Origin of the sequence: Comamonas sp. 7D-2, from assembly GCF_022749555.1 — a bacterium.
In the GTDB taxonomy this organism is placed as follows: domain Bacteria; phylum Pseudomonadota; class Gammaproteobacteria; order Burkholderiales; family Burkholderiaceae_C; genus Comamonas; species Comamonas thiooxydans.
Map to the genome: position 1 here is coordinate 4,055,967 of NZ_CP094238.1, position 55,247 is coordinate 4,111,213.

Annotated in this window: 56 protein-coding genes, 1 tRNA gene and 1 riboswitch (2 of these 58 cut by a window edge); of the genes, 31 read left to right on the forward strand and 26 right to left on the reverse strand. The window is 60.8% G+C overall.

Translation table 11 applies throughout. The annotated features are described in order from the left end of the window. Together MPZ60_RS18550 and MPZ60_RS18555 are read right to left on the reverse strand one after the other, a co-directional pair. Positions 1–1,393, reverse strand: partial view of a xanthine dehydrogenase family protein molybdopterin-binding subunit gene (locus MPZ60_RS18550; RefSeq protein WP_034352882.1) — the beginning only. 1,415 nt of this gene lie to the left of the window's left edge; only the first 1,393 of its 2,808 coding nucleotides appear in the window; the start codon lies at positions 1,391–1,393; its stop codon lies beyond the left edge, outside the window. 197 nt (positions 1,394–1,590) lie between these two features. After that, entirely contained in the window at positions 1,591–1,791 is a 201-nt protein-coding gene (locus MPZ60_RS18555; RefSeq protein WP_034352884.1) for a hypothetical protein, read from the reverse strand. Positions 1,792–1,915: 124 nt separating this feature from the next. Between MPZ60_RS18555 and MPZ60_RS18560 the strand changes: the two genes are divergently transcribed. The 6 genes from MPZ60_RS18560 (at position 1,916) to galU (ending at position 8,850) form a co-directional block, all read left to right on the forward strand. Continuing rightward, positions 1,916–2,464, forward strand: a complete 549-nt coding sequence (locus MPZ60_RS18560) for a cytochrome b (protein ID WP_045839915.1) — start codon at positions 1,916–1,918, stop codon at positions 2,462–2,464. A 150-nt stretch (positions 2,465–2,614) separates the two neighbouring features. After that, entirely contained in the window at positions 2,615–3,178 is a 564-nt protein-coding gene (locus MPZ60_RS18565; protein ID WP_003069127.1) for a YceI family protein, read from the forward strand. Positions 3,179–3,260: 82 nt separating this feature from the next. Next, entirely contained in the window at positions 3,261–3,836 is a 576-nt protein-coding gene (locus MPZ60_RS18570; RefSeq protein WP_034352888.1) for a YceI family protein, read from the forward strand. A gap of 194 nt (positions 3,837–4,030) precedes the next feature. Beyond that, on the forward strand, positions 4,031–4,681 hold the full coding sequence (locus MPZ60_RS18575; RefSeq protein WP_003069123.1) for a VOC family protein: 651 nt from the start codon (positions 4,031–4,033) through the stop codon (positions 4,679–4,681). Positions 4,682–4,975: 294 nt separating this feature from the next. Further along, the gene (locus tag MPZ60_RS18580; RefSeq protein WP_034352892.1) at positions 4,976–7,891 is read left to right on the forward strand and encodes a valine--tRNA ligase; all 2,916 of its coding nucleotides are present in this window, start codon (positions 4,976–4,978) and stop codon (positions 7,889–7,891) included. 71 nt (positions 7,892–7,962) lie between these two features. Next, positions 7,963–8,850, forward strand: coding sequence for a UTP--glucose-1-phosphate uridylyltransferase GalU (gene galU, locus MPZ60_RS18585; RefSeq protein WP_034352895.1), 888 nt, complete (start codon positions 7,963–7,965; stop codon positions 8,848–8,850). 87 nt (positions 8,851–8,937) lie between these two features. Here the strand turns inward: galU and MPZ60_RS18590 are convergent, their stop codons facing one another. From MPZ60_RS18590 to cysM, 3 genes are all read right to left on the reverse strand, one after another. Further along, positions 8,938–9,165, reverse strand: a complete 228-nt coding sequence (locus MPZ60_RS18590) for a sulfurtransferase TusA family protein (protein ID WP_034352897.1) — start codon at positions 9,163–9,165, stop codon at positions 8,938–8,940. Positions 9,166–9,233: 68 nt separating this feature from the next. Further along, a complete protein-coding gene (locus MPZ60_RS18595) occupies positions 9,234–9,857 on the reverse strand; it encodes an NUDIX domain-containing protein (RefSeq protein WP_003069116.1) in 624 nt (207 codons plus the stop codon). 109 nt (positions 9,858–9,966) lie between these two features. Then, a complete protein-coding gene (cysM, locus tag MPZ60_RS18600) occupies positions 9,967–10,872 on the reverse strand; it encodes a cysteine synthase CysM (protein ID WP_003069113.1) in 906 nt (301 codons plus the stop codon). Between the two features lie 40 nt (positions 10,873–10,912). Between cysM and MPZ60_RS18605 the strand changes: the two genes are divergently transcribed. Both MPZ60_RS18605 and MPZ60_RS18610 read left to right on the forward strand, forming a co-directional pair. Beyond that, positions 10,913–10,997, forward strand: a tRNA-Leu gene (locus MPZ60_RS18605). A gap of 541 nt (positions 10,998–11,538) precedes the next feature. Next, on the forward strand, positions 11,539–12,390 hold the full coding sequence (locus MPZ60_RS18610; RefSeq protein ID WP_034352902.1) for an AlpA family phage regulatory protein: 852 nt from the start codon (positions 11,539–11,541) through the stop codon (positions 12,388–12,390). A gap of 434 nt (positions 12,391–12,824) precedes the next feature. Here the strand turns inward: MPZ60_RS18610 and MPZ60_RS18615 are convergent, their stop codons facing one another. Then, positions 12,825–13,592 carry a response regulator transcription factor gene (locus MPZ60_RS18615; RefSeq protein ID WP_034352905.1) on the reverse strand — a complete coding sequence of 256 codons (768 nt, stop codon included), beginning with the start codon at positions 13,590–13,592 and terminating at the stop codon, positions 12,825–12,827. A 580-nt stretch (positions 13,593–14,172) separates the two neighbouring features. Between MPZ60_RS18615 and MPZ60_RS18620 the strand changes: the two genes are divergently transcribed. The 3 genes from MPZ60_RS18620 to MPZ60_RS18630 all read left to right on the forward strand — a co-directional run bounded on the left by MPZ60_RS18620 (position 14,173) and on the right by MPZ60_RS18630 (position 15,976). After that, complete coding sequence (locus MPZ60_RS18620) at positions 14,173–14,796, forward strand: hypothetical protein (RefSeq protein ID WP_231905900.1); 624 nt, start codon at positions 14,173–14,175, stop codon at positions 14,794–14,796. A gap of 379 nt (positions 14,797–15,175) precedes the next feature. Continuing rightward, on the forward strand, positions 15,176–15,613 hold the full coding sequence (locus MPZ60_RS18625) for a hypothetical protein (RefSeq protein WP_034403339.1): 438 nt from the start codon (positions 15,176–15,178) through the stop codon (positions 15,611–15,613). A gap of 117 nt (positions 15,614–15,730) precedes the next feature. Then, positions 15,731–15,976 carry a hypothetical protein gene (locus MPZ60_RS18630; RefSeq protein WP_230847525.1) on the forward strand — a complete coding sequence of 82 codons (246 nt, stop codon included), beginning with the start codon at positions 15,731–15,733 and terminating at the stop codon, positions 15,974–15,976. Between the two features lie 186 nt (positions 15,977–16,162). Here MPZ60_RS18630 and MPZ60_RS18635 read toward each other — a convergent pair whose 3' ends face one another. Beyond that, positions 16,163–16,651 (reverse strand): hypothetical protein, encoded by a 489-nt coding sequence (locus MPZ60_RS18635; protein WP_131324642.1) that lies wholly within the window; start codon positions 16,649–16,651, stop codon positions 16,163–16,165. Between the two features lie 212 nt (positions 16,652–16,863). Beyond that, positions 16,864–17,082: a hypothetical protein gene (locus MPZ60_RS18640; RefSeq protein WP_003069105.1), complete on the reverse strand. Its 219-nt coding sequence runs from the start codon at positions 17,080–17,082 to the stop codon at positions 16,864–16,866. Between the two features lie 199 nt (positions 17,083–17,281). Between MPZ60_RS18640 and MPZ60_RS18645 the strand changes: the two genes are divergently transcribed. Together MPZ60_RS18645 and MPZ60_RS18650 are read left to right on the forward strand one after the other, a co-directional pair. Then, positions 17,282–17,671 (forward strand): CidA/LrgA family protein, encoded by a 390-nt coding sequence (locus tag MPZ60_RS18645; RefSeq protein ID WP_034353487.1) that lies wholly within the window; start codon positions 17,282–17,284, stop codon positions 17,669–17,671. Next, the gene (locus MPZ60_RS18650; RefSeq protein ID WP_003069102.1) at positions 17,668–18,408 is read left to right on the forward strand and encodes an LrgB family protein; all 741 of its coding nucleotides are present in this window, start codon (positions 17,668–17,670) and stop codon (positions 18,406–18,408) included. The genes MPZ60_RS18645 and MPZ60_RS18650 overlap by 4 nt, the downstream gene beginning before the upstream one ends. A gap of 39 nt (positions 18,409–18,447) precedes the next feature. Here MPZ60_RS18650 and MPZ60_RS18655 read toward each other — a convergent pair whose 3' ends face one another. Further along, positions 18,448–19,398, reverse strand: a complete 951-nt coding sequence (locus MPZ60_RS18655; protein ID WP_122974719.1) for a DMT family transporter — start codon at positions 19,396–19,398, stop codon at positions 18,448–18,450. Between the two features lie 87 nt (positions 19,399–19,485). Between MPZ60_RS18655 and MPZ60_RS18660 the strand changes: the two genes are divergently transcribed. Then, positions 19,486–20,430: a LysR family transcriptional regulator gene (locus tag MPZ60_RS18660; protein ID WP_034353489.1), complete on the forward strand. Its 945-nt coding sequence runs from the start codon at positions 19,486–19,488 to the stop codon at positions 20,428–20,430. 9 nt (positions 20,431–20,439) lie between these two features. Here the strand turns inward: MPZ60_RS18660 and MPZ60_RS18665 are convergent, their stop codons facing one another. The 3 genes from MPZ60_RS18665 to MPZ60_RS18675 form a co-directional block, all read right to left on the reverse strand. Continuing rightward, positions 20,440–20,940 (reverse strand): hypothetical protein, encoded by a 501-nt coding sequence (locus tag MPZ60_RS18665; protein WP_242610874.1) that lies wholly within the window; start codon positions 20,938–20,940, stop codon positions 20,440–20,442. A 348-nt stretch (positions 20,941–21,288) separates the two neighbouring features. Next, on the reverse strand, positions 21,289–21,960 hold the full coding sequence (gene tenA / locus MPZ60_RS18670) for a thiaminase II (protein WP_034353494.1): 672 nt from the start codon (positions 21,958–21,960) through the stop codon (positions 21,289–21,291). 126 nt (positions 21,961–22,086) lie between these two features. Next, complete coding sequence (locus MPZ60_RS18675; protein ID WP_034353497.1) at positions 22,087–23,052, reverse strand: LysR family transcriptional regulator; 966 nt, start codon at positions 23,050–23,052, stop codon at positions 22,087–22,089. Positions 23,053–23,249: 197 nt separating this feature from the next. On the opposite strand from MPZ60_RS18675, the gene MPZ60_RS18680 reads away from it, so the two are divergent. The 3 genes from MPZ60_RS18680 to MPZ60_RS18690 all read left to right on the forward strand — a co-directional run bounded on the left by MPZ60_RS18680 (position 23,250) and on the right by MPZ60_RS18690 (position 27,029). Then, complete coding sequence (locus MPZ60_RS18680; protein ID WP_034353723.1) at positions 23,250–24,443, forward strand: acyl-CoA dehydrogenase; 1,194 nt, start codon at positions 23,250–23,252, stop codon at positions 24,441–24,443. 242 nt (positions 24,444–24,685) lie between these two features. Beyond that, the gene (locus MPZ60_RS18685; protein WP_034353501.1) at positions 24,686–25,948 is read left to right on the forward strand and encodes a CaiB/BaiF CoA-transferase family protein; all 1,263 of its coding nucleotides are present in this window, start codon (positions 24,686–24,688) and stop codon (positions 25,946–25,948) included. Positions 25,949–26,060: 112 nt separating this feature from the next. Then, positions 26,061–27,029: a tripartite tricarboxylate transporter substrate binding protein BugE gene (locus tag MPZ60_RS18690; protein ID WP_034353504.1), complete on the forward strand. Its 969-nt coding sequence runs from the start codon at positions 26,061–26,063 to the stop codon at positions 27,027–27,029. Between the two features lie 121 nt (positions 27,030–27,150). Here MPZ60_RS18690 and MPZ60_RS18695 read toward each other — a convergent pair whose 3' ends face one another. From MPZ60_RS18695 to MPZ60_RS18705, 3 genes are all read right to left on the reverse strand, one after another. Beyond that, positions 27,151–28,200 carry a porin gene (locus tag MPZ60_RS18695; protein WP_034353507.1) on the reverse strand — a complete coding sequence of 350 codons (1,050 nt, stop codon included), beginning with the start codon at positions 28,198–28,200 and terminating at the stop codon, positions 27,151–27,153. 71 nt (positions 28,201–28,271) lie between these two features. Further along, the gene (locus MPZ60_RS18700; protein ID WP_034353511.1) at positions 28,272–29,480 is read right to left on the reverse strand and encodes a sugar transporter; all 1,209 of its coding nucleotides are present in this window, start codon (positions 29,478–29,480) and stop codon (positions 28,272–28,274) included. 128 nt (positions 29,481–29,608) lie between these two features. After that, positions 29,609–30,268 (reverse strand): NAD(P)-dependent oxidoreductase, encoded by a 660-nt coding sequence (locus MPZ60_RS18705; protein WP_034353514.1) that lies wholly within the window; start codon positions 30,266–30,268, stop codon positions 29,609–29,611. A 108-nt stretch (positions 30,269–30,376) separates the two neighbouring features. On the opposite strand from MPZ60_RS18705, the gene MPZ60_RS18710 reads away from it, so the two are divergent. Continuing rightward, positions 30,377–31,288 (forward strand): LysR family transcriptional regulator, encoded by a 912-nt coding sequence (locus tag MPZ60_RS18710; RefSeq protein WP_034353517.1) that lies wholly within the window; start codon positions 30,377–30,379, stop codon positions 31,286–31,288. A gap of 149 nt (positions 31,289–31,437) precedes the next feature. On the opposite strand, the gene MPZ60_RS18715 is transcribed toward MPZ60_RS18710, so the two are convergent. Next, complete coding sequence (locus tag MPZ60_RS18715) at positions 31,438–32,574, reverse strand: branched-chain amino acid ABC transporter substrate-binding protein (protein ID WP_034353520.1); 1,137 nt, start codon at positions 32,572–32,574, stop codon at positions 31,438–31,440. 239 nt (positions 32,575–32,813) lie between these two features. Further along, the gene (locus tag MPZ60_RS18720; RefSeq protein ID WP_034353523.1) at positions 32,814–33,356 is read right to left on the reverse strand and encodes a 6,7-dimethyl-8-ribityllumazine synthase; all 543 of its coding nucleotides are present in this window, start codon (positions 33,354–33,356) and stop codon (positions 32,814–32,816) included. A gap of 90 nt (positions 33,357–33,446) precedes the next feature. Continuing rightward, a riboswitch (FMN riboswitch) is annotated at positions 33,447–33,615 on the reverse strand. A gap of 247 nt (positions 33,616–33,862) precedes the next feature. Here MPZ60_RS18720 and MPZ60_RS18725 point away from each other — a divergent pair. Then, a complete protein-coding gene (locus MPZ60_RS18725; protein WP_034353526.1) occupies positions 33,863–34,483 on the forward strand; it encodes a hypothetical protein in 621 nt (206 codons plus the stop codon). A gap of 87 nt (positions 34,484–34,570) precedes the next feature. Continuing rightward, positions 34,571–35,254 (forward strand): DUF4124 domain-containing protein, encoded by a 684-nt coding sequence (locus MPZ60_RS18730; RefSeq protein ID WP_034353530.1) that lies wholly within the window; start codon positions 34,571–34,573, stop codon positions 35,252–35,254. Between the two features lie 119 nt (positions 35,255–35,373). Here MPZ60_RS18730 and MPZ60_RS18735 read toward each other — a convergent pair whose 3' ends face one another. Continuing rightward, entirely contained in the window at positions 35,374–36,261 is an 888-nt protein-coding gene (locus MPZ60_RS18735) for an SDR family oxidoreductase (protein WP_080746092.1), read from the reverse strand. Between the two features lie 169 nt (positions 36,262–36,430). Here MPZ60_RS18735 and MPZ60_RS18740 point away from each other — a divergent pair, with 169 nt between their 5' ends. Together MPZ60_RS18740 and MPZ60_RS18745 are read left to right on the forward strand one after the other, a co-directional pair. Beyond that, positions 36,431–37,477, forward strand: a complete 1,047-nt coding sequence (locus tag MPZ60_RS18740) for a CDP-6-deoxy-delta-3,4-glucoseen reductase (RefSeq protein WP_034353536.1) — start codon at positions 36,431–36,433, stop codon at positions 37,475–37,477. Between the two features lie 120 nt (positions 37,478–37,597). Then, complete coding sequence (locus MPZ60_RS18745) at positions 37,598–38,566, forward strand: tripartite tricarboxylate transporter substrate binding protein (RefSeq protein WP_034353539.1); 969 nt, start codon at positions 37,598–37,600, stop codon at positions 38,564–38,566. Positions 38,567–38,679: 113 nt separating this feature from the next. On the opposite strand, the gene folK is transcribed toward MPZ60_RS18745, so the two are convergent. The 4 genes from folK to hda are packed head-to-tail and all read right to left on the reverse strand — an operon-like array spanning position 38,680 to position 42,204. After that, positions 38,680–39,192 (reverse strand): 2-amino-4-hydroxy-6-hydroxymethyldihydropteridine diphosphokinase, encoded by a 513-nt coding sequence (gene folK, locus MPZ60_RS18750; RefSeq protein ID WP_034353542.1) that lies wholly within the window; start codon positions 39,190–39,192, stop codon positions 38,680–38,682. Beyond that, positions 39,185–40,750: a polynucleotide adenylyltransferase PcnB gene (gene pcnB / locus MPZ60_RS18755; RefSeq protein WP_034353547.1), complete on the reverse strand. Its 1,566-nt coding sequence runs from the start codon at positions 40,748–40,750 to the stop codon at positions 39,185–39,187. The genes folK and pcnB overlap by 8 nt, the downstream gene beginning before the upstream one ends. Then, a complete protein-coding gene (locus tag MPZ60_RS18760; protein WP_012839452.1) occupies positions 40,747–41,448 on the reverse strand; it encodes an HAD family phosphatase in 702 nt (233 codons plus the stop codon). Before MPZ60_RS18760 ends, pcnB begins: the two co-directional genes overlap by 4 nt. Before the next feature lie 57 nt (positions 41,449–41,505). Further along, a complete protein-coding gene (gene hda / locus MPZ60_RS18765; RefSeq protein ID WP_003070849.1) occupies positions 41,506–42,204 on the reverse strand; it encodes a DnaA regulatory inactivator Hda in 699 nt (232 codons plus the stop codon). 357 nt (positions 42,205–42,561) lie between these two features. Between hda and purM the strand changes: the two genes are divergently transcribed. Both purM and MPZ60_RS18775 read left to right on the forward strand, forming a co-directional pair. Beyond that, on the forward strand, positions 42,562–43,614 hold the full coding sequence (gene purM / locus MPZ60_RS18770; RefSeq protein WP_034353551.1) for a phosphoribosylformylglycinamidine cyclo-ligase: 1,053 nt from the start codon (positions 42,562–42,564) through the stop codon (positions 43,612–43,614). A gap of 37 nt (positions 43,615–43,651) precedes the next feature. Further along, complete coding sequence (locus MPZ60_RS18775) at positions 43,652–44,710, forward strand: AI-2E family transporter (protein ID WP_034353554.1); 1,059 nt, start codon at positions 43,652–43,654, stop codon at positions 44,708–44,710. A gap of 24 nt (positions 44,711–44,734) precedes the next feature. On the opposite strand, the gene MPZ60_RS18780 is transcribed toward MPZ60_RS18775, so the two are convergent. Beyond that, a complete protein-coding gene (locus MPZ60_RS18780) occupies positions 44,735–45,583 on the reverse strand; it encodes a SirB1 family protein (RefSeq protein WP_003070846.1) in 849 nt (282 codons plus the stop codon). 104 nt (positions 45,584–45,687) lie between these two features. After that, on the reverse strand, positions 45,688–47,253 hold the full coding sequence (gene murJ / locus MPZ60_RS18785) for a murein biosynthesis integral membrane protein MurJ (RefSeq protein ID WP_034353558.1): 1,566 nt from the start codon (positions 47,251–47,253) through the stop codon (positions 45,688–45,690). 249 nt (positions 47,254–47,502) lie between these two features. Between murJ and rpsT the strand changes: the two genes are divergently transcribed. From rpsT to MPZ60_RS18800, 3 genes are all read left to right on the forward strand, one after another. Beyond that, positions 47,503–47,796 (forward strand): 30S ribosomal protein S20, encoded by a 294-nt coding sequence (gene rpsT, locus MPZ60_RS18790; RefSeq protein WP_003052598.1) that lies wholly within the window; start codon positions 47,503–47,505, stop codon positions 47,794–47,796. A 323-nt stretch (positions 47,797–48,119) separates the two neighbouring features. Further along, the gene (gene mqo, locus MPZ60_RS18795) at positions 48,120–49,814 is read left to right on the forward strand and encodes a malate dehydrogenase (quinone) (protein ID WP_034353561.1); all 1,695 of its coding nucleotides are present in this window, start codon (positions 48,120–48,122) and stop codon (positions 49,812–49,814) included. Positions 49,815–49,926: 112 nt separating this feature from the next. Beyond that, positions 49,927–51,303 carry an MATE family efflux transporter gene (locus MPZ60_RS18800; protein ID WP_052057585.1) on the forward strand — a complete coding sequence of 459 codons (1,377 nt, stop codon included), beginning with the start codon at positions 49,927–49,929 and terminating at the stop codon, positions 51,301–51,303. Positions 51,304–51,382: 79 nt separating this feature from the next. On the opposite strand, the gene MPZ60_RS18805 is transcribed toward MPZ60_RS18800, so the two are convergent. After that, positions 51,383–51,709 (reverse strand): DUF3579 domain-containing protein, encoded by a 327-nt coding sequence (locus tag MPZ60_RS18805; RefSeq protein WP_003052588.1) that lies wholly within the window; start codon positions 51,707–51,709, stop codon positions 51,383–51,385. Between the two features lie 236 nt (positions 51,710–51,945). On the opposite strand from MPZ60_RS18805, the gene MPZ60_RS18810 reads away from it, so the two are divergent. From MPZ60_RS18810 to MPZ60_RS18825, 4 genes are all read left to right on the forward strand, one after another. Continuing rightward, entirely contained in the window at positions 51,946–53,142 is a 1,197-nt protein-coding gene (locus MPZ60_RS18810; RefSeq protein ID WP_034353565.1) for an aspartate aminotransferase family protein, read from the forward strand. Positions 53,143–53,160: 18 nt separating this feature from the next. After that, positions 53,161–54,081: an ornithine carbamoyltransferase gene (argF, locus tag MPZ60_RS18815; protein WP_012839458.1), complete on the forward strand. Its 921-nt coding sequence runs from the start codon at positions 53,161–53,163 to the stop codon at positions 54,079–54,081. 214 nt (positions 54,082–54,295) lie between these two features. Then, a complete protein-coding gene (locus MPZ60_RS18820; protein ID WP_034353567.1) occupies positions 54,296–54,559 on the forward strand; it encodes a hypothetical protein in 264 nt (87 codons plus the stop codon). A 122-nt stretch (positions 54,560–54,681) separates the two neighbouring features. After that, entirely contained in the window at positions 54,682–55,047 is a 366-nt protein-coding gene (locus tag MPZ60_RS18825; protein WP_034353569.1) for a YkgJ family cysteine cluster protein, read from the forward strand. Positions 55,048–55,186: 139 nt separating this feature from the next. Here the strand turns inward: MPZ60_RS18825 and MPZ60_RS18830 are convergent, their stop codons facing one another. Beyond that, positions 55,187–55,247: the end of a hypothetical protein gene (locus MPZ60_RS18830; RefSeq protein ID WP_034353571.1), read on the reverse strand. The gene runs 134 nt beyond the window's last position; the window shows 61 of its 195 coding nt (coding positions 135–195); the start codon falls outside the window, past its right edge; it ends in the stop codon at positions 55,187–55,189.

Sequence of the window (55,247 nt, forward strand, 5' to 3'; positions counted from 1 at the left end):
CCTGGGCGATCTCGTCGACCAGCATCTCGGTATAGGCCATGGACTGCACCGTGCCATAGCCGCGCATGGAGCCGGCCGTGACGCCGATGGAGGGGTACACCTCGGTCGACAAGTCGCTCTCGGGGAAGTAGTAAATGGATTGCGCCGCCGTCACTGCCACCGTGCCCACCGAGGGGCTGAAGTTGGTCACGCCGCCGCCGTCGCCCACCATGTGGCAGGTCAGCGCGTGGAACTTGCCGTCCTTGTCCACCGAGATCGCTGTCTCCACGTCGAAGGGATGGCGCTTGAGGGCGAACTGGAAGTGCTTCCAGCGGTCCAGCGCCAGCCGCACCGGGCGGCCCTGGGCGTACAGCGACGCCAGTGCCACGTAGAACGGGAAGGGATGGTGCTCCTTCTGGCCGTAGCCCACGGTGTAGGAGCTGATGTAGTCGAGCTGGTTCAGCGGCAGCTTGCTGTCCTTGAGCATGTGCATCACATGCTCGGCCGTGCCGTAGGGCGCCTGGCTCGCGGCCACCATGTGCAGCGCACCGCTGCCCTGCTCATACCAGGCCAGGCCGTTTTCCATTTCCATGGCTACGTGCTCGATGGACTGGCTGTAGTACTTGCGTGCAAACGCGCGCAAACCGTCCTTGGGCTGTTTCATCTCGGCCTGGATGCGGGCCGACTCGCCCATCAGCGCGCCGAAGGCGGGATGGCTGCTGTCAGGCCAGTGCACGCCTTTTTCATCGAGCTGAGGCCAGATGACGGTGTTCTTCATGGGCGAGAACCTGTCCTCGCCATAGCCGTCCTCGCCTTGCACCCGTACGTAGCGCGCAGCCACATAGGGCGCGCGCGGCGGCTGGGCAGCCTCGGCTCCGAAGCGGAAGATCGCGTCATTGAAGCGCAGGCGCTGGTTGGCCACGCGGAACTTCTCGTAGTCGTGCCAGATGGCCACGGCCACCGGGTGCCCCAGCATGGGAGAGACCTGGCCCTTCTTGACGAAGAACTCGCCATAGAAGCCCGGCTCGGGCATTCCAACGCCGTCGGCGGCGATAGACTCGGCGTCGATCAGTACATCAGGCTGGTAGTCGCTGCCCAGCACCGACAGATCCAGGCCTTCGTAGATGCGGTCGGCGCGCGGGATATGGATGGTCAGCGCGTGCGACTGCTGCGCAGGCCAGCCCTGCATGTCCCTGGCGCGCAGGTCGATGGCAAAGACCTTCTGCCCGGTGACCTTGGCCATGCCGTCGCGGCGGTAGTTGAGCGTGTTGCCATTGATCCAGTGGGTCTCCTGACCGCTGGCGGGCGTTATCAATTCCGCAAGTGCGTCTTTGACCGGGCGCACACTCGCAATCACGCCCATGGCGGCGGCAGCCTTCAGAAAACTGCGCCGATTCAAGTCCAGTTTGGACACGGTTCCAACTCCTTGCTGCAATGCGCACAGCAACAGCAAGGACTGGCGTGGGCACATCGCTAGATGACTATGTATTCCCGAACGTTGTATGCGTCCGAGAGTCAAAAAGCAGGTGATAACGGCTGCAGTTGTTGTCGGCATTTCTGCCCACATATCGCCAGCCTTGGCCGTCCGCCACGCTTTGGTCTTTTAAAAGACTAAGAGGCGCGGAGTATAAAAACAGCGGCCTGCATGATTTCTCGCCACCCAAATTCACAAGTTAAATACTCGGAAAATTGATACTCATCAATACCGACTTCCTTCATTAGTGCTTGTCGTGCAAAACGGCATGCGCCCACTTCGCTGTGCATCGAATGTTCGATGACCTTGCTGAAGCCAGCGCTTTTTGGTTCGGACATTCAGCTTTTTTGAATCGAGCCCTCAATCCTGCTGAACCTTTTTGCATTCTCCGCTTCATACACTGCATATCAATTTCAGCAGGCCTCCAGCGCCCGCGACCCGCACTTTCTGATTGCAGTTTCCATGAACTCGAGCTCCCGCTATACCGGTACCGCCATCGCCCTGCACTGGGTTCTGGCCTTGGCACTGATCGGCATCTTCGCCTTTGGCCTCTATATGACAGGCCTGCCTTTCTCGCCAACACGCCTCAAGTACTTCAACTGGCACAAATGGGCCGGCATGACGATTCTGATCCTGTCCGTGCTGCGCCTGGTCTGGCGCATCACCCACCGACCACCGGAGCTGCCCGAAGCCGTCACCCGCACCATGCCGGGCTGGCAGCGCATGGCCCACCATGGCGTGCATCACCTGATGTATGCGCTGTTCTTTGCCATCCCGCTGGTGGGCTGGATGTACAGCTCGGCAGCAGGATTTCCCATCGTGCTGTTCGGACAATTGCCCCTGCCTGACCTGGTAAGCAAGAGCCCCGAGCTGGCCGAAGCGCTCAAGCCCTGGCATGGCTATCTGGCCTATGCGCTGGCAGCCCTGGTAGTGATGCATATCGCTGCCGTCATCAAGCATCAGATCATTGACCGCGACGGACTGCTGTCACGCATGGTTCCGGGCCAATAGTCCCCCCTGAGCGGCGTTGCCGGGGCGGCCCCGCCGCTTCCCCCCAGGGGGACAACAGCTTTGCTGCGCGGCGGCGCTTGCTTGCTGTCTCGCTCCTTCAAGCCGTACCGGCTTTTGAGTTTTTTGTATGTTCATCACAAGGAGTTTTTGATGAAAGTCCTTTTTTCCTCCGCACTGATTGCGGCCGCTTTCCTGGGCAACACCGCACAGGCCGCTCAAGCCCTGGTGCCCGCACAGAGCGCCGTCAACTTTGAAGCCAAGCAGATGGGCGTGCCGCTCAAGGGCCACTTCAAGAAGTTCGACGCCCAGATTGCCTTCGACGCCGCCAAGCCCGAGAGCAGCAAGATCCATTTCACGGTCGATACCGGCAGCGCCACCATGGGCGCCAAGGAAACCGATGCCGAACTGCCCAAGGCAGACTGGTTCAACGTTGCCAAATTCCCTCAGGCCACTTTTGACTCCAGTGCCGTCAAGGCTCTGGGCGGTGGCAAGTTCCAGGTGGACGGCACGCTGACCATCAAGGGCAATGCACAGAAGGTGAGCCTGCCCGTGACGCTGACCCAGTCCGGCGCCACCACCACGGCCGCCGGCACGCTGGCGCTCAAGCGTCTGAACTTCAAGATCGGCGATGGCGACTGGAAGGACACCTCCATGGTGGCCGACGAGGTCAATGTGCAATTCAAGCTGGCTCTGACTGGCGTCGGCAAGCTCTAAGCGTTTCTCGGCTCCAGCGCTTGATAGGCAAGCGCTGAAAGCTCATGTTTTGATAGTTCCAATCCCTGAAGGAGTATTCACCATGCGTTCCACTCTGTTCGCTCTGGCCGCTGCGTCCCTGTTTGCCACCGCTGTCCAGGCGGCACCAGCCACTTACGCCATCGACCCCACACACACGTTTGCGACTTTCGAGATCGATCACTTTGGCGCCTCCACCAACCGTGCCCGCTTCGACAAGAAGAGCGGCAACGTGCAGTTCGATAAGGCAGGCAAGACCGGCAAGGTCGATGTCGAGCTGGACATGACATCGGTGAACTCCGGCACCGCCGCTTTTAACAAGCATCTGCAAAGCGCCGACATCTTTGACGTCGAGAAATTCCCCAGCGCCAAGTTTGTCTCCGACAAATTTGTCTTCGACGGCGACAAGCTCAAGGAAGTAAGCGGCCATCTGACGCTCAAGGGCAAGACCGCCCCCGTTACCCTCAAGGCCAACAAGTTCACCTGCTACGAAAGCCCCATGCTGCAAAAGCGTGAAGTCTGCGGCGGCGACTTTGAAGCATCCATCGACCGTACCCAGTGGGGCGTGGACTACGGCATCCCCTATGGCTTCTCCAAGCAAGTGCGCCTGGTCATGCAGATCGAAGCCGTGAAGCAGTAATCCAGGTTCGCAAAGACTCTCGAGTGAAGCCCCTTGCGGGCTCTCTCTTTGGCCCGGCCCGTGCAAGCGGTCCGGGCTTTTTTGCGTCTGCAGCCTGCTTCAGACACAAATCCCTTTCATTAAAAAATTTACTTTAGGTTAATTGATTACGAATAGTAGAATAATCTCACTCACACAATTGAAGGAGACATCGCATGAGCCAAGCCGCCCCTACCCCGGTTTACTCCCAGCCCCGGCGTGCAGACATGAGCCAGCTGCCCGCACCTGCAGCCGTGCAGCAGTTGCACCACTACGCCTACAAGGCCAAGGATGCAGAAGAGACTCGTCACTTCTACGAGGACATCCTCGGCCTGCCGCTCTACCACATCATCCAGAGCGACTACGTCCCCTCCACGGGCGAGTACTGCCCCTACACCCATTTCTTCTTCCGCCTCAAGGACGGCTCCTTCATCGCCTTCTTCGACATTGGCGACGACGAAGCGGCCCTGCCCTCACCCAACACTCCGATCTGGATCAATCACATCTCCTTCCGCGTGGACTCCGTGCAGGAGCTGGAAAACACCAAGGCCCGCCTGCAGGCCTGCGGCGTGGAAGTGCTGGGCGTGACCGATCACCACATCTTCAAGAGCATTTATTTCTTCGACCCCAACGGCATCCGCCTGGAGCTGACGGCCCAGCTGGCCGACGAGCTGCAGATGCTCAAGGAAAGCAAGACCGCCCATGCACGCCTGGACGAGTGGACGGCCCGCAAGGAGCAGTGGCGCAAGGAACGTGCCGAGGGCAAGTCCAGCGCTCCCCTCAAGCCGCAGAACAACGACCGGCCGGAGTTTGTTCCTGGTAAGTAACACCCCCTGAGCGGCTACGCCGCTTCCCCCAAGGGGGACGACAACCTCGCTGCGGGGCGGTTGGGGCCGCCCAGGCCTTGCTAGACGTCTCTGGCGTGGTACATCAAGCGAAGTCTCGCTAATTCAATAGCTACAAGCGCTTGATAAATAAGCGCAAGAGGGCGAAATAAGACCTACCGCGCTCATCACCGGATCGGATCGCTAAAATCATTGGCAATCCGTCCTTATCTTTCATGCAGACGGCATCCCTTTTCAGGATGCCGTTTTCATTTCCAGAGTTCTTGTACCGCAGCCATGAGCGACACCATTCAACAGCCCGGCCTCGACAGCCTCTCCAAGTCTTTTGAACCTGCCTCCATCGAAGCCCATTGGGGACCTGAATGGGAAAAGCGCGGCTACGGCAATGCCGGCTATCGCGGCACGGGCAAGCCCGGTACCGAAGCTACCGCTGCAGGCAACAATTTCTCCATCCAGTTGCCCCCACCCAATGTGACAGGTACGCTGCACATGGGCCATGCGTTCAACCAGACCATCATGGACTCGCTGACACGCTACCACCGCATGAAGGGCTACAACACGGCCTGGATTCCCGGAACCGACCATGCAGGCATCGCTACCCAGATCGTGGTGGAGCGCCAGTTGCAGACTCAGGGCGTGAGCCGCTATGACCTGGGCCGCGACGAGTTCACCAAAAAGGTCTGGGAGTGGAAGGAAAAGTCCGGCGACACCATCACCACCCAGATGCGCCGCATGGGCGACACCGTGGACTGGAGCCGCGAATACTTCACCATGGACGACAAGCTGTCCAAGGTGGTGACCGAGACCTTTGTGAAGCTGTACCAGCAAGGCCTGATCTACCGCGGCAAGCGCCTGGTGAACTGGGATCCGGTGCTGCAGTCGGCAGTCTCCGACCTGGAAGTCGAGAACCAGGAAAAGGACGGCAGCCTGTGGCATATCGCCTACCCGCTGACCAGCGGCGAAGGCAATCTGGTGGTAGCAACCACCCGTCCCGAAACCATGCTGGGCGACGTGGCCGTGATGGTCCACCCCGAAGACGAGCGTTACAAGCACCTGATCGGCCAGACCGTGACCCTGCCCCTTGTCGGCCGCCAGATCCCCATCATCGCCGACGAATACGTGGACCGCGAATTCGGCACCGGCGTGGTCAAGGTCACGCCTGCGCACGATCAGAACGACTATCAGGTGGGCCAGCGCCACAAGCTGCCCATGATCTGCGTGCTGACGCTGACCGCCAAGATCAACGACGAAGCGCCTGAAAAATACCGCGGCATGGACCGCTTCGTGGCCCGCAAGGCCATCGTGGCCGACCTGGAAGAGCTGGGCCTGATGGTCGAGATCAAGAAGCACAAGCTGATGGTGCCCATCTGCGACCGTACCGGCCAGGTGATCGAACCCATGCTGACCGACCAGTGGTTCATCGCCATGAGCAAGGTCAGCGACCAGGACCCGAGCGGCAAGTCCATCGCCCAGAAGGCCATCGACGCCGTCGCTTCCGGTGAAGTTCAGTTTGTGCCCGAGAACTGGGTCAACACTTACAACCAGTGGATGAACAACATCCAGGACTGGTGCATCTCGCGCCAGCTGTGGTGGGGCCACCAGATTCCTGCCTGGTATGACGAAGAAGGCAATATCTACGTTGCCAAGAACGAAGCCGAAGCCCAGGCACAAGCTGACAAGGTTTCCCCTGGCAAGAAGCTGACCCGCGATGCCGACGTGCTGGACACCTGGTACTCCTCCGCCATGGTGCCTTTCAGCACCATGGGCTGGCCCGATCAGGGCCACGCGGCCGATGACGACTTCAACCTCTACCTGCCCTCCTCGGTACTGGTGACGGGCTACGACATCATTTTCTTCTGGGTCGCCCGCATGATCATGATGACCACGCACTTCACGGGTCGCGTGCCGTTCAAGCATGTCTACATCCACGGCCTGGTGCGCGATGCGCAAGGCAAGAAGATGAGCAAGTCCGAAGGCAATGTGCTGGACCCCGTGGATCTGATCGACGGCATCTCGCTGGAGCCGCTGCTGGAAAAGCGCACCACCGGCCTGCGCAAGCCCGAGACCGCTCCTCAGGTGCGCAAGAACACTCAAAAGGAATTCCCCGAAGGCATCCCCGCCTACGGAGCGGACGCACTGCGCTTCACCTTTGCGGCCCTGGCATCGCTGGGCCGCAGCATCAACTTCGACAGCAAGCGCTGCGAGGGCTACCGCAACTTCTGCAACAAGCTCTGGAATGCTTCGCGCTTTGTGCTGATGAACTGCGAAGGCCATGACTGCGGCCTGGCACCCCACACCAAGGAGCAGTGCCAACCGGGCGGCGAGTTCGCTGGCTATATGCACTTCAGCCAGCCCGACCGCTGGATCAGCTCGCAGCTGCAAAAGGTCGAGGCAGAAGTGGCCAAGGGCTTTGCCGAGTTCCGCCTCGACAACGTGGCCAATGCCATTTACGACTTCGTCTGGAACGAGTTCTGCGACTGGTATCTGGAAATCGCCAAGGTGCAGATCCAGACCGGCAACGAGGCCCAGCAGCGCGCCACGCGCCGCACGCTGATCCGTACGCTGGAGGCGATTCTGCGCTTGGCCCACCCCATCATCCCGTTCGTGACCGAAGAGCTATGGCAGCAGGTCGCCCCCGTGGCCGGACTCAAGGGCGAGTCCATCGCCGTGGCACGCTACCCCGAAGCACAGCCGGAGAAGATCGACGAAGCCTCTATCGCCTACGTGGGCCGCATCAAGCAGATGGTGGATGCCTGCCGCGCGCTGCGTGGCGAGATGGGCGTGTCGCCCGCTCAACGCCTGCCGTTGCTCACCGTGGCCGGCAATGCCGAGGACTCGGCATTTATGCGCGCCAATGCCGACGTGCTCAAGAACCTGGCCAAGCTCAGCGAAGTCAAGGTGTTCGATGACGAAGCCGCATGGGCCACCGCCGCACAGACTGCTCCGGTCAACGTCCTGGGCGACATCCGCATGGCTTTGTTTGTCGAAATCGACGTTGCAGCCGAGAAGGCCCGCCTGTCCAAGGAAGCCAAGCGCCTCGAAGGCGAGATCGTCAAGGCCAACGGCAAGCTGAGCAACGAGGCCTTCTGCGCCAAGGCTCCTGCCGCAGTGCTGGAACAGGAGCGCAAGCGCCTGGCCGACTTCGGCGCGACACTGACACGCATCAACGAGCAGCTCGCTCGTCTGGGCTAAACCCCGCTAAACTCTCTCCAAAACAAGGCGCAGGCAACTGCGCCTTTTTTCCATCCAGAAAAGACAAGCACATGAGCAATCAAACCCGCGTCCGCAAAGCCGTGTTCCCAGTTGCAGGCCTGGGCACCCGTTTTCTGCCCGCCACCAAGGCTTCACCCAAGGAAATGCTGCCTGTGGTGGACAAGCCGCTGATCCAGTACGCCGTGGAAGAGGCGTACGAGGCAGGCATCCGCGACATGGTCTTTGTCACCGGCCGCAGCAAGCGGGCCATTGAAGACCATTTCGACACTTCGTACGAACTCGAGAACGAGCTGGAGAATGCCGGCAAGCAGGCCATGCTGGACCTGGTGCGCAGCGTCAGCCCTGCCGATATGAACTGCCTGTTCGTGCGCCAGCCCCGCTCCCTGGGCCTGGGCCATGCCGTTCTGTGCGCGCAACCCCTGGTCGGCAATGAACCCTTTGCCGTCATCCTGGCCGACGACCTGATGACAGGAGAGAATGGCGGCCCCGGCGTGATGGCGCAGATGACGGCCGCTTTCCAGAAGCAGGGCCGCTCTCTGCTGGCCGTTCAGGAAGTTCCGCTCGAGCACACCAAGCGCTACGGCATCGTAAAGGGCGAGCCCGCAGGCGGCCCACTGATGCGCATCGACGAGATCGTGGAGAAGCCCGCTCCCGAGAAAGCGCCATCGCGCATGGGTGTGGCGGGCCGCTACGTGCTGACACCCGCCATCTTCGACGAGATCCGCAACCAGCCAAAGGGTGTGGGTGGCGAGATCCAGCTGACCGATGCCATCGAACGACTGATGGCTCATGAAGCCGTCTATGCCTTCCAGTATGCTGGCAAGCGCTATGACTGTGGCAGCAAGGAAGGCTTTCTGGAAGCCACGGTGGAGCTGGCGCTGCAGCACCCCGATGTGGGCGACAGCTTTCGCGAATACCTCAAGAACTTGAGCCTGTAAGCAAGATCGGCAAAAGCCGCTCTGATGACAAAAGGCCTGCGCTTGCAGGCCTTTTGTCCGTCCAATGCTCTCAGGCCGATTCAGCGCTCAGCGCCGACGCAGGATATGGATGAATTCATCACCGACCGTCTGCTGCTCGACCAGTTCATTGCCGGTCTGCTTGGCAAATGCCTGGAAGTCCCGTATCGAGCCGGTATCCGTGGCCACGACCTTGAGCAACTGACCGCTTTGCATGGCAGCCAGCGCCTTCTTGGCCTTGAGAATGGGCAGCGGACAGTTCAGGCCGCGGGTGTCAACTTCTTGATCTACTTGCATGGGGTGGATTCCTCGTCAGCGCCGATTGTAGAAAAACCAGGCGCTGGCAGTGCCAGCGCGGTCTTTGCTCAATCCAGAGCCGGTGCCACCGTAAAGCGAGTGTCCTCAGCCCAGCGTCGCACAGGCCATTTGGCGGGATCAGGCTCCGGATTCTGGCCGGGACGGAAAGCGCCAAAGCGCGGCTCGAAGCCTTTTTGCTTGATCCACTCTGCCAAAGCGTAGCCCGTGCCTGCAGGCCAGCACAGCGACTCCTGGGCCGTCTGCCAGCGGTATTCCAGCAGCTCGGGCGAGAGCTTCACATCCTCAGGTCGGCCCTGCACGCGCACATGGTACGCAATCAGCACCTGATTCATGCGCAGAAACTCCGAGCAGCACAGCAGACGCAGTGCCTTCACGCGCAGCCCCGTCTCTTCGAGAACCTCACGACAGATACCGGCTTCTGGCGATTCACCGGCTTCCATAAAGCCCGTAATCAGGCCGAAAACGCCCTCTTGCCACAGCGCATTGCGCGCCAGCAGCACCCGGCCGTCATCCCCCTCCACCACAGCCGCCAGCACCGGCGTGGGATTGCCCCAATGCGTGAACCCGCAACTCGGGCAACGCAGACGCTGCACCTCGCCGCTGTCCTCGCTGGCCACAATCCATTGCAGCTCAGTCGCGCAGTTGGAACAAAAGCGGACTTCATAAGCCATGAAGCTCTCCGTATTCTTGATATTGGTAGCACTCAGCGCTTGATGGATAAGCGCTGACTGTCATTTGGAGCTTTGATTGTCTTTTGCGCTATCACGCAAAAGACATTGCTCATGCCGGAAACACGCCTGTAGAGAGGTAGCGATCACCACGGTCGCACACCACAAACACGATGGTGGCGTTCTGCTCGCGTTTGGCAATTTCCTGGGCCACCCACAGTGCCCCGGCGGCCGAGATGCCCGCGAAGATGCCCTCTTCGCGCGCCATGCGGCGGGCCATGTCTTCGGCATCGTCCTGCGTCACATAGACCAGCTCGTCAACCAGCGAAGCGTCATAGATCTTGGGCAGATACTCCTCGGGCCACTTGCGGATGCCAGGAATGCGCGATCCCTCGGAAGGCTGAGCGCCGATGATCTTGATGTTCGGATTCTTTTCCTTGAGGAACCTGGCCACGCCGGTAATGGTGCCGGTAGTACCCATGGCACTCACAAAGTGGGTGATCTCACCACCGGTCTGCTCCCACAGTTCCGGCCCTGTGGTTTCATAGTGGGCCCTGGGATTGTCGGGGTTGGCAAACTGATCCAGCAGCACACCCTTGCCCTGGGCCACCATCTGGTCGGCCAGATCGCGCGCATATTCCATGCCGCCACTCTTGGGCGTCAGAATCAGTTCGGCGCCGTAAGCCTTCATGGTCTGTGCGCGTTCGATGGACAGGTCCTCGGGCATGATCAGAATCATGCGATAGCCCTTGATGGCTGCAGCCATGGCCAAGGCAATGCCGGTGTTGCCCGACGTTGCCTCGATCAGTGCGTCGCCCGGCTTGATCTCGCCGCGCTCTTCAGCACGCTGGATCATGGACAGCGCAGGCCGGTCCTTGACGGAGCCAGCCGGGTTGTTGCCTTCGAGCTTGCCCAGCACTACGTTTGCACGTTCACGGTTTGCATCCGCGCCGATGCGTTGCAATGCCACCAGCGGCGTGTGACCGATAGCATGTTCGATGGTCGAATAAGTTTTCATGTCCAATACTGTGCCATAATTCGCGTCTGCGCTAAGCGAAGCCCGGGTGGTGAAATTGGTAGACGCAGGGGACTCAAAATCCCCCGCCGCAAGGCGTGCCGGTTCGATTCCGGCCCCGGGCACCATATACAAAAAGCCGTTAAGTCTCAAAGACTTAACGGCTTTTTTCTTTGCCGCAATTGTCCCCTCGCAATTTGCGATTTGGCGCATCTCAAAAAAACGATTAGCGCAAAAACCATGCGACGACATCCGAAAGCATGCCTGTGTCCTCCCGCTTGCATGGCGAGATAGCAGCTCTTGCTTTGGGCAGAGGCGCGGACCTCAAGCCCCAGCCAACAAGGCGTCAGTCGACCTGGCATCCCCCACGCCTCGTAATTTCCCGCATACAAAAAAATCACCCAAATACCGTGTATCCCGTGCATTAGCGCAGGTTCGCGATATGCCGACCAGCTCGTAATTTGCACCCACGAAGCAGGCAGGCGCGGCGGGAACGTCATGTCCCTCTGAAGGGTAAAAGTAAATCAAAATACGCACGGAATACAAATCGTTCGTATTCGACAACAATGTCAGAGCCACTCCTACATTGGACATAGCTATCAGAACTTAATACTTATTGCATTAATTAACGCTAGCTCATCCACCCAGCACACGAGCTCAAGAAACCATATGTCTACGGATAGCACGTCACGCTTCACGAAGAATGTCATCCCTATGGATGAGGTTCTGACACGGACTGGGTTATCAAGATCGATGCTCTACAAGCTGTTGCGCAAGGACAAGTTTCCTCATCCCACACCGATGAGCAACAGAGCCATTGGCTGGTTTGAAACGGATGTCGAAAGCTGGCTGCAGGCGAGCAAAGCAATTCGCCAAGCGAACCTGGTTCTACCTGTCGTCTACATGGCGGGAAAAATGGGGACAGCTTTAGACAATGAGAACCTGGGCAGAGAGTTTTCCTGTTGGCGAATCTTCGACGTATCCAGATCCAAGGCACTTGGTGATCTAGGGATCGAGAATTCAGATACCGATGTGTTGATCGCGCCGCCGGAAGAAATGCTATTTCACGGAACTCGTACGAGGTTCATGTATTCAGGTCCGTGGAAAGCGAGAAATGGCAGCCATGGATACATGCATGGCGCGAACTCTTACTCTCCCTCCAGCCCACAAAGCGCAGCCTATCGCGGAGCTCTTCAAGGCATCTCACGGGCCGACGTTGTTGTCGCCTATCTCGAAGATCTGGAGGCTTTTGGAACGCTGGTTGAGATCGGCTATGCAAGAGCGGGCAATAAGAGAGTGATCGTGATTACTGCACCTGCCCTCAAGAAGCAGCGACGAGACAAAGACTGGGACCATGGCATTTGGTTCGCTATTCGGGCAGCTGATAGACACATCGAACTACCAGACCATCCTGGCTCCAGCCAGAGCGACCTCTGGCGATCAGCACATGCGCATGCAGCATCGGTCATTTCGGAGTGGTATCCCCATTCATTGACTCCCCCTCCTAGTGCCGCCGAATAGAGTGCAGTGGTCAGCTCAGATTTACTTCATAAGGAGGCCGCCTCACGATCTCCCGTCCCGCCCACTCGTTGAATGTCTCGAACAGCTATTGCAACAGGGCAACCTCATTCTTGTCACCGGCAATGAAGAGGCTGGCAAACGAATCCGCGCCATTCCTATGTGCGACATGCGCAACTTCGCGGCCGACCCATCCATGACATCGATGAAGCGTCAAAGCTGCTGGATCGCAGCCATGTGAAAGCAGCACGCAAGCTTTGTCCAACAAGGACCACATGCTTGAAAGTGACCAGGTAAAAGCTCCTTCCACCTCATGAAAGAAATTTCTCTATCAAGAAACCTGCAAAAAATATTTCAAACTCAAATATCATTTCAATATGAGATTTCAGACAGAGTATTTTTACATATAAGACCTAAAACACAGTTAACAACAGTATTCAAATAATTCCCATCAATATTGCACATCTGACGGCTTGCGCCCTGGTTCTTACTTGCATTTTTCCGTAAATATTTTTTATATGCGTTGACACAGTCAAAGGGCTTATTTGCAAGTAGGACGCAACCTCGAGAGAGCTTTTTCCTTGGGCTATCAATTTTAATATTTCCACTTCTCTTTCAGTCAGAGACTCAAAGCTCTTGTGTTTGAAGATACTTTCCTCATGAAAATTGGCCTTGAATATTTTTGGAATGATTTTCTTCGCCACTACTGGAGATATAGCGGCTCCACCATTCGCAACTTCCAGCACAGCTTGCGAGTAGCTTCCAAACCATGAGTTCTTCACTAGGTACCCAACAGCGCCTCTTTTAAGAGCATTCATGGCCGCGTCGTCGTTTTCACTTGCAGAAATTGCAATGCTCAGCACGTCAGGCCTCTTTAGCTGGATCGATTCCAGCAACTCGGTTCCTTGGCCTTCACCAAGAGACAGGTCAATGAGGAGCACATCGAACTCTTGCAAAAAGATGTTCTTACGAGCCTCTCTGTAACTGGAGGCCTGCCCAACCAGAAGAGTGCGCGGGTCACGCATGAGCTCCTGCGAGATCACATTCCTGACATGGCTGTCTTCGTCAACCAGAAAGACTCGCACCGGCTGGTTCTGCTGACCCTTCATGTCGGACGGCCACATGCGCCCAAAGACAGTAGATGTGACTTCTGCACTGCCTGCATCATCAAACCGTGAGCTCATAAATGCGTCGGATAGATACATGTGACACTCCATTTGATGAGTCGATTTCTTGGGAATCTCGCGAAAAAATAGAATTCATCCCATTGAAAATCCACAAAAAACAAATAAAGAAAAATAAGGTTTAAATTTTTACAAATTAATACTTGAATACAAGGTATTAACTTAATCTCATCACAAAAATAGATGTAAACCCTTTATTTTTGAAACAATGGACATATAAAATAAAAAGAAATATAGATTACATTTTTTAGCATTGTAAGAATTTTCCAACAAGCACTATTCTTTCAATAGCACATCATCCACAAGCCACAACAAATCAATCATTTTTTTCATCATTTTAAATTCTTCAAAAAATATCTTTGAATGGGGTATTACTGTTTCTCCGTCGTTTTCTGAAACTGCCCTCACCGAAAGCAGTTTTGGAACGTAACAAAGCACTCCAGAACTTGTTGACGGTTAACACTGGCCTTTGCGAACCAGCATCGGTCTCTCGCTCACACACTCTCAGTTGTCTGGGAACTCGCTATTCAAAGGAATGATCATGAAAAAGTCTCTGATTGCCATGGCGGTTATTGCGTTGGCTGGTGTTGCATCTGCTGCTGTGAGCAGCTCAAGCATTGCAGCCACAAACACGACGTCGAGCGCATCGTCTGCCACGCTGTCGGGTGCGGCCAGCTCGGGCAACGGAAGTGCGCTGAGCATGAATAGTGCAACCTCCGGTGCGACGTCGAATGCAAACGCTGCTGGCGGCGCTATCGGCGCAGGCGGTTTTGGCATCGGTGGGGCAGCTGTCGGCGGTAGCGCAACTACTTTCGGTAATGTGAAGAGCCTTTCCGCAACCACCGGCAACGGTGTTGCAGGCGGCGTAGCGGCTACCAATGCCAATGCGGGCTCGACTGCTGCTGCCGGCTATAACGCAGGACCCGTCAGTGGCACGGCCTTCGGCGGCGCCTCTTCTCAGACCGCGAATGTTGCTGCAACTGGCGCCGGCCCTGGCGGCGGCTTGGCTTACATCAACAACAATGCTGGCACCACCTCTGGCTACAACGCCACATCGGGAGCCGTTTCCTCACCTTGGGGCTCGCTGACCAATACCACATCGAACGCAGGCTCTGTGGGTACCGTCCATCAGAATGCCGGTTCCTGGGGTAACGCCGGCTACTTCTCCAACGGTGGTGGCACCTCCGGTACTGCTGGTGCAGGCTCTACTGCCAATGCCAACTAAGGCAGCTGTCCCAAGATAGTTGTGTTTGTCCCGGGTCTGGCTGCCTGGCCGGGCTCGGGCAACGTAGGAGCAAAGCATGAAATTCTCAATAGCTCTGTTAAGTCTTTGCGTTCCTTTGTGCAGTTATGCGCAAAGTGCCGACAGCAGCGCGCAAAGCTCCTCTAGCTCCTCTTCCGTGGGGGCGCAACAGAATCAGTCGGTCACCATTGTCAATCCGGTCGTTGCCCCGGCGGAAAGTCGATCTGTATCCACGATGGACAGCAGATCCACTTCAACCTCCGATCAAAACATCACAACGAACGGCACGACCACCCAGAACCTGAACAGCACTGTGTCCGGGACGTCCAAGAACATTGTGGAGTACACAGGTACTTACACCATGAAGAACGTTCCCAGCGTGAACGGCCCCAATCTCACGACCAGCAATGACACCTGCATGGGCAGCAGCAGCGGCAGTGCCAACGGCCCTGGCTTTGGCGTGAGCTTCGGCACCACCTGGACGGACGAGCATTGCAAACGCCTGAAAATGAGCCGTGAGCTCTGGAACAAGGGCATGAAGGCAGCCTCGCTGGCAATGGACTGCATGGATCCCGCCGCTCGCGTGGCACTGGAGATCACGGGTTCGAAATGCCCGCAATCCATGACCGCAGATGAGCGCCGGAACAACTACGGGCCGGATGCTTCGGCACAAGGTAGCCCCACTCCCGCTTCAGCTCCCACAGAGGTTCAGTCAAGTTTGACACCTGAAGTCACTCGCCCCTCGCTTGTAACATCTGTGATGGATGACCCACGTACAGCACAGCTGTACGACAATTAGTGGGCGTGATTCCTAATCTAGGAGGCCGCTATGGGCAAGACTCTAGCTCTTTTAGCGATTGCACTGTGTTGCGCTTCATCTTTGGCTGCACCCGACTCCAGGGCCATCAATGAACCGTTGAGCATTCAACGCCAGATCTTCGGAAGTGGCGAGCAAGGTGCAGCAGGCTCGCAGCAAGCAGAGCCGGTGGGCGACTATGGCGTCTGGCATGTGCCGCAGTACCTGCCTGGCTATCCGACTGCAGCAACGATATGGCCCCGCGCTATCCCTGTGAAATGCAAGGACAGGCAGTGCGAAGGCTATGTGATTACCCCGCAGATGGGGCCAGGTGAGTACCTGTTCTTCGTGCCTACAAGCGAATAGACTGGTCAAAGGCATAACAGGACGGCAGCACTCCTTTGGTGCTGACAGCAACTCACCTAACAAGGGCGGGCTTCAACCCGCCCTTGTTGATTTGTGCTCTGCAAATATGCAGCCACTCAACACTGATAACGACTTCAAGCGAAGTACCTGCAGACAAATCGATCCAGCCTCGACCCCATGTCGACATCATGGGCGCAACGCGTTTTTTTCCAAAGGAACGCCACGACAAATTTTTGCGCCTGAATTTCGAATACAATCCGCATCCCTCCAGGGTGAGTGCAGGGAGTTGAAATCCCCGCAGCAGGGTGTTCCGGTCCAATCCGGCACTACATACCCCAGCCGAGAAGGCTGCTTCACTCCATCCAGCCTTCCGTTCTCCACGCGAAAAGCCGGCGCATCAATTACGCCACAGCCCCATGCCTTTCCCTTGCCGGGATAAGGCAGGATCTCTCTTGCTCGCTCATCTTTTCGAAGTTGCACCGCCACTGTGCATAACTTTGCGCAATCTGGTGCGGATCCATGCCTTGCAATGCCATGCCTGGCACCGACAGCATCGTCCATCTGGCAAACATCCATTCGCTTCAAGCCTATGGCACATAGCAGATCACCAGGGGTATTTCTCTCTGAAAAATGCCTTTTGAACACCGCTGCACTTGTACTGTCAACGAGATCCATTGCTGTCAATCCGAGCAACCCAGGCTTGAGTCAAGCCACAAAAAAGCGCTGTCCATGACAGCGCTTTTTTTCCACAGATCATGTGGACATGACTGTGGATATTCAGTGAAATCCTGGTGATAACAGCACACAAGCCCTTGTACTTGCGGGCTGAAAGGTAGGTTGCCTCCAAATCAGGCAATTGCAATACAAGGGTTAACCCTTTGCCTCATTCAGAGCTGGCGCCGAATCACCATACGCCCCGACTCGGTGATATGCCAGTGCTTTTCTGCATCCTGCTCCACCAGCCCCCGCTCCAGCAGGCGCTTGGAGAGATATTCCTTGGCGGCCGACCACAGAGAGACATCCTCGCCCAGCTCCAGCTTCTTGAGCGTTTCCAATTCATCGACCGTAGGTTCATACACAGGTGCGCGATAGACTGCGGTTTGCATGGTGACTTCTCCTAAGCTCGTGCGATGACTGGCCGCTTCGGCTCCGAAGCGCCTGAGAGCCAAGATAAACCTGTCATCCGCGACACGCAATAGTTACCCGCCTGCTTTACCTTTATTCACCCAAGCCATACCCCACCCTCACAGACCTGGCAGCCTGACAACAGGCTGCCAACTCATTATTCAGGAGCTGACCACCTTTATGCTGTATGCGCTTGCTGTACTTTTCGCCTTTCAGCTACTGGGGGAGTTCCTGGCCCGCGTCACGGGCCTGCCCCTGCCCGGCGCGCTGATCGGCATCCTGCTTTTGCTGCTGGGCCTTCTGTTTTACAAACGCCTACCCAAGACACTGGAAGATACTGCTCAGGTTCTGTTGCAGAACATGATGCTGCTTTTCATCCCCGTCATTGCAGGCGTGATGTTGGAATTCGACCACCTGCGCCGGGAATGGCTGCCGTTTGTGCTGGCCTGCATTGCCGGAGCTGCCATCACATTCACGGCAACCGCCCTCACCTTCCGCTTCTGCCTGCAGCGCCAACGCACTCGCAAGCCGGATGACGAGTCCGCAGCAAAGCAGGAGCCCAGCGCATGAGCACACCCCTGCTTGAACGCCTGCACACCGCCTGGCTGAGCCTGGCCCAAGGCTCGCCCCTGCCCTGGCTGGTGCTGACCATGCTGGTCTATCTGGCGGCCATGGCCATCTACAGGAAAAGCGGCAACCGCCCCATGCTGATTCCGGTGTTTACCGGCGTGGTCGTCATCGTCGCGATTCTGTTGCTCACAGGCACGCCTTATGAAACCTATCGCAGCGGCGTATCCCTGCTGGGTCTGATGATAGGCCCGGCCACCGTGGCACTGGCCATCCCGCTCTACGCCCAGCGCGAGCGCATCCGTCAGCTGTGGTTGCCCATCAGCGTGGCGCTGCTGGTGGGCTGTCTGGTCGCTCTGTTTTCGGCGCTGGGCATCGCCTGGGCCTTTGGCGGCTCGCAAGCTACGCTGATCGCCGTGGCCCCCAAGTCGGCCACCATTCCCATCGCCCTGCCAATGGCCGAGCGTTTTGGAGGGACACCTTCGCTGGCCGCCGTGGCCGTGGCCATTACCGGCATCAGCGGCACCATGATGGCACCGCTGCTGTGCCGCGTCCTGCGTCTCAAGGATCCAGCGGTTCAAGGCTTTGCCATCGGACTTACGGCCCATGCGATTGGCACGGCACGCGCCATTCAGCTCAACCCCACGGCCGCTGCGTTCTCCGCTCTGGCCATGGGTTTGAACGGCGTGGCCACGGCTGTGCTGATGCCACTGGTGCTGGCCATTACCCCCTGGATTTAAAACAATAGCTGCTGGCGCTTGATGCATAACCGCTGGCAGCTATTTTTGATTAGGCTTGCGCTCGCTACGCCGGTAAGCTGCAAGCGCCCCCAGAATCAGCGCCATCCCCAGCCACTGCGCCGGCTGCGGCTTGGCACCAAACCAGAGCAGATCCACCAGCAAAGCCATGACGGGGTAGATAAAGGACAAGCCGGCGATCGCCTGCGCCTGCAGTCTTTGAAATGCCGTGTACATCAGTGTGTACATCCAGGCCGTGTGCACCAGGCCCAGCACCAGCACCGCAGCCCAGACCTTGGGACTGAAGAGTGCCTGGGCGCGCAGCTCCCACACCCAGGGCAGCAAGCTCAGTGCACCAAGCAGCATCTGCAGCATGGCTATCTGCGCCGGCGCAAGCCGCCTGAGCCGCTGGGTGGCCAAGGTGGCCAGGGCATAAAGACTGGCTGCCAGCAGTGCCAGCACAATGCCCAAGGATTGCCCTTGCGACGCCTGCTGGTCAGTCAGCCCGACCAGGCCGCTGCTCAAGCCCACGCCTACCAGCGCCAATACCAGCCAGGGCAGCCGATTGAGCGGCAGAGGCTCGCCCTGCAGCAGAGCCGCCAGCAGCAACAGCAGGAAGGGCTGTACGTGATAGACCACCGTGGCAATGGCAATGCCGCTGTATTCATAGGCACGAAACAGGCACAGCCAATTGACGATGAGCGCCGCAGCCCCCAGCAGCAGCCAGCCGCTCTCGCGCCAGGTCGGCTTGGACCACTGGCCCGACCAAAGCACCCAGGCTGCCAGCCCGAGTCCGCCGAGCAGGCAACGCAACCACACCACCCACAGCACGGGCAGGCCGCTCTCCACCACCAGCAGGCCGATGGTTCCGGAAAGCGCCATGGCCAGCACCATGCGCCAGCTACCGCCGGCTGCTGCATTGGGCGGCGAGGTGGCGGCCAAAGCCGGCTTGGAAGCCAGCACTTGCAAGGAGGAAGATGTCTGGGAAGTCATGATGGCATAGTCCCTCAATCACCTCCAAGCATCAATACAGCGCTATTCCACTTACTATTACCCACAGATCAACAATCAAGCTGAACCATGAGCACAGAGCCCGGCCTGCTTCCTGAAATGCTGGTTTTCGCCAAGGTGGTAGAGCTGCGCAGCTTTGCCGCCGCCGCGCGGCAACTGGATCTGACCACCTCGGCCGTCAGCCGCAGCGTGGGCCGGCTCGAAGCCCATTGGGGCGTGCAGCTGCTGCATCGCACGACCCGCTCGCTGTCCCTGACCGAGCTCGGAGCCGAGGTCTATGCAGCCTGCAGCCAGCTGGCACAGACGGCCAGCGATATCCACGCCATTGCCGGCCATTACAGCGGCGTGCCGCGCGGCACGGTGCGACTGACGGCTCCAACCATCTTTGGGGAAATCTGGCTCAGTGCACAGCTGCCTGCGCTGCGCCGCCAATGGCCCGAGCTTGAGGTCGCCGTCAGCCTCAGCGACCAGATGCAGGATCTGGCGCAGCAAGGTCTGGATCTGGCCATCCGCCTGACCCGGCCCGAACAGCTACCACCGCATATGGTGGCGCGCGAGCTGCGCCAGGTGCGCTACATCGCCGTGGCCTCGCCGGCCTACCTCAGGGGTCTGATCAAGCCGCCCGAACATCCACAGGAGCTGGGACGCGAGCATGGCGTGGCATGCATCACGCTGGGCTATGGCGACTTTCAGAGTCGGCTGCAATGGGTGCACGGCCCAATTCGCAGCCCAGAGGCTGTCGTGACCGAAGTCGCCGTTCACTCTCCTTTGTCCATGGACAGCAGCACCGGCATCATTAACTTGGCATTGCAGCATCAGGGCATAGGCCTGGTGGCAGACTTTGCGGCCCAGGCCGTGCTGAGCAGCGGTGCGCTGGTCCAAGTGCTGCCCGACTGGCAGCTGACGGGCAATTACGCGCCGCGCACCGCCTATGCACTGTATATGCCCTCGCGCCACCTGCCGCTCAAGGTGCGGGCGCTGATTGATCACCTAGTCGATGCCGGAAAGCATTAAACCCATGACTCAAACTGGCCCAATCGCAGCCGCCTGATGGCCAGCCGTATCGACAGTCGCTGCGGCGGCCTGTGGCCAGAAAAGAGCCCGCACTTCGGCACTGGCATAGGGCAGGATCAGCGCAATCCCGCTCAACATGCCGCCCGCATCGGCGGCAGCGCTGCCCAGACCCGATTGCAAGACAGGGCCGGTAAAACAGGACACCAGCAAGCCGGCAAGCGTTGAGCTCACAGCCAGACTCGGCGCCCAGCTCCTGAAGCGCAGTTGCCCGTAAAAAGAAGCCAGCGTAGTCACAACAACCACCGCCATGGCCAACCATACCCCAGGCGGATAACGCTTGATGCCGCCAAACTGCACCATGCTGTCATGCACTGACTTCAGACTCGCCGGGATCAGCGGGAAAAAGGCGTCCAGGCACAGGCCCGCCACAGGGATGAGCATGGAGGCAAGAACAATGGCCCGGTATGCTGATTTCTTCAATACCCTCTCCCTCGATGCTTTACCGCGCATCGTATCGGGATATCCCCATTCGCCCGCTACAAGCTTGTGGACAATACCAACCACTTAATGGGATAAGAGCATCAAGTCTTTGATCTGTAAAGACTTTTCAATGGCCGCTTAATTTTTAAGCAAATCACACTATACGGCTCTTAAAGCCTACAAACTCCGCATTTCATAGCAGCTCATGCCTACCCAAATTGGGCTGTAGCCCAGTTTTCCCCACTAAATCACTACAAGCTTGTGGACAAACCGGAGCAAGCACTTGAATAAGCGACTTAACTCCTTGTCACATTAGGAAAAATGGGGTGCTGATTATTTTTTAATCAGCACCCCATTCATGCACTAAAACTCAGTCACTCAGCGCAGCGGCCCTTGCCAATCTCCCAGGCAGTAGGCACTGTCCCAGAACATCCATTCCAGCCGGGCCGCATCCTTGTAGGCCGCATGCATGGCCGCGCGCGTGGCCTCGGTGGCCTCCTCGGCCAGGCGATCCACCGTGGCGCAGACGCCGCGCACCGCAGCATGAAACTCCTCGCTGGCATAGGTGTCCACCCAGGCCTGATACGGATTGTCCTTGGCCGAGCGCGCATGAATGTCGCGCCCCACCTCGGCATAAATCCAGAAGCAGGGCAGCAGCGCGGCCACGGCCACCGGGTAAGTGGCGCTCCATGCCGTGGCCAGCAGATAGCTGGTGTAGTGATGGCAGGCCGGCGTCAGTGGCGTGGCTGCAAACTGCTCGGGCGTCACGCCGAAGTCACGCATGAAGCCGCCATGCAGAGCGCGCTCCACCACCACGGCCTCATTGGCGGCATTGGCAAACTGCACCACGCCTTCGGCGTTATCGGATTTCGCCGCCGTTACGGCCAGCGCTCGGCCATAGGCGACGAGGTAGTGCGCATCCTGAATCATGTAGTGGCGAAAGCGCTCCCGGCTCAGCGTGCCGGACGCCAGCTCCTGGTTGAAGGGCAGCTCCAGGGTACTTTGAAACAGTGCCTGGTTGGCGTTCCACAGACTTTGGCTGAAAGACATGATTCGACTCTCCACTGCAAGAATTCATAGCAGCCAGCGCTTTACTGGCCGGGCAAGCAATCATTCTTGCCTAGATACCTGCATCGAAGGCCCAAAGCCCGGCGGCCATGCGGTCAAAGCTGTATTTCAAGGATGGCGCTCTGGCTTTCGACCTGTGGCCTCCTGTGCCTTGTGCTGCAACCACTGGCTGAACACCCGCAGCGCTGGCGACGGTTGTGCCTCGGCCGCCAGCTCGGGCGTGACCAGGTAATAGGCGCGGTTACCGCGCAGCGGCTGGGGACAGGCGACGATGAGATCGCCGCGCGCAATCTCCTGCTCGATCAGCATGGGCGGGATCAGGGCTACGCCCAGACCCTGGCTGGCAGCCACGGCCAGCATGGAAAACAGTTCGAGCCGCATGCCGTCGAGCGCCCGCGGCGCATCGACATGCATCGCGTCGAACCACTGGCGCCAGCCCTGGGGACGCGTGCTTTGCTGCAGCAGCGGCAGGCGCGCAATCACCTCGGGGCCGACCGGCAGCCAGGCACGGCCTGGATCACGCTGCTGGGCCGTGGCCAGCAGTTGCGGGCTGCACACGGGCACGACTTCCTCGTCCATCAGCCACTGCGCCTGCACGCCGGGCCAGCGGACCACCTGCTCGGGCGTGCCCGCGTAGAGAGCGGCATCGAATACCGTGTCGGCAAACAGGAAAGGCCGGGTCTGCACATCGATATGCACAGTGATGTCGGGGTGCTGCTGTGCCAGTTGCGGCAGGCGCGGCAGCAGCCAGCGCGTGGCAAAGGTGGGCACGGCCGCCAGATTGATGGGGCCGCCCTCGCCCTGATGGCTCATCAGATCCAGCGTGTCGCGCTCCAGCCCCTGCAGCCAGCGTCCCACCTGCTTGGCGTAATGCAGTCCCGCATCGGTGAGCAGCACGCCGTGGCGTGTGCGCTTGAACAGCGCCACGCCAACAAACTCCTCCAGCGCAATGATCTGGCGCGAGACGGCACTTTGCGTCAGCGACAGCTCCTGCGCAGCCTTGGTGTAGCTGACATGGCGGGCAGCCGATTCAAAGCAGGCCAGGGCCTGGGTGGAAGGGAGAACTCTGCGCATATCTCTTGTGCTTAGAACGCATCAATCAATCTAAAAACAACGGGGAAACCCTGAATAATTCTTTTATACATGCGTTTTACTCATCCATAGATGATTATTCATCGTTTGCCAGCCCTTGTTCTGCAAACCTAATATGTGTGCAAGCACTCAGGCGGAAATGCGCCTGCAATCCGACACCTTGCATTCAGGAGATGAACATGGCCAATGGCTACCAGTGGGACGACTGCTTCCAGCTCGACCAGCAACTGACCGGAGACGAGCGCATGATCCGCGACGCAGCGCGCGAGTACTGCCAGGACAAGCTCAAGCCTCGCGTGCAAGCCATGTTCCGCAACGAGTCCGTGGACGTCAGCATCTTCCGCGAGATGGGCGAGCTGGGCCTGCTGGGCCCCACCATCCCCACGCAATACGGTGGCGCGGGTCTGAACTATGTGAGCTACGGCCTGGTGGCGCGCGAGATCGAGCGTGTTGATTCGGGCTATCGTTCCATGGCCTCCGTGCAATCGTCGCTGGTGATGGTGCCCATCAACGAGTTCGGCACCGAAGCGCAGAAGATGAAATACCTGCCCAAGCTGGCTTCGGGCGAGTTCATCGGCTGCTTCGGCCTGACTGAGCCCGACCACGGCTCCGACCCCGGCTCCATGGCCACACGCGCCTACAAGGTCGACGGCGGCTATCGCCTCAAGGGCAACAAGATGTGGATCACCAACAGCCCCGTGGCCGACGTGTTCGTGGTCTGGGCCAAGGAAGTCTCCGAGGACGGCACCGTGGGCCAGATCCGCGGCTTTGTGCTGGAAAAGGGCATGAAGGGTCTGTCCGCCCCCGCCATCCACGGCAAGGTGGGCCTGCGCGCCTCCATCACTGGTGAAATCGTGATGGACGATGTGTTCTGCCCCGAAGAAAACGCCTTCCCCGACGTGCGCGGCCTCAAGGGCCCGTTCACCTGCCTGAACAGCGCCCGCTTCGGCATTGCCTGGGGTGCGCTGGGTGCGGCAGAAGACTGCTGGCACACCGCCCGCCAGTACACGCTGGACCGCAAGCAGTTCGGCCGTCCCCTGGCCGCCAACCAGCTGATCCAGAAGAAGCTGGCCGATATGCAGACCGAAATCACGCTGGGCCTGCAAGCCGCGCTGCGCGTGGGCCGCATGAAGGACGAACACCAGAACGTGATCGAGATCACCTCTCTGGTCAAGCGCAACAACTGCGGCAAGTCGCTGGACATCGCCCGCATGGCGCGCGACATGCTGGGCGGCAACGGCATCAGCGACGAGTTCGGTGTGGCCCGCCACCTGGTGAACCTGGAAGTGGTGAACACCTACGAAGGCACGCACGATGTGCACGCACTGATTCTGGGTCGCGCCCAGACCGGCATTGCGGCGTTTGCGAACTGATAGCTCCCCCTGAGCGGCTACGCCGCTTCCCCCTCTCTCTTCGGGAGGGGGACGGCAGCTTCGCCGCGAGGCGGCTCTTGCTGGCTGCCCTTACCTCGGGGCAATGCCAACCACCGCTATTCATTTGTTAGCTAGTACCGCTTGATTTGTCTGTGTTTTGGATAGTTTTCATCTCAAAACCCAGACAAATAAAGCGTAAGCAGCTATTTATTTCATTGTTTCGCTTTACGGGGTCATCCGACATGAACGCATCGACAAGCACTTCCACGGGCGCACTGGCAGGCATCAAGGTGCTGGATCTGTCGCGCGTGCTGGCGGGCCCCTGGGCCACTCAGATGCTGGCCGATCTGGGGGCCGACGTGGTCAAGGTGGAGCGCCCGGTTGCCGGCGACGATACGCGCCACTGGGGCCCTCCGTTTCTCAAGGACGATGCGGGCAACGACACGCGCGAAGCCAGCTACTTCACGGCCTGCAACCGCAACAAGCGCAGCCTCACCGTGGACATGGCACACCCCGAGGGCCGGGCCCTGCTGCAGCGCATGGCGCAAGAGGCCGATGTGGTGGTGGAGAACTTCAAGACCGGGGGGCTCGCTCAATACGGTCTGGACTATGAGAGCCTCAAGGCGCTGAACCCGCGCCTGGTGTACTGCTCCATCACGGGTTTCGGCCAGGACGGCCCTTATGCCGAGCGCGCCGGCTATGACCTCATGGTGCAAGCCATGTGCGGCCTGATGAGCATCACCGGCCATGCAGATGGCGAACCCGGTGGAGGCCCTCTCAAGGTGGGCGTGGCCGTGATCGACGTGTTCACGGGGCTCTATGCCAGCAATGCCATCCTGGCTGCACTCAACGCCCGCGACAATGCGAGAAACGGCACCGGCCAGGGCCAGTACATCGATATGGCTCTGCTGGACGTGGGCATGGCCGTGCTGGCCAACCAGGCTGCAGGCTTTCTGGCCACCGGCCAGGCGCCGGGACGCGCCGGCAACACCCACCCCAGCCTGGCGCCGTATCAGGACTTTCCGACATTGGACGGCAATGTGCTGCTGGCCATAGGCAATGACGGTCAGTTCGCGCGCTTTTGCGCAGCCATCGGCCAGGACGGCTGGGCCCTGAATGCACGCTTTGCCACCAATACCGCCCGTGTACAGAACCGTGCTGCACTGCTGGAGTTGATGAAGCCACAGATGCTTCAGCGCAGCACGGCGGACTGGATTGCGCTGCTCGAAGACAAAGCCGTGCCATGCGGCCCCATCAACACCATTGCCCAGGCCTTTGAAGACCCCCAGGTCAAGGCACGCGGCATTCAGAAAAGCTTGCCGAGAAACGCCTGTGACGACATTGGCCATATCGCCACCGTCGCCAACCCCATACGCCTGTCGGCCACGCCGGTGACTTACCGCAACGCCCCGCCTGCCCTCGGCCAGCACACCGATGAGGTGCTGCGCGAATTCGGACTTGATGACAACGCCATTGCTGCGTTGCATGAGCAAGGAGTGGTTTGAGGCCTTCACGGCCAAAGCAAGCTCCTGACAACAAAAGAGGGCCCAAGCCCCGAAAACCGCAGGCAATTTCACCAGAGATGCACTGCCAATCACACTTTCCAAGGAGACATTGATGTTCAAGTTCACAGCCACCGTTCTGGCTGCCATGGCTTTTTGCGGCGCTGCACAGGCACAAGGCGCCTATCCCAACAAGCCCATCCGCCTGCTGGTTCCCTTTGCTGCAGGCGGCACGACCGACCTGATCGCCCGCATCATTGCCGAGCCGCTGAGCCGCGAACTGGGCCAGTCCGTGGTGGTGGAAAACAAGGGCGGCGGCGGCGGCAGCATCGGTGCCTCCGAAACCGCCCGCGCCGCGCCCGATGGCTACAACCTCGGCATTGCCACCGTGTCCACCACGGCGACCAACCCGGCCATCAACCCCAAGATTCCCTACAACGTCGCCACCGACTTCACGCCCATCGTGAACATTGCGGCCACGCCCAACATCATTGCGGCCAATCCCAAGTTTGCCGGCAAGGACTACAAAAACTTCCTGACCGAGATCAAGAACAATCCTGCCAAGTACTCCTACGCTTCGCCCGGTCTGGGCTCCATCACCCATCTGATGATGGAAATGTTCAAGCTGGAAACCAAGACCGAGATGACCCACGTGCCCTACCGTGGCTCCGGCCCTGCGCTGAACGACACCGTGGCCGGCCAGGTGCCGCTGATTTTCGACAACCTGCCCTCCACCCTGCCCTTTGTGAAGGAAAAGCGCCTCACGGCGCTGGTCGTCGCAGCCCCCCAGCGCGTTGCCGCCCTGCCTGATGTGCCTACCTTCAAGGAAATCGGCCTGCCCCAGGTCAACCGCATGGCGTACTACGGCATCGTCGGCCCCAAGAACCTGCCCAAGGAGGTGGTGGCCAAGATCAATGCCGCCGTGCGCAAGGCCGTGCAGGACCCCAACGTGAAAAAGCGCATCGAGGAAAGCGGCTCCATCATCATGGCCGACACCCCCGAAGCCTTTGCCAAGCAGATGGCCGAAGAGCTGGCCGTCTACAAGAACGTGGTGCAAAAGCAGAATCTGAAGATGGACGAATAAGCGTCTGCTGCGCATAAAAAAAGCCCTCGCCGGCACATACCGGCGAGGGCTTTTTCTTTGCCTTGCCTCATGCACAAGCCAGGTGCCCATGCCTGAAACTGGTGCAGCACAAGACCTGTTCTCAGAAGCGGTGACGGATGCCCACCAGGGCACTGGTGCCGGACTTGTTGGGAATGTCCATGCTCACGCGGTCATACATGGCCACGGCATAGACATCGGTGCGCTTTGACAGGAAATGGTCGTAGCCCAGGCTGACGGTGGTGCGTGTGCCGCTGACATTGCCCACTTCCGACTTGGTACGCGCCGCTGCAGCCTTGAAGGTTCCAGGCGTGCCGCTGACTGGAATGTCCAGACCCAGCGAGTAGGTGGTGTTCTCACGATCCTGGGCGTTGATCTTGGCCTGGCCGTAAGTGGCATAGAGCTTGGCCACGCTGAAGTCGTAGCTGCCGCCCACCATCCAGTTGCTCTTGGTCGGCATCACCGCCAGCGATACCGGGTTGTTGATCTGCGCACGCTCGTAGAACGCGGTCAGGCTCAGCGGTCCGCCCGAGTACATCAGGTTCAGGCCCACATTCTTCTTGCCCTTGTTGCCACTGCTGCTCTGCTCGCCGAACTGGTAATGCACATTGGCCTTGAGACCGCCGAAGCTGGGCGTGGAATACAGGATCTGATTGCTCCAGCCGGTGTTGGATGCCGTGGTCAGGCTGTCCGCGCCCCAGGCCGCAGTCGTCATATTGGCATGCAGCACCAGCGGCGAGACTGTGAAGGAGTCGCCAAACGGATTGGTCAGCACAGTGGGCAGAAAGTTCGGTGCCATGCCACGACCCAGGCTCACACGACCAAAGCTGCCAGCCAGACCCACATTGGCATCACGCGAGAAAAAGGGGTCGGCATCAAAGCGACCAGGAGTACCGGTATCGGCACGAAAAAAGCTGGTGATATTGAAGTCGGCCTTGAGACCGCCACCCAGATCCTCCACGCCTTTCACACCCCACCAGGAAGTGGTCAGACCGCCGGAGCCGACCGAGGCCACGCGTTCTTGCCCTGCCAGCTTCATGGAGCCCGCATAGCTATCGATGGTGCCGGTGAGCTGCACGGAACTCTGGGCCTGAGCCGACAGGCTGGCCACAGCCAGGGCGATGGTGGTGAAGGTAGCGGCAAACGCTTTCATGGATGGTTTCCTCTCTAAAAAGTTTGAGACAAACCACCCATGCAAGAGTCAGGCCAGTTTTGTATACAAAACTAGGACTTCAAACGAAAGCTGTCGGCCAGCTTGAGCATCATGAACAACCAGAGCGCGCCGCCCATGGCAATCAGCAGGCCGCCCACCAGGCCTATATGCGTCATGCTCCATTGCTGGCTCACGATGCTGCCCAGCAGTGCGCCGCCGCCAATGCCGATATTGAAAATGCCCGAGAACATGGACATGGCCACATCGGTGGCATCGGGCGCCAGATTCAGCACCTTGGACTGCATGGACAGCGCAAAGCAGATCATGGAGATGCCCCAGACCGAGCTTTGCAGATACAGGCTCCAGACATGCGTGCTGCTCATGACCAGCAGCAACAGGCTCAGCGCCAGCACGCCGATGGACGCCAGCAGAAAGCCGCGCGGAAAGCGCAGACCGAACCAGCCGAACAGCACGCTGCCCACAATGCCCATGCCGCCATACAGCAGCAGCACGGCCGTGGTCACATCGCCGGCGTGGCCGGCAATGTCCTGCACAAAGGGCTCGATATAGCTATACGCCGTGAACTGGCCGGTAATCACCACCACCAGCAGCACATAGATGCCGACCAGGGCCGGGCGTCTGAACAGCATGGGCACACTGGACAGGGAGCCTGCGTTCTCGCTGGGCAGCAGAGGCAACAGCTTGCCCAGCACCAGCATCACCGCCGCTGCCACCGCGCCAATGGCCAGAAACGTCATGCGCCAGCCCAGCCATTCACCCACGATGCGGCCCAGCGGAATACCCAGCACCATGGCCACGGAAGTACCCGTGGCCAGCAGGCTCAGTGCCATGGCCTTCTTGCCCGGAGGCGCCACCCGCACGGCCAGAGAGGCCGTGATGGACCAGAACACCGCATGCGACAGCGCAATGCCGATACGGCTGATGACCAGGGATGCATAGCTCCAGGCCACGCCCGATACCAGATGGCTGAGCACAAACACCGCAAACACACCCATCAGCAGCTTGCGCCGCTCCACCTTGCGCGTGAGCAGCATGAAGGGCAGCGAAGCCAGCGCCACCACCCAGGCATAGATGGTGAGCATCAGCCCGACCTGCTCCACCTGCATGTCAAAGCTGGCGCCAATGCTGCTGAGCAGACCGACCGGCACAAACTCGCTGGTGTTGAAGACAAAAGCACCCAGCGCCAGCGCAATCACGCTGAGCCAGGCCTGGGTGGGAGATCGGGTCGATTCGATAGGGGCAGTCAAGGTTTCTGTCATGCAATAAGGCGTGCTGGCGTCTGGCGCCGCAAAACCCGAAATTGTGCGCTTGCAGCATGACAGCAGACAGACGGCCCGGCCTTGCCCCATCAATCAATGGGGTCGGACCGGGCGACGACAGGGCTTGGTCAATACGCGACGGTGAAACGAGCCTTGACGTGTTCGTTCCTGTCCAGGGCATCGATCAACGCCACGGCCAGGTCCTGAACCGAAATATCGCCGGGCTGGCCGTCGGCCTGCACCAAAGGTTCGTCCTTGCCCGTGCGATAGTGACCGGTACGCCCCCTGGACTGCGCATCGGAGCCGCCATGGAAACCCACGGCCGGGCTCAGCATGGTCCAGTCCAGGGCGGCTTCCTTTTGCAGCTCGGCAAACATGTCGCGCGCCGCCGAAGCGCCGGGCTTGATGAAGGCCGGAAAATCGGGCGAATCCACCAGTTGCTGGCCATTCACATACAGGCTGCCGGCTCCGCCCACGACCAGATAACGCTTGATGCCCGCGGCCTTGACTCCTTGCACGATGGCACGCGAGCCCTGCATGAAATCGTCATAGATATTGGGATTGCTCCAGCCTGCGTTATAGGCGCTGACCACCGCATCGCAGCCGGTCACGGCGCGCTGCACCTCGTCGGCCTTGAGCACATCGGCCTTGACGAACTGCACATGTTCGCGCGCGGCAGCGGCCTCGGGCTTGCGTACCAGGGCCACGACCTCGTGACCGCGACGCAGCAACTCATCCAGCAACCCGGCACCGACAAAACCCGTGGCGCCAATCAATGCGACTTTCATTGGAAAACTCCTTATATCTTCAACAGGGCTAAAGATTAATCGCCATTAATTGCGAGAAAAACCCCTTTCAGCCACCATGACCTTGAAGCAGCACTTCAAAATAGCCCCATGGAAGATTTCAGACGCATGGCCATTTTTGCCGCCGTGGTGGAGCGCGGCAGCATGAGCGCAGCCGCCCGCCAGCTCGACATGACGCCCTCGGCCGTCAGCCAGCACATCCGTCAGCTGGAGCACGATGCTGGCCTGACGCTGCTGCACCGCTCCACGCGCCAGCTGACGCTGACCGATGCCGGCCAGCGCTTCTACACCCAGTGCGCTGCCATGTGCGAGGCCGCCAGCCGGGCGCGCGCCGAACTGGCCGCCGAGCATCAGCGGCCCAGCGGCGAGCTGCGTCTGGCTGCTCCGGCCGGCTTTACCCAGCATGCGGCCCCGGCGCTGGGCCAGTGGCTGGCCATGCATCCTGAGCTGCGGTTGCGTCTGCTCATGGATGACGCACCCATAGATCTGATCCAGGCGCGCGTGGATCTGGCGCTGCGCTTCGGCAATCTGCAGGACTCCAGCTGGGTGGCCCGCCACCTGGGACGCAGCGCCACCGTGCTCTGCGCCTCGCCGCATTGGATCAAGGCACACGGCAGCACGCCTCGACACCCTAGCGAGCTGGCACAGCTGCCCTGGCTGGAAATGAGCCGCAGCGACGACGCCCAGGCCGATTTTCTATGGCGCCAGCAGGGCACGGCGCAGGAGTACCGGCTGCAGGTGCGGCCGCTCATGGTAAGCAACCATCGCAGCGCGGTGCAGCAGTTCTGTGAAGCAGGCCTGGGACTTGCATTGCTCTCGGCCCATGACGTGGCGGCAAGTCTGGAGACGGGCAGCCTGGTGCGCCTGCTGCCTGATTGGGATATGGGCATGCTGGATATCTGGGCCGTCACCGCCAGCCGCGACAGCCTGCCCGCCAAGGTGCGCGAGGCCATCGAGGTGCTGCGCGAGTATTTCGCGCAGCTAGAGGGCATGCAGAACTAGCGCAATCCTTTCGCGTGCAACGCCCCAGCCAGCAGCCATCCATGCCTGCCTGCCCCCCAAAGACCGAAAGCAAAAAAGCCTGCAAATGCGAGGCATCCGCAGGCTTTGCAAAACAGGCCACACCACATGGCCTGGTGCACTCAAGGCAATCAGTTCAGGTCGATAGGCGTCTTGTTGCCGTTCACATAGCGGCTCAGCGTATAGCTGGGGTTCTTCATCTCGCCATTCTTCTCGAACTGGATCTTGGAGGTCACACCCGAATAGTCGGACTTCTGCAGGAAGGGGATATAGACCTTGGGGTCCCATGAATTGGCACGCTTCATGGCGTCGGCCAGCAGCATGGTGCCGTCATAGAAGTAGGGGCTGTAGACCTGGAACTGGCCCGGATACTTGGCGTCATAGCGCTTCTTCCACTCCGTGCCGCCAGGCATCTTGGCAATGGAGGCTCCGCCATCGGCGCAGACCACGTTCTCCAGCGGCTTGGCCCCGGCAGCCACCTTGGCCAGCTCGGTCACGCAAATGCCGTCACCGCCAAACATCTTGACGTCGTTCATGCCCAGCTGGGCCATCTGACGCAGCATGGGGCCGGCCTGACCATACATGCCGCCGTAGAAGATGGCATCGGGTTTCTTGGCCTTGATGGAGGTCAGAATGGCCATGAAGTCCGTGGCCTTGTCGTTGGTGAACTCGTTGGCCACGATCTTGATGCCATGCTTTGCGGCATCCTTCTTGAACACATTGGCCAGGCCCTGGCCATAGGCCGTGCGGTCGTCGATCACGGCCACATTCTTGAGCTTGAGATTCTTGGCCGCATAGCTAGCCAGCGCCGCGCCCAGGGCGTTGTCGTTGGCAATCACGCGGTAGGTGGTGTTCCAGCCGGGTTTAGTCAGATCGGGATTGGTCGCAGCGCCCGTGATCATGGGAATGCCGCAGTCCTGGAACACCTTGGAAGAAGGAATCGCCACGCCGGAGTTCACAAAGGCCACCGCACCGGCCACCTTGTCATCGCACAGTTTTTGCGAAGCCGCCGTGCCCTGCTTGGGATCGGCCACATCGTCCTCGGCCACCAGCACGAACTTGACCTTCTTGCCTCCGATTTCCATGCCCTTGGCGTTCAGGTCCTCGATGGCCATGCGCACGCCGTTTTCATCGTCCTTGCCGAAGTGAGCCTGAGGGCCGGAGGTCGGGCCGATATGGCCGATCTTGATGATCTGCTCCTGGGCCATCACGCCCCCTGCCATACCTGCTACGACTGTCGCGATACACAACTTGCCAAAATTCTTCATTGCGCACTCCACTCGGTTGAGACAAGACGCAACCTTATGCCCCGCGACAGGCAATTGGCAATGAGGCAATCACATAGGTGCAGCGAGTGCTACACCGGCACAACAATCAGTGTTTTCAGGGATCGGCAAGCGCCCCGGGCTGTGCTGGAAAAAACCGCCGCAAGCCCTTGCTCGCGAAATGGCAGCAGCGCCAAAGAAAAACGCCCCAGACTGGGGCGTTTTTCATCAAGGCCCGCTGCTCAGGCAGCCTTGGCCTGCAGCAGAGTATCCACCTTGGCATGCTGGTCCAGCGTGCTCAGGCAGGCATGGGCCACTTCCACGCCCTTCTTCACGAAGTGCTGGCGGAAGAACTCCACATGATCACCATGCTCGTGAAAATCGCGCGGCGTCAGCACGGCGGAGAACACGGGCACTTCGGAGTCCATCTGCACGCGCATCAGGCCGTCGATCACGGCCGTGGTCACGAATTCATGGCGATAGATGCCGCCGTTGACGATCAGTGCCGTGGCGATCACTGCATCGAAACGACCGCTTTGCGCCAGCTTCTTGGCCAGCAGCGGGATTTCAAAGGCGCCGGGCACGCTGAAATGCGTGATATTGCCGGCCTGCACGCCCTGTGCCAGGAGTTCGGCCTGGGCGGCATCGCGGGCCTGATAGACCACTTCGGTGTGCCAGCTGGCGCTGATGATGGCAATGCGGCTGCGGCTGGCGACGGCCTTCCAGGGCGTACCTTCGGAAGTCGCGTGAGTGGCAAAGTTCATGGAGATAGGGGTCTGATTCATGGTGGTATTTCCAGAAAATTCCAATGAATCAGGGCGTGCGCTGATACACCCGCCCATGCGGCAGCGATAGCTGCATCACGGACCGATGCTGCGCGATCTCTTTCATCCGGACTATGACCGTCGGCTCTGGCATCTCACCAGATCTGCTGACCCTGCTGGCTCTGGCGAGACTGCAGGCGCTCGCGGGCTGCTGCAGTCAATGCAAGACATTGCCACAGATACCGCCGGTGGGGAATTACACCCCGCCCTGAGAACGCTGCTTTGCGGCGAACCTGGATTCACCACAAGACGAAGTCATTCTAGCGACGCTTTGGCTGCGCTTTTGATAAAAGGGTCACTATGGCGTCAATCTGAAAAATCAAGAAAAAACCACCCTTAACGCTCGTCCACAAAGCGAAACTAGCTCTCATTTGATGAGCATACAGCGTAGCGAAGTCAACCCGGAACAGATGCCGGACGTTAAGAGCACAGGGCATTGCGCCCACCCACACCTCACCAGACACGCCATGAAACCATCCCTGCAGGCATTGATGTCCACCTCCACGCGCTGGGCCAGCATGGGGGCTTTGGCCGTGCTGTGCACTGCCTGCGCGGTTCCCGGCGAGTACGACTCCGGCTATGGCGGCGGCTACGGTGGCAGCTATGGCTCCACCACCATCTACAGCCCGCAGCCCGCTTATCCGGCCTATCCCGCCTACCCTGTGTACCAGGGTCAGGACCGCAATGACTGGGCCTGGCGCGAGCGTGAGCGTCGTCAATGGGAGCGCCAGCGCGAGCTGGAACGTGATCGCGCCCAGAACATGCGCGATCGTGAACAATGGCAACGCCAGATGGAGCGCGACCGCGCTCAGCAGCAGCGCGACCGGGACCAGCAGCGCCGCGAATGGGATCGCCAGCAATCCCAGAATCGCCGCGATCAGGACCAGATGCGCCGCCAGCAGGAGCGCGAGCAGCAACAGCAATCGCAACAGCGCGAGCGTGACCGCATGCAGGCCGAACGCGATCGCCAGCAACAGGCCCGCGACCGCCAACAGCAAGACCGCGAACGTGAGCGCGATCAGCGCCAGCAGCAACGCCAGCGCGAAGGCCAGCAGCAAGGCTTTCCTCCTCGCGGTGACTGGCGCTGACCGGGCGCTGTGGCACGGCACCGCTTCTGCTTTTCCTGCCGCCACTTCATAATTTGCAGGCACTCAAACGCCTTTGAAGGAGCGGTCATGCCAGAGCCCCTATCTCCCACTGTCATCATGCGCAAGCTGCCGCTGGGCTTGCTGCTGGGCTGGGCGCTGATCGCAGGCACGGCCCAGGCTCAGGTCATGCGCTGTGTCGATGCCAAGACCGGCGAGGTGACCTATACCAATGGCCGCTGCATCTCGGGCGAAATGAGCACGCAGATTCAGGCGGCACAAAGCGCCGAGGAAATTGCGTCCGAGCGTGCCAATGCCAGCCAGGCGCGGGAACGCAGCAAGGCCCAGATGGCGCGCGACGAAGCCCAGCGCCGCCAGCGTGAAGAGCAGGAGCGCAAGGAACGCGAGGCCGCCGAGAGAGCCCAGGCCCGGGCCGGTGCCAATCTGGAAAACACGGCCGCCTGCCGTCAGGCCCGCGAGCGCTACAACGCCATACTGGCCGAAGCCAGCCCCGACCCGGCCACCTGGGGAGAGCGCAGCCAGGCGGCCCAGGCCCAGATGGAGATGAACTGCCTGGGCGCAGCCGCCTACCAGCAACTGCAGCAAAGCCGGGCGCTGCAGCCCAATGCCATCAACCGCCCGCAGTGGGGCTACGGCTATCCCAACCGCTACCCGCCGGCACATCCCACGCCATCGCAGCCGCCCGCCAAGATTGTCAACTGCAATGTCTTCCGCTGCTATGACAACCGAGGCGGCGTGCATCCGATACCGTAATCCCCCTGAGGCGCTGTGCGCCTTCCCCCAAGGGGCGACAGTTTCGCTGCGCGGCGGCGTTTGCTTGCTGCCCAATGCCTGACCGCGCCAGTTTTTGAGGGTCGTGCTCTTGGCCCTGCCTAGCCTTGCAGGCCTTCTGTCACCGTGGGATAGCGCAGCCTGAGTCTCAACTCGCGCTTGAGCCGTCGATTCGAAAGCCGCCGCGACTCGCTCATGAAACTCAGCAGACTCGCCGGCAATTCTGTCTGTGCCTGCTCGCGCGAAATGCGCGGCGGGCGGGCCAGGCCGTAGAGATCGGCCGCCAGATCGAAGTAATCCCCCATCTTCAACTGCGTGTCGTCGCTGGCGTGATAGATGCGCTGCGGCTTGCCGCGCCACAGCGCAAGCAGGCAGGCACGCGCCAGATCGTCGGCATGAATATGATTGGTATAGACGTCGTCCGTGGACTGCAGCACGGCCGTGCCACGCTGCAGCCGGGCACGGGGCGTACCGCCCTCACGATCAGGTGCGTAGATGCCGGGAATGCGCAAGATGCTGGCCCGCAGGCCCGAGCGACCGGCAAAGCGCACGGCGAGTTCGGCATTCACACGGCGCTGCGCTCTAGCAGTCGTCGGCGCGACGGACCGGGTTTCGGCCACCCACTGCCCCTCGCAGTCGCCATAAACGCCCGAGGTCGATGCATAGACCAGGCTGCGCGGCAGACTGCGCAGGCGCAGTGCCCGCATGAGAGCCGTGGTGCGGGAGTCCAGCCACGAGCATTCATCCCCGGCGGCCGATGCCTGAGGCGGCGCCAGGTGCAGCACCCGCGTCGCAATGCCTGCCAGCCTGCGCAGGCTGGCCGGATCATCCAGATCCCCCCACAAGGGCCTCACAGCCTGGGCATGCAGTTGCTCGGCCCGACCTGGGCTGCGGCTCACGGCCAGTACCTGAATTCCGTGCCTGCCACGGCCTGAAGCGACCAGCAATCGGGCCACGCGCTGACCCACATCGCCGTGGCCGACGATCAATAAGCGTTCACGACGAAAGCGCGCTGGCAGCGCGCCCAATGGGCTTTGGTTTGAAGGCAAAATCGGGACCTGCTGCGTACAAGATCTAAGGAGCCACTGGCGTTGCTGCGACAGCAGCAGCGCCGACAAAAAGGCTGCCGGATACGCCTTCAAGGATAACCAAAACGTCATGACCGAGATTGCCCACGCTTCGTTTGAAATTACCGTCCAGCCCAGCGGACGTGCTTTTGCCACTCAGGGCGCTGAAACCATTCTGGCCGCGGCCATTCGCACCGGCGTCGGCCTGCCCTATGGCTGCAAGGACGGTGCTTGCGGCTCCTGCAAGTGCAAGAAGCTCAGCGGCGAAGTCAGCCACGGCACGCACTCGGACAAGGCTCTGACAGCCGAAGAGGAAGCCGGCGGCTATGTGCTGACCTGCTGCGCCACGCCCCACAGCGATGTGGTGCTGGAGTCGCGCCAGGTCACGGACGCCAGCTCCTTCCCCATCAAGAAGATGCCCGTGCGCGTGGCCGCTCTCGAGAAGAAGTCGCATGACGTGATGCAGGTGCGCCTGCAGTTGCCGGCCAGCGAGAAGTTCCGCTACCACGCCGGCCAGTATGTGGAGTTCATCCTGCGCGACGGTGCCCGCCGAGCCTACTCCATGGCCACCGCGCCCCACGTGCAGGAGACGGCACCCGGCATCGAGCTGCATATCCGTCACATGGAAGGCGGCAAGTTCACCGACCATGTCTTCGGCGGCATGAAGGAAAAGGAAATCCTGCGTGTGGAGGGCCCGTTCGGCAGCTTCTTCCTGCGCGAGGACTCGGACAAGCCCATCATCCTGCTCGCCTCGGGCACGGGCTTTGCCCCTATCAAGGCACTGATCGAGCATATGCGCCACAAGGGCATCAACCGCCCCGTCACGCTGTACTGGGGTGGCCGCCGCCCCACCGACCTGTATGACGCCAACTGGATTGCCGAACACACGGCCGCCATGCCCCAGTTCAGGTATGTGCCCGTGATCTCCGACGCCCTGGCCGAGGATGCCTGGACGGGCCGCACCGGCTTTGTCCATCAGGCCGTGCTGGACGACTTTGCCGACCTGTCCGGCTACCAGGTCTATGCCTGCGGTGCTCCCATCGTCGTGGATTCGGCCCGCGCCGCTTATACCAGCGAACGCGCGCTGCCTGCCGAAGAGTTCTACGCCGACGCATTCACCTCCGAAGCGGACAAGTAAGAGCGCTGTTTTGCGTAAACCCTGATGCATTCCATGGCGCATCAGGGTTTACGCGCAATTTTCTTGCACAAGTAACCGCCAGCTCCGGAGCCGATGCAATTTTTTGCACAATAGAGCTCTATGAACCGTAGAAACAGCCTTCTCTCGGTCATGGCGGCCGTTGCTGCCTTGGCCTCTCCCCTCTCCCAGGCCCAAGAACCCATCCGTCTGATCGTGCCCTATGCGCCCGGTGGTCCGCTGGACATCACCTCCCGCGCTCTGGCAGAGCGGGTGCGCGATTCTCTGGGCGTCGTCATCATCGACAACAAGGCCGGTGCCGGCGGCAACATTGGCGCCGACGCCATTGCCAAAGCCCAGCCCGACGGCCTGACCATAGGCCTGGCCGCCACGGCCACGCATGCCGTCAACCCCTGGCTCTATACCAAGATGCCCTATGACGCGGGCAAGGACTTTGCCGGCATCACCCAGATGGTGCGCGTGCCCAATGTGCTGGTGATGAATGCTGCCAAGGCCGAGCAGCTCAAGATCCATAGCGTGGCCGATCTGATCACCTACGCCAAGGGCCATCCCGGCAAGCTCAACTACGGCAGCGGCGGCAATGGCTCCGCAGGCCATCTGGCCGGCGAGATGCTCAAGCAAAAGGCCGGCATCTTCGCCCTGCACGTACCCTACCGTGGCGCCAACCCCGCCCAGCTGGCCCTGCTGTCTGGCGAGGTGGACTTCAATATCGACAACCTGGCTGCGGCCGCGCCCAATATCAAGAGCGGCAAGCTGGTGGCACTGGCTGTGACTTCTCTCAATGCCTCGCCGCTGCTGCCCGGCGTGCCCGCGCTGTCCAAGAGCTACCCCGGTTTTGCCATCGACACCTGGTGGGGACTGGTTGCCCCGGCAGGCACCCCCAAGCCCGTGCTGGACAAGCTGAGCAAGGCCTTCAATGATGCCCTGCAAGCACCGGAAACCAAGACCCGCTTCAACGCCCTGATGGCCGAACCCGTGGGCTCCACGCCCGCCGAATTCGACAAGTTCATGGCCTCCGAGCGCGCCAAATACCAGCCCATCGTCAAGGCCTCCGGCGCCAAGGTCGACTGACGAGTCCTGGCACTGATAAAAAAGCCCCGGTAGCCTGACGGCTCCGGGGCTTTTTTAGGTAGTTTCAGCCTCAATCGCTTGCCAGGCAGGCGTGAGAAGCTATCAAATCTGAACTACGCTGACTGCTCTATCCACCAGCCCCGGGCCAGGCTGCGCTCTATGCCCTGATCTGCCACTGCCTGCAGCTGTTCGGCACTCACGCAGCCAGGCGCAATTTCGGCCAGCGGCAGCAGCACAAAGGCACGCTGCCACATGCGCGGGTGGGGAAGGGTCAGCTCGGTAGCATCCGAGTGCCGGTCGCCCCATAGCTCGATATCCAGATCCAGCGTGCGCGGTGCATTGCGGTAGGGGCGCTCGCGTCCGGCCTGCAGCTCGATCGCCTGCAGCGCATGCAGCAGATCCAGCGGCTCCTGCCCGGTGCGCAGCAACGCCACCGCATTCAGATAGTCAGGCCCGGACGAATCAATGGGTTTGCTGCTGTAGAGCGAGGACACCGCCAACAGCTCGGTCCGGGCCAGCCCGGCCATCGCCGCCACGGCCCAGGACAGGGTCCGGCGTGCATCGCCGAGGTTGGCCCCGAGACCGACCGCAACCGTGTCGGACGCCAGCGCGGCCGGTTTATTCATTACCACCGGCGACCGGAGCAGCACCGGCGGATGGTTTGCGGCGACGGCGACGGCGCTTTTTGGGCGCGGCGGCATCGCCTTCTGAGGCGACCTGATCCAGCGGGCTGTCCTGCTCGCCTTCGGCTTTTTTCTTGGTCACGCGATGCACCTTGGGCGCCGTTTGCTGCTGGGCACGCTGGCGGGCGCGCTGCTCGTCGCGGGCCTGGGCAATCAGATCATCGCGCTGGGCATCATCGGCCTGCTGGAACTCCTGCCACCAGCTGGCCAGACTTTCCTCGACCTCGCCGATATCGGCACGCAGGCGCATGAAGTCAAAACCGGCGCGGAAGCGCGGCTGCGCCACCATGGAGTGCGGAGTGGCTCCGGTGCGCTTGTCAAAGCGCGGCTGCATGACCCAGATCTCGCGCATATCGGCAGCCAGCTTGCCCCGACCCGAGACATCGCCGATACGCTGATCGAACACCTCGTCGATCGACTCCTGCAGCGCAGGGAAAGGGTGATAGCTCTTGGCCAGACGCTTTTCCCAGCCCTGCTTGACATCCTGCCACAGCACGCAGGCCAGCAAAAAGCTGGGTGCCACGGGCTTGCCTTCGGCCACACGGCGGTCGGTATCCATCAGTGCGGCCTGCACGAAGGGATGGTCGGCACGCTCCATGACCACGTCCAGCAGCGGATAGATGCCGCGCGACAGGCCCAGTTCCTTGAGCTGAGCCACCGAGGCCAGCGCGTGACCAGTCTGCAGCAGCTTGAGCATTTCGTCGAACAAGCGGCTTTGCGGTACTTCCTGCAGCAGCGGCTCGCACTCGACCAGGGGCTTGGCGGTCTTGGCTTCGAGCTTGAAGCCCTTGCCACTGAGCTTGGCGGCAAAGCGCACGGCACGAATGATGCGCACCGGGTCTTCGCGGTAGCGCGTGGCCGGATCGCCGATCATGCGCAGCACCTTCTTCTTGGCATCCGCAATGCCGCCGTGATAGTCGACCACGATCTGTGTCTCGGGGTCGTAGTACATGGCGTTGATGGTGAAGTCGCGGCGCGTGGCATCCTGGTCCTGCGGGCCCCAGACGTTGTCACGCAGCACGCGGCCGCTGGCATCCACGGCATGCTTCAGTCCTGCGAGCTGATTCTTGCTGGTACGTTCATTGCCGCTGACCTGCTCGGCCGCACTGTTGTCCAGAAAGGCCCGGAAGGTGGAAACCTCGATGACTTCGTTTTCCCGGCCGCGGCCATAGACCACATGCACGATGCGAAAACGCTTGCCGATGATGAAGGCGCGGCGAAACAGGTTCTTGACCTGCTCGGGCGTGGCATCGGTGGCCACGTCGAAGTCCTTGGGGCGCAGGCCCAGCAGCAGGTCGCGCACGGCGCCGCCGACGATATAGGCCTCGTAGCCCGAGCGCTTGAGGGTCTGCACCACATCGATGGCGCGACGGTCCACCAGATTCGGGTCTATGCCATGCACCTGAACCGGCACTTCCTCACGCTTGCCGAACTTGGGCTTGCGCGAGCGGGGGGCTGCGGGCGCCTTGCCCAGCAGCTTGTCAATAATGGTCTTGATCATGGTGCTTCGCTAAATAGGTCCACGATGCGCCAGCCGCGTTCCTCGGCCAGGGCACGCAAGCGCGCATCGGGGTTGGTGGCCACCGGGTGATCCACTTTTTCAAGCAGGGGCACATCGTTCATGGAGTCGCTGTAGAAGGTCGCTTCCACATCCTCCCAGCGCAGGCCGCGCTGGGTCAGCCATTCGGTCATGCGCACGACCTTGCCCTCGCGCATATTGGGAATACCGTCAATCTCGCCCGTGAACCAGCCGCTGCCATCACGCACCAGCTCGGTCGCCAGCAGATGCTGCACGCCGAAGGCCTGGGCAATGGGGCGCGTCACAAACTCGTTGGTGGCCGAGGTGATGACCACGGTGTCGCCCGCATCCAGGTGCTGCTGCACCAGGGCCAGGGCGGCAGGCTTGATCGCCGGGCGAATCACCTCGTCCATGAAGCGCTGGTGCGCAGCCGTGGCTGCAGCCTCGCCGCGCTGGACCACGGCAGCCGTGGCAAAGCGCACATAGTCGGGAATGTTGAGACGGCCGGCCAGATAGTCGTCAAAAAAGGCGTCGTTCTGGCGCCCGAACTCCTCGCGGTCGCACCAGCCGATGGCAATGGAGAACTCGCCCCAGCCATGGTCGGAGTCCAGCGGCAGCAGCGTATGGTCCAGGTCAAACAGGGCCAGCCTGGGCTTGATAGCCAATTCAGAAGTCGACATGCAAATCCAACAAAAAGTGCTGTGGCATGGCCAAAGCAGAAAGCGTGAGCAGAGGCCTCACTCGGTTTCCAGCATGGTCTTGAGCAGCGGGATGGTGATGGCGCGCTTGTTGCGCAGGGCAAAACCGTCCAGCATGTCCAGCAGCTGCATCAGCGAGCCCAGATCGCGCGAAAAGCGCCTGAGCATGTAATCCATCACTTCGTCGCTCAGAAACACGCCACGGGCATCGGCTTCCTGACGCAGCACGGCACGCCGTGCCGACTCGTCGAGCAGATGCAGCTGATAGACATGACCCCAGCCAAGGCGGGTGCGCAAGTCCTCGCGCATCTTGAGATCGGCGACTGGCAGCTGGCCTGCAGCCAGCACCCAGCGCGGCAGGCCGGTGGCAGGGCTGGTGGCATTCACAAACCAGTTGAAGGCACGCGCCTGCTGGAACGGGGTGTAGATGTCCACATCGTCCATGAGCACGGCGGCCCAGCGTTCGTCGAACTCGGGCGGGAACGGCGTGGATGCATCCATCCAGCCCACCATGGCTCCTTGCTCGCGCAGGGCTTCACGCACCGCCTTGAGCAAATGACTCTTGCCGGACCCGGCCTCTCCCCAGAGATAGGTGGGCACCGGCGTTCGCGACTGCTGCAGCTGGCCATCGCCCACCCAGTGACGCAGGTGATCGATCAACGCAGCATTGGGGCCGACAAAGAAACGCGCGAGCGTCGGGCCGGGCGCCATGCTGATATCCAGAGCCAGCTGCTTCATCTGCGACATACGCGCAGCGCCCCCTTTCCTGGGCACTCAACAGCCCATGCGGCGAAATCTGGCAGGAGATTCATCAGCATCAATGGTGGAAGATACAAAGGCCCGGACGCGCACTTAGATCAGGCCCTGCAATATGCCCTAGCGTGATCACTCGGTAACAAAAGCACCAATTTTAGTCTGCACTCGCAGCCCCCGAGCGGCTTCGGGCTGATTTTGCCTACTGCCGTTGTTGTAGTCAGGCCATGAATGCTCCAGCAAAACCCTTTGACGCATGTCCGGGCGCCCCCGCTGCACGGGCAAGCGCCGTAGAATCCCGGGGTTTCCGCCCAGCAGGGCGCCCCCGCACCGGATCCATCGATGAGCTCTTCCGCATCCTCCTCTACCCCCATTTCCTACAAAGACGCCGGTGTTGACATCGACGCAGGCGACGCCCTGGTCGAACGCATCAAGCCCCTGGCCAAGAAAACCATGCGCGAAGGCGTGATGGCCGGCATCGGCGGCTTCGGCGCCCTGTTCGAAGTGCCCAAGCGCTACAAGGAACCCGTTCTGGTGTCCGGCACCGACGGCGTGGGCACCAAGCTCAAGCTGGCCTTCGAGTGGAATATGCACGATACCGTGGGCATCGACCTGGTGGCCATGAGCGTGAACGATGTGCTGGTGCAGGGTGCCGAGCCTCTGTTCTTCCTCGACTATTTCGCCTGCGGCAAGCTGCATGTGGACACCGCTGCTGCCGTGGTGGGCGGTATTGCCAAGGGTTGCGAGCTGTCCGGCTGCGCGCTGATCGGCGGTGAAACCGCTGAAATGCCCGGCATGTACCCCGATGGCGAATACGATCTGGCCGGCTTTGCCGTCGGCGCGGTCGAAAAGTCCAAGATCCTCAGCGGTCAGAACGTCAAGCCCGGCGATGTGGTGCTGGGCCTGGCTTCGCACGGCGTGCACTCCAACGGTTTCTCGCTGGTACGCAAGTGCATCGAGCGCGCCGAAGCCCAGGGCAGCGTGCCCGAGACCCTGGACGGCAAGCCCTTCAAGGCCGCCATCATGGAGCCCACCCGTCTGTATGTGAAGAATGTGCTGGCCGCACTGGACAAGCACTCCATCAAGGCCCTGGCCCACATTACGGGCGGCGGCCTGCTGGAAAACATCCCCCGCGTGCTGCCCGAAGGCACCGCAGCCCATCTGAAGGCCGGCAGCTGGCCCCAGACCGAGCTGTTCGCCTGGCTGCAAAAGACTGCCGGCATTGACGATATCGAGATGAACCGCACGTTCAACAACGGTATCGGCATGGTGGTGGTGGTGGCCGCTGAAGACGCAGAAGCCACGGCAGCCACACTGGCCGAGCTGGGCGAGAAGGTCTACAGCATCGGCGCCATCACGGAAATCGGCTCCGGCAAGCCCGTTGAAGTTCGCTAAGCAAATCTTCATCACAGCCCCTCTACCCCGAGCCTGAATGACGCAGCATTTGCCCGCCCCCATCACTACGCAACCGGGCCCTTCGCCCAAGGTCATACTGGCCAGTTACATATTGATGGGAGCAGCATTGCTGCTCGTCATGCATCAGGGAATACTCCCCGGCCTGCTGTGTGTGTGCGTAGGCTTCATGCTTACCCGCTCGCTTTCGCGCCTGCTGTCACGCGCCAACCCTCGCGCCTTTGCCAGCAACCAGCTGCCACGCTGGGCCCAGGTGGTTGCCACCACCATCGTGATTCTGGCGCCACTGGCCCTGCTCAGCGGCGCCCTCTCCCAGACCCGGACCTATATCACCGAAGCCCCCGCCCAGTACAAGGAACTGCTGGACTATCTGGCGGCCACGGTGCTGGAGCTGCGAGAGAAACTGCCCTCGGACATTGCCGATCAGCTGCCTGACGGTGCCCAGGAAATTCAAAGCAAGCTGGCCGGCTATCTGGCCGCCAAGGCCGGTGTGCTGGCCACTGCAGGCAGGGCCTGGCTCACTGGCTTGCTCTATGCCTATGTGGGCCTGATCATCGGCGCGCTGGCAGCCGTTCGCCCCATCGCCACGCGTCACCCGCCGCTGGTGCAGGCCCTGCAGCAGCGCATCGGTCACTTTGCCCTGGCCTTCAAGCAGATCGTGGCCGCCCAGTTCTGGATTGCGGCCTTCAACACGCTGCTGACGTCCATCTTCCTGTTGGCCATATTGCCGATCTGGAAGCTGCAACTGCCTTACACCCCCGCGCTGATCACGCTGACTTTTATCGCCGGGCTGATCCCCATCGTCGGCAACTTGCTGTGCAATGCCGTGCTGACGCTGGTCGGCCTGTCCGTATCGCCCATAGCTGCTGCTGCCTGCCTGGGCTTCCTGATCCTGATTCACAAGGCTGAATACGTGATCAACGCCAAGGTGGTGGGAACACGCACGCATATGGGCGTATGGGAGCTGCTGGCCGTGATGTTTGTGGCCGAGTCCGTCTTCGGCCCAGCAGGTCTGGTGGCAGCGCCGCTGTTCTATGCCTATCTCAAGAAAGAGCTGGAAGCCGCGCAACTGGTGTAAGCAAGCTGCTTGCCACCAAGGCGCTCAACCCGCGCGGCGCAGCCGGGCAATGGTTTTGGCGATGTAATCGGCCTCCTGCCCTTGTGCGGCAGGCGCATAACGCTCCAGATCCGATAGCGCTCTTTCAATCACTCCCCATTGGGCATACGCCATGCCGCGGTCCCGGAACAGCTCCTCGCGGCCAGGCTGCAACAGGATCAGGCGATTGAGCACGGCCACCAGCATGGGCCAGTCTTTCTGGACCTGATGAATCTCCTGCAGATTGCGCAGCATGCGCGCCACAACATCTCGCGGATGAGCGGCCTGCAGATACAGCCCCAGCGGCGGCGCATCATCGGGTGAAATGCCGGCCTGATCGAGAAACGGCTGCAGGCGCTCTGCCAAGGCGCTTGCGGAATAGGAGTCGCCTGTCAACGGATCCTGCACCACCTGCCCCTGCGGCAGCATGACCTTGACCAGAAAATGCCCTGGAAAGCCTATGCCCTCCACCGTCAGACCGATGCCGGCAGCCAGCTCCAGCCAGACCAGTGCCACGCTGATGGGAATGCCGCGCCTTGTCTGCAGCACATGGTGGATATAGCTGTTGGCAGGGTCGTAATAGTTGTTGAGGTTGCCGGCAAAGCCCAGCTCGCCATAGAAGAACTTGTTGAGCGCACCGAGCTTGCGCAAACCGTCCTCCTCGCCTGCCAGACGCTGCACCAAACGCACTTGCAGCCTGTCCAGCTCGGCCAGCACGGCCTGCAGGTCAAGATCAGGTTCGGCATCCTGAGCAATGCTGATGGCGGCTTCCATCAAGGCAAAGTTTTCATCACTCTGCACCAAAGACGCAAAATACTGCAGGGCCGTGGGGTACTCGTCTATCGTCCAGCTCATAGGCTGATTTGTAAGCCGCCTTGGCAGGTCATGCAAGCGAAATCCCCTTGATACGCCTGTAAAACCTGCACTGACCGCTCACTTTTCCATGAGCAACTCAAGCTTTAACGACGCAGCAATTGACGCAGATTCAGGCCCGACAGCATCAGCACGCCAAAGTAAAGCACGGCGGCACCAACCATCATGGCTGCCAGCAGACCTGCGCGCAGCAAGCCATTGCTGCGCAAGCCCACCCAGTCGAAGTGCTGACTGCCCCAGAGCAGCAGCACCGCCAGCAAGGCACTGGCCGCAATCACCTGCATGATGAACTTCAACCAGCCCGGCCTGGGCTTGTAGGTACCGCGACGCAACAAGCCCGTGAGCAGCCAGCTCGCGTTGACCAGTGCAGCCAGACCGATGGACAGGGCCAGCCCGGTGTGCTTGAGCCAGGGCACCAGCACCAGATTGAGCAACTGCGTAATCACCAGCACCACGATTGCGATCTTCACGGGTGTGCGGATGTCCTGGCTGGCGTAGTAGCCGGGGGCCAGCACCTTGATGGCCACCAGGCCCAGCAGGCCGGCGCCGTAGCCCATCAGCGCCAGGGCAATCTGCCCCACATCGCTGTCATGCAAGGCACCACGATGGAATAGCGTGGCCACCAGCGGCGTGGCAAAGGTCAGCAGGCCCACGGCGCAGGGCACGGCCAGCAGCACGACCAGGCGCAGACCCCAGTCCAGCATATTGGAATAGCGCTCGCCATCACCTGCCGCCTTGGCTGAAGCCAGCTGCGGCGTCAGCACCACTCCCAGAGCCACGCCCAGCAAGGCCGTGGGAAACTCCATCAGACGGTCGGCATAGAACAACCAGGTCACGCTTCCGGGCGCCATATAGGAAGCTATCTGGGTGTTGATCATCAATGAGACCTGGGCCACCCCTACCCCCAGCAGCGCCGGCCCCATCAGTGCCAGGATGCGACGCACACCCGCCTCGTCCCAGGCTGCGCGAATGGCTGCGTACGAGAAGCCTATGCGTGGCATCAGCCTCATGGAGCGCAACGCAGGAATCTGCACCGCCAGTTGCAGCACGCCGCCCAGCATCACGCCGCCAGCCATGGCATAGATGGGTTCTATGCCCTGCTTCTCGAACCAGGGGGCTCCCAGCAGAGCCGCCACGATCATGCTGATATTGAGCAGCACGGGCGTGGCTGCCGACACCGCGAACTTCTTCCAAGTATTGAGAATGCCTGCCGACAGAGCCACCAGCGACATAAAGCCGATATAGGGGAACATCCAGCGCGTCATCACCACGGCTGCGTGATAGCCGTCGGGTGACTGGCGCATGCCGCTGGCCAGCAGCCAGACCAGCAGCGGCGCGCCGATCACGCCCAAGACGCAGACCACCAGCAGAGCCCAGAACAGCATGGTCGCGACATGGCTGATCAGGTGGCGCGTGGCCTCCTCGCCATCCCGGGTCTTGCTCGCGGCCAGCACCGGCACAAAGGCCTGGCTGAAAGCCCCTTCGGCGAACAGGCGCCGGAACAGGTTGGGAATTCTGAAGGCGACATTGAACGCGTCTGTGAGGGCATTGGCTCCAAACATGGAGGCCATGAGCAGATCGCGAACCAGCCCCGAAACACGGGAGGCCAGCGTCATCAGGGATACGGTGGAGGCGGCTTTGAACAGTGACACGCAGCGAAGTGTATGCGTTCATGCCAAGCGCTGCAGGCTGATTTGCGGCGCTTTTCACTCTGTAGCAATCCAGCGATCTCAAACCAGACACGGCCCAACACAGAGACATCGAGCAAGGGCCTTGGCGGCCCCGCCGCCCCGCCGCGAGGATGTCGTCCCCCTTAAAGGGGGAAGCGGCAAAGCCGCACAGGGGGTGATACAATCCACGGTTTTGCTGACATCATCCTCAGACACACAAGGAAATAAATCATGGCAACTAAAGCCAAAAAGAACCCCCGCCTGGCTTCTGGCCGCAAGCGCGCCCGCCAGAACGTCAAGCTGAACGCTGCGAACACTTCGCTGCGTTCCAAGTACCGTACTGCTGTCAAGAATGTCGAGAAGGCTGTTGTGGCCGGCGACAAGACCAAGGCAGCCGAACTGTTTGCCAAGGCTCAGTCCGTGATCGACGCGATCGCTGACAAGGGCATCTTCCACAAGAACAAGGCAGCTCGCGACAAGAGCCGCCTGTCCGCCAAGGTCAAGACCCTGGCTCTGGCTGCTTAATACCAGCCTCCCTCAAGCACGGATGACTTCGGTCGTCTGCCGTTTGTAACGGGTGCGCTGTCAGCAAAAACATCAAAACCGCCTCAGGGCGGTTTTTTTGTTGCCTGTGCCCGACATGACTGCCTCATCAAGGCATGCACAGACGCGCCTCACGCCTAGCACAAAGCGCCCTAATACGAATTGATTAGCGTCAGTTTTTGACTTCCCTAGGACAATCCCCAGGTCGGGGAGTCTCATGTCTTTTATAGGACTTGCCCCGTATCTTCGCAAAAAGCCTGCCGCCTGCCCGCAGGCTTTTTTGATAGTCAAGTCTAGAAAAAGTCATGAAAAAGTCGATCAAAGCAGGACTGGGAGCCGTCGCGGCCCTGGTCCTGGCCGCGCTGTTATTTTTGTTTTGGCCAATATTCCCTCGCTCCGTGCCCAAGGCCGAGAACGAGCAGCCCGTCGATGTGGTGATGGTAGGCGCCGGCGTGATGAGCACGACGCTGGCCACCTATCTGCAGGAACTGCAGCCCGACTGGAAGATCGAGGTCTTCGAACGCCTGGACGGCGTGGCCCTGGAAAGCTCCAACGGCTGGAACAACGCCGGCACCGGCCACTCCGGCTTTGCCGAGCTCAACTACACGCCCCAGCTGCCCGACGGCAGCGTGGAAACCAAGCGTGCCGTGAGCATTGCCGAGCAGTTCGAGGTGACGCGCCAGTTCTGGGCCCACCAGGTCGGCCGCGGCCACCTGCAGTCGCCCGAGACTTTCGTGAACGCCACGCCCCATATGAGCTTCGTCTGGGGTGATGACAACATCGCCTTCCTCAAGAAGCGCCAGCAGGCCCTGGTCCAGAACCCGCTGTTCTACGGCATGGAGTACTCCGAAGACCAGGCACAGATCAAGAAGTGGGCCCCGCTGATGATCGAAGGCCGTGACCCGGCCCAGAAGATCGCCGCCACCTATATGCCCCTGGGCACCGACGTGAACCATGGCGTCTGGACCGAGCAGCTGATGGCCTCGCTCCAGAAGAGCCCCAACTTCCAGCTGCACCTGCAAAGCGAAGTCACGGCCCTGCGCCAGAACACCGACAAGACCTGGAACGTGACCGTGGCCGATCTGGCCAAGGGCGGCCAGGAAAAGACCGTCAAGGCCAAGTTCGTCTTCGTCGGTGCCGGCGGTGCCGCACTCAAGCTGCTGCAGGCCTCGGGCATCCCCGAATCCAAGAACTACGCCGGCTTCCCCGTGGGCGGCCAGTTCCTGGCCATCGAGAACCCCGAGCTGGCCAAGCGCCACGACGTCAAGGCCTACGGCATTGCCTCCACCGGCTCGCCTCCCATGTCCGTACCCCATCTGGACGCCCGCCAGCTCGACGGCAAGCCCGTGGTGCTGTTCGGCCCCTTTGCACTGGCCACCACCAAGTTCCTCAAGAACGGCTCCTGGTGGGACCTGTTCTCCTCAGTCACCCATGACAATCTGATGGGCATGCTGCGCGTGGGCATCCACAACCTGGACCTGGTCCAGTACCTGATGCAGCAGGCCGAGCTGACCGACGCAGACCGTCAGGCCATACTGGCCCAGTACTTCCCCGAAGCCAAGCGCGAGGACTGGAAGCTGGTCACCGCCGGCCAGCGTGTGCAGATCATCAAGCGCGATCCCGAAAAGGGTGCCGTGCTGCAGTTCGGCACCGAAATCGTTGGCTCGGAAGACGGCAGCATCGCCGCCCTGCTGGGTGCCTCGCCCGGCGCCTCGACCGCTCCCCACATCATGCTGAACCTGCTCAAGAAGTCCTTCCCCGAGCAGATGGCCAGCACCGGGTGGAAGACCCAGATCCAGCAGATCGTGCCCTCCTACGGCCGCAAGATCAACGAGGATGCCGCCTATACCAACGAGATCCGCCGCATGACCAGCTCGGCCCTGAAGCTGCCCTATGTGGACGTCCCTGCCGACCTGGGCAAGAAGGCTGAAGCGGCTCCCGCGCCTGCCGCAGCTCCCCAGAACCCCACCCAGCTGAACAAGGAAATGCAGGCGCTCTAAGCCCGGCACTCCCCGCACCGGCCCCGCCGGTGCCCGCCCCGCCGGCCTGTGCCGCGCGGGGTTTTTTCTTGCCAAGCCCCAGCGCTTGAGGTTGCGCAGCCTTCTTTTTTCAATGCACCAGCCACTGACCCATGCACCGATAGGCCGCGCCCTGCTGCGGTTTTCCCTGCCTCTGTGGGGCGGCTATGTGCTGCAGTCGCTCAATACCTCGGTCAATGCCTTCTGGATCGGACGCCATCTGGGCGAGAGTGCGCTGTCTGCAGCCGTGCATGCCAACAATCTGCTGTTTGCGCTGATTGCTCTGGTCTTCGGCATCAGCCAGGCCGCCAATCTGCTGGTGGCTCAGGCCGTGGGGGCGGGCCGCTGGGCACTGGCCCGCCGCATCACAGGCACCAGTGCCAGCCTGTTTCTGGGCATGTCCCTGCTGATGGCCGCCCTGGGCTGGCCGCTGGCCGTCCCCATGCTGGGTGCAATGGGGGCCGAGCCTGCCACCGCCGCACTGGCCGTGGACTATCTGCGCGTGCTCTTTCTCGCGCTGCCGCCCATGCTGCTGCTGATCTTCGTGGCCGCCGTGCTGCGCGGCACAGGCGACAGTCGCACGCCTTTCGTGGCCCTGCTGGGCGTGGCCCTGGGCGATGCCTTGCTCAACCCCTTGTTCATTTTCGGCGCCGGCCCCCTGCCAGGCCTTGGCATGGCGGGCTCGGCCCTGGCCACCCTGGTGGCCAACAGCCTCGGCCTTGCGGGCCTGCTGGCCTGGCTGCGCTGGCAGCGCCTGCCGCTGTGGATAGGCTGGCGCCAGCGCCGCCATTGGCGGCCTGTGCCTGAGCTGCTGCGCTGCCTGGTCATCAAGGGCCTGCCCATGGGCCTGCAGATGCTGCTGGTCTCACTCTCCCTGGTGCTGATGCTGACCCTGATCAACGCCCATGGCGCCCAGGTTTCGGCCGCCTACGACGCGGCCCTGCAGCTGTGGGCCTATGTCCAGATGCCGGCCATTGCCGTGGCCTCGGCCTGCACCACCATCGCCGCCCAGAACGTGGGCGCCGGCCACTGGTCGCGCGTGGCGCGCACGGCGCGTGCCGGCGTGGCCTGCCACCTGTTGCTGACCGGCGCCTGCGTGGCCCTGATTCTGGCCTGCGACCGCTCCGTGCTGGCCCTGTTCCTGCCAGAGGACAGTACGGCCCTGGAGCCTGCACGCCACCTCAACCGCATCGTGCTGGGCTCGTTCATGCTGCTGGGCGTGAGCAGCGTGCTGGCCGGTGTGGTGCGCTCCACGGGTGCGGTGCTGGCGCCCCTGGCCATCCTGGCCCTGACGCTCTGGGGCCTTCGCCTGCCCCTGGCCTGGGGGCTGCAGCCGCTGTGGGGGCAGGATGCGCTGTGGTGGAGCTTTCCGCTCAGCGCGCTGGCATCCATGCTGCTGTCCATCGCCCACTACCGCTGGGGCCCATGGCGCCGGTCACGACTGCTGGACAGCACGACAGCGCAGAGCTAGACCCGCTGCGCACAGATACAAAAAAAAGCTTCCCGTGGAAGCCTTTGTCGTTTGCGCGGCGCCTCTTGGCACCTAAAAATCACTTCTTGCCGGCTGGCAGCTTGTCTGGCAGCAGGCAGGCCTCGGCCACTTGCAGATCGTTGTCCTTGGCGAAGTTCAGGCAGAAGTCCCAGGCCATGGGCTCGTAGTCGCGCAGATCCCGGTTGATGACCACGCATTTGGTGCCGTTCATCACCGTAGGCACGCACCAGGGAGAGTAGCTCAGATGGCTTCCGGCGCAGGCACCACCAGGGCGAAACTGACTCATGACCCCGGCCAAGCGCTCGGCCCAGTCGCTGGGTCGAAAGGTTTTTCCGGCATGGGTCATACCCATGATGAACAGTTCTTTGCTGGAAGGGGTAACCATCAAATATTCGCCAAAAAGATCCGGCAACCAGGCGGGATCCCCGCCAACATGCCTAAACGAGCATTCTAACTCTTGTATAAGAGCCATGCTGTCAACCCCACAATGGCGTAGGTTGATTGCATGGCAGCGATGCGCAATCCGCAATGTTGGGGTTATCCGGGCACTCTAGAATCTAAGCTCTCATTTTTCAGGTGCCGCCGTGCGCCGTTGACCTTCCTTCTCAGGAGATTCTTGCAATGACCGCTTTCATCGAGGCAGCTTCGCCCCACGTTATGCCCACTTACGGCCGCGTCCCCATCGCGCTGGAGCGCGGCCAGGGCTGCCGCGTTTGGGACGTGAACGGCAAGGAATACCTGGACGCACTGGGCGGCATTGCCGTCAACACCCTGGGGCACAACCACCCCAAGCTGGTGCCGGCCCTGCAAGAGCAGGTGGCCAAGCTGATCCACACCAGCAACTACTATCATGTGCCCGGCCAGGAAACCCTGGCCAAGCTGCTGACCGAGCGCTCGGGCATGACCAATGTGTTCTTCTGCAACACCGGCCTGGAAGCCAACGAAGCCGCCATCAAAATCGCCCGCAAATACGGCGTGGACAAGGGCATTGCCAAGCCCGAAATCGTGGTCTATGACCATGCTTTCCACGGCCGCTCCATCGCCACCATGAGCGCCACGGCCAACCCCAAGGTACGCAACGGCTTTGGCGATCTGCTCGCTGGCTTCACCCGCATCGCACCCAATGATTACGAAGCCCTGATCGACGCGACCGAAGGCAATCCCAACATCGTCGCCATCATGATGGAGCCCATCCAGGGCGAAGGCGGTCTGCACCCCATGCGCGCCGACTATCTGAAGAAGGTGCGCGAGCTGTGCGATGCCAAGGGCTGGCTGCTAATGATGGACGAGGTGCAGGCCGGCATGGGCCGCACCGGCAAATGGTTTGCCCACCAGTGGGCCGGCATCACCCCCGATGTGATGACCCTGGCCAAGGGACTGGGCTCTGGCGTGCCCGTGGGCGCCGTAGTGGCGCACAAGGCAGCTGCCGAAGTGCTCAAAGCAGGCAACCATGGCTCCACCTTTGGCGGCAACCCTCTGTCCATGCGCGCCGGGGTGGAAACCATCCGCATCATGGAGGAAGACGGCCTGCTGGCTCATACCACTGAAGTGGGTGAATATCTGAAAGCTAAACTGCAGGCTGAACTGGGCAGCCTCGAAGGCTTCGTCGAAGTGCGCGGCCAGGGCCTGATGATTGGCGTGGAGCTGACCAAGCCCTGTGGCGAGCTGATTGGCCAGGCCGCAGAAGCCGGCCTGCTGCTGAGCGTAACCGCCGACACCGTGATTCGCCTGGTGCCGCCGCTGATCCTGAGCAAGGCCGAAGCTGACGAAATCGTCGCCAGGCTCAAGCCCCTGGTTCAAGCTATTCTGGCTGCCTGATCCTCCAAGGAATTCCGCATGAAGCATTACCTGCAATTTAGCGACTTCACGGCAGATGAATACGACTACCTGCTGGAACGCGCCGCACTGATCAAGAAAAAGTTCAAGGGCTACGAAAAGCACCACACGCTGATCGACCGCACCATGGCCATGATCTTCGAGAAGGCCAGCACGCGCACCCGCGTCAGCTTCGAAGCCGGTATGTACCAGCTCGGTGGCTCCGTGGTCCACCTGACCACGGGCGACAGCCAGCTGGGCCGCTCCGAGCCGATTGAAGATAGCGCACGCGTCATCAGCCGCATGACCGACCTGGTCATGATCCGCACCTTCGGTCAGGACAAGATAGAGCGCTTTGCCCAGTACTCGCGCGTGCCCGTCATCAACGGCCTGACCAACGAGTTCCACCCCTGCCAGATCCTGGCCGACATCTTCACCTTCATCGAGCACCGCGGCTCGATCAAGGGCAAGGTGGTGGCCTGGGTGGGCGACGGCAACAACATGGCCAACACCTGGCTGCAGGCCGCCGATCTGCTGGGCTTCACGGTCCATGTCAGCACGCCCGGCGGCTACGAGGTGGACGAACAGCTGGCCTTCAACGGCAAGCCCGTCAACCCCGGCTGCTACAAGGTGTTCAAGGACCCTCTCGAAGCCTGCAAGGGTGCCGATCTGGTCACCACCGATGTCTGGACCAGCATGGGCTACGAGGCCGAGAACGAAGCGCGCAAGAAGGCTTTTGCCGACTGGTGCGTGGATGCCGAGATGATGGCCTCGGCCAAGGCCGATGCCCTGTTCATGCACTGCCTGCCCGCCCACCGCGGCGAGGAAGTGGAGGCCGAAGTCATAGACGGCCCCCAATCCGTGGTCTGGGACGAGGCTGAGAATCGCATGCATGTGCAAAAGGCGCTCATGGAGTACCTTTTGCTGGGTCGCGTGGACTGATGGCGAAGACATCGGTGCACGCGACGGCTCGCCAGAGCCAGCATGCGATTCGGGCGCAGGCTCATACCCGCTTCGCGGGTGTGAAGCGGCAGCATGCCGCGTGCCAAAGCCAAAATCGCATGCATGTGCAAAAGGCGCTCATGGAGTACCTGCTGCTGGGCCGCCAGCCAGGCTGATTCGGCACGTCCGGGCTCATCTGCATACCACCACACCCATGCACCTGAGCCACATCACATCCCCACACCGCCAGAGGGCCCTGCGCCAGCTGGCGGTGTTTCTGTTTCCGCTGCGCCCCATCCACGGGGATGTCCGCTACGGCCAGCGCGGCGGCCTGCTGGCGCTGCGCCAGCCCCATATGGCACGCCACACGCGCGTACCTTCCTTCTTCGGCCCACGCAAATCCTTTGCCGCGCGCGTGCGTGCACTTTATGTACGCATCCACACCTTCTATCTGAAGTTTCTTCAAGGCCATACCTAGTGGCCCAGGCACCGGAAGCCGCAGACAGCCCTGCGTGCCGGCTTCTCCTCCAGACCTCAAAAAGCCGTCCTTGCCCAAGGAGGACGGCGCGACCCCGATGCCTGAATCCTTGAAGAAACACGATGTCCGAATCCGTCCACCCCTGCCTGAACTGTGGCGCCTGCTGCCAGAACTACCGCGTTGAGTTTTCCATTTACGAGTTGCAATCCATGGGCGGCACCGTTCCCGATGAGCTGGCCCATGAAGTGCCCGGCAAGGGCAATCGCGCGCGCATGAACGGCACAGAGCGCCACCCGGTGCGCTGCGTGGCACTGCGCGAGCTGCCCGAGGTGGGCGCGGGCTGCATAGGCTGCGGCATTTACGAGCAGCGCTCGCGCCCCTGCCGCGACTTTCCGTTTGCCTCCTACGGCTGCCACGACACGCGCGAGAAGTTCGGCCTGTCGGCACTGAGCGATGAAGAAGTCCAGCCCTGGCTGGAAGCCGCCTGAGCTTTCGGCAAGCCAACAGGCGCTATCAAATAAAAAGCTGCCTGCGCTTTCCACTTAAGCATTTCAGATACAAAAGCATCTGAAATTCAGAAATGGCAAGCGCAGGCAGCTATATTTTTATGTAAGGTCGGTATCCGCCTCAAGCCTTGCGCGTATCCGAGCAGCTATCGCCACCACAGGCGCTGCAACCGCCGCAGCTG

Coding starts and splice junctions, on each gene's coding strand:
- MPZ60_RS18660 (WP_034353489.1), top strand. CDS start 19,486: ATGAGCACAGAGCCCGGCCTGCTTCCTGAAATGCTGGTTTTCGCCAAG.
- MPZ60_RS18725 (WP_034353526.1), top strand. CDS start 33,863: ATGAAACCATCCCTGCAGGCATTGATGTCCACCTCCACGCGCTGGGCC.
- MPZ60_RS18590 (WP_034352897.1), bottom strand. CDS start 9,165: ATGCAAGTAGATCAAGAAGTTGACACCCGCGGCCTGAACTGTCCGCTG.
- MPZ60_RS18645 (WP_034353487.1), top strand. CDS start 17,282: ATGCTGTATGCGCTTGCTGTACTTTTCGCCTTTCAGCTACTGGGGGAG.
- MPZ60_RS18680 (WP_034353723.1), top strand. CDS start 23,250: ATGGCCAATGGCTACCAGTGGGACGACTGCTTCCAGCTCGACCAGCAA.
- MPZ60_RS18625 (WP_034403339.1), top strand. CDS start 15,176: ATGAAGAACGTTCCCAGCGTGAACGGCCCCAATCTCACGACCAGCAAT.
- rpsT (WP_003052598.1), top strand. CDS start 47,503: ATGGCAACTAAAGCCAAAAAGAACCCCCGCCTGGCTTCTGGCCGCAAG.
- MPZ60_RS18695 (WP_034353507.1), bottom strand. CDS start 28,200: ATGAAAGCGTTTGCCGCTACCTTCACCACCATCGCCCTGGCTGTGGCC.
- MPZ60_RS18575 (WP_003069123.1), top strand. CDS start 4,031: ATGAGCCAAGCCGCCCCTACCCCGGTTTACTCCCAGCCCCGGCGTGCA.
- MPZ60_RS18820 (WP_034353567.1), top strand. CDS start 54,296: ATGCACCTGAGCCACATCACATCCCCACACCGCCAGAGGGCCCTGCGC.
- MPZ60_RS18565 (WP_003069127.1), top strand. CDS start 2,615: ATGAAAGTCCTTTTTTCCTCCGCACTGATTGCGGCCGCTTTCCTGGGC.
- purM (WP_034353551.1), top strand. CDS start 42,562: ATGAGCTCTTCCGCATCCTCCTCTACCCCCATTTCCTACAAAGACGCC.
- MPZ60_RS18595 (WP_003069116.1), bottom strand. CDS start 9,857: ATGGCTTATGAAGTCCGCTTTTGTTCCAACTGCGCGACTGAGCTGCAA.
- mqo (WP_034353561.1), top strand. CDS start 48,120: ATGAAAAAGTCGATCAAAGCAGGACTGGGAGCCGTCGCGGCCCTGGTC.
- tenA (WP_034353494.1), bottom strand. CDS start 21,960: ATGTCTTTCAGCCAAAGTCTGTGGAACGCCAACCAGGCACTGTTTCAA.
- MPZ60_RS18780 (WP_003070846.1), bottom strand. CDS start 45,583: ATGAGCTGGACGATAGACGAGTACCCCACGGCCCTGCAGTATTTTGCG.
- MPZ60_RS18800 (WP_052057585.1), top strand. CDS start 49,927: ATGCACCAGCCACTGACCCATGCACCGATAGGCCGCGCCCTGCTGCGG.
- MPZ60_RS18640 (WP_003069105.1), bottom strand. CDS start 17,082: ATGCAAACCGCAGTCTATCGCGCACCTGTGTATGAACCTACGGTCGAT.
- MPZ60_RS18810 (WP_034353565.1), top strand. CDS start 51,946: ATGACCGCTTTCATCGAGGCAGCTTCGCCCCACGTTATGCCCACTTAC.
- MPZ60_RS18555 (WP_034352884.1), bottom strand. CDS start 1,791: ATGTCCGAACCAAAAAGCGCTGGCTTCAGCAAGGTCATCGAACATTCG.
- MPZ60_RS18705 (WP_034353514.1), bottom strand. CDS start 30,268: ATGAAAGTCGCATTGATTGGCGCCACGGGTTTTGTCGGTGCCGGGTTG.
- MPZ60_RS18825 (WP_034353569.1), top strand. CDS start 54,682: ATGTCCGAATCCGTCCACCCCTGCCTGAACTGTGGCGCCTGCTGCCAG.
- MPZ60_RS18655 (WP_122974719.1), bottom strand. CDS start 19,398: ATGACTTCCCAGACATCTTCCTCCTTGCAAGTGCTGGCTTCCAAGCCG.
- MPZ60_RS18685 (WP_034353501.1), top strand. CDS start 24,686: ATGAACGCATCGACAAGCACTTCCACGGGCGCACTGGCAGGCATCAAG.
- argF (WP_012839458.1), top strand. CDS start 53,161: ATGAAGCATTACCTGCAATTTAGCGACTTCACGGCAGATGAATACGAC.
- MPZ60_RS18715 (WP_034353520.1), bottom strand. CDS start 32,574: ATGAAGAATTTTGGCAAGTTGTGTATCGCGACAGTCGTAGCAGGTATG.
- galU (WP_034352895.1), top strand. CDS start 7,963: ATGAGCAATCAAACCCGCGTCCGCAAAGCCGTGTTCCCAGTTGCAGGC.
- MPZ60_RS18615 (WP_034352905.1), bottom strand. CDS start 13,592: ATGTATCTATCCGACGCATTTATGAGCTCACGGTTTGATGATGCAGGC.
- MPZ60_RS18805 (WP_003052588.1), bottom strand. CDS start 51,709: ATGGTTACCCCTTCCAGCAAAGAACTGTTCATCATGGGTATGACCCAT.
- MPZ60_RS18580 (WP_034352892.1), top strand. CDS start 4,976: ATGAGCGACACCATTCAACAGCCCGGCCTCGACAGCCTCTCCAAGTCT.
- MPZ60_RS18745 (WP_034353539.1), top strand. CDS start 37,598: ATGAACCGTAGAAACAGCCTTCTCTCGGTCATGGCGGCCGTTGCTGCC.
- MPZ60_RS18690 (WP_034353504.1), top strand. CDS start 26,061: ATGTTCAAGTTCACAGCCACCGTTCTGGCTGCCATGGCTTTTTGCGGC.
- MPZ60_RS18710 (WP_034353517.1), top strand. CDS start 30,377: ATGGAAGATTTCAGACGCATGGCCATTTTTGCCGCCGTGGTGGAGCGC.
- MPZ60_RS18730 (WP_034353530.1), top strand. CDS start 34,571: ATGCCAGAGCCCCTATCTCCCACTGTCATCATGCGCAAGCTGCCGCTG.
- hda (WP_003070849.1), bottom strand. CDS start 42,204: ATGAAGCAGCTGGCTCTGGATATCAGCATGGCGCCCGGCCCGACGCTC.
- MPZ60_RS18665 (WP_242610874.1), bottom strand. CDS start 20,940: ATGCGCGGTAAAGCATCGAGGGAGAGGGTATTGAAGAAATCAGCATAC.
- MPZ60_RS18635 (WP_131324642.1), bottom strand. CDS start 16,651: ATGGATCTCGTTGACAGTACAAGTGCAGCGGTGTTCAAAAGGCATTTT.
- folK (WP_034353542.1), bottom strand. CDS start 39,192: ATGAATAAACCGGCCGCGCTGGCGTCCGACACGGTTGCGGTCGGTCTC.
- pcnB (WP_034353547.1), bottom strand. CDS start 40,750: ATGATCAAGACCATTATTGACAAGCTGCTGGGCAAGGCGCCCGCAGCC.
- MPZ60_RS18740 (WP_034353536.1), top strand. CDS start 36,431: ATGACCGAGATTGCCCACGCTTCGTTTGAAATTACCGTCCAGCCCAGC.
- MPZ60_RS18760 (WP_012839452.1), bottom strand. CDS start 41,448: ATGTCGACTTCTGAATTGGCTATCAAGCCCAGGCTGGCCCTGTTTGAC.
- MPZ60_RS18650 (WP_003069102.1), top strand. CDS start 17,668: ATGAGCACACCCCTGCTTGAACGCCTGCACACCGCCTGGCTGAGCCTG.
- MPZ60_RS18610 (WP_034352902.1), top strand. CDS start 11,539: ATGTCTACGGATAGCACGTCACGCTTCACGAAGAATGTCATCCCTATG.
- MPZ60_RS18775 (WP_034353554.1), top strand. CDS start 43,652: ATGACGCAGCATTTGCCCGCCCCCATCACTACGCAACCGGGCCCTTCG.
- MPZ60_RS18720 (WP_034353523.1), bottom strand. CDS start 33,356: ATGAATCAGACCCCTATCTCCATGAACTTTGCCACTCACGCGACTTCC.
- cysM (WP_003069113.1), bottom strand. CDS start 10,872: ATGAAAACTTATTCGACCATCGAACATGCTATCGGTCACACGCCGCTG.
- MPZ60_RS18675 (WP_034353497.1), bottom strand. CDS start 23,052: ATGCGCAGAGTTCTCCCTTCCACCCAGGCCCTGGCCTGCTTTGAATCG.
- MPZ60_RS18570 (WP_034352888.1), top strand. CDS start 3,261: ATGCGTTCCACTCTGTTCGCTCTGGCCGCTGCGTCCCTGTTTGCCACC.
- MPZ60_RS18700 (WP_034353511.1), bottom strand. CDS start 29,480: ATGACAGAAACCTTGACTGCCCCTATCGAATCGACCCGATCTCCCACC.
- MPZ60_RS18560 (WP_045839915.1), top strand. CDS start 1,916: ATGAACTCGAGCTCCCGCTATACCGGTACCGCCATCGCCCTGCACTGG.